The organism is Streptomyces sp. NPDC058239 (assembly GCF_042882185.1).
Classification (GTDB): domain Bacteria; phylum Actinomycetota; class Actinomycetes; order Streptomycetales; family Streptomycetaceae; genus Streptomyces.
The window spans coordinates 1-45,912 of record NZ_JBHVWS010000068.1; the positions used below are offsets into that span (position 1 = coordinate 1).

Here is a 45,912-nt window from a genome sequence, read left to right on the forward strand (position 1 = left end):
CCCGCGCTCGCCCAGGCGGACGTCGGCGTGGCCATGAACACCGGTACCTCGGCCGCCAAGGAGGCCGGGAACATGGTGGACCTGGACTCCAACCCCACCAAGCTGATCGAGATCGTCGAGATCGGCAAGCAGCTCCTCATCACCCGCGGAGCCCTGACCACCTTCTCGATCGCCAACGACGTCGCGAAGTACTTCGCGATCATCCCGGCAATGTTCGCGGTGGCCTACCCCAGCCTGGACAAGCTCAACATCATGCAGCTGTCCTCGCCCCAGTCCGCGATCCTGTCCGCGGTCGTGTTCAACGCGCTGATCATCATCGCGCTCGTACCGCTCGCCCTCAAGGGCGTGCGCTACCGGCCCAGCAGCGCCGACTCGATGCTCCGGCGCAACCTCGGGATCTACGGACTGGGCGGCCTGATCGCCCCGTTCATCGGCATCAAGATCATCGACCTGATCATCTCCCTCATCCCCGGAATCGGCTGACCTGCCATGAACAACTCCGTAGGAAACACCGCCCGGCTGCTCTGGGCCGGGCTGCGCGCCCTGCTCGTCCTCACCCTCGTGTGCGGCGTCATCTACCCGCTCGCCGTCACCGGTATCGCCCAGGGCATCTTCCCCGACAAGGCCAACGGCTCCGAGATCACCTCCAACGGCAAGGTCGTCGGCTCCGAACTCATCGGCCAGCGCTACGACCTGCCGCTGAAGAAGGGACAGGAAACCGCGGCCCCGGACCTCAAGTGGTTCCAGCCCCGCCCCTCCAACGGTTTGGGCACCAACAGCGTCAACACCCAGTACAAACTGATCCTCTCCGGCGCGACCAACCGCTCCGGCGACAACAAGGAACTCATCGACTGGGTCACCGCCGCCAAAGCCGCCGTCGTCAAGGACAACTCCGTCCCCGGCCACCCCGTCAACCCCGACGACGTGCCGGCCGACGCCGTCACCTCCTCGGGCTCCGGCCTCGACCCCGCCATCTCCCCCAACTACGCACAGCTCCAGGTACGCCGCGTCGCCGAGCGCAACCACCTCGACATCACCCAGGTCGAGAAACTCGTCGAGCAGCACACCGACGGCCGGATCCTCGGCTTCGTGGGAGAACCGAGGGTCAACGTCCTCCAGCTCAACATCGCACTCAAGGAGCTCGTGAACGGGTCTTGAGGTCTTGAGGACTTGAGGGAGCCCTGAGGCCGGCCGCCATGGCCGGCCTCAGGGCGTTGACGGACGGAGGAGCGGCCCCCGTGGTACGCCTGCTCAACCGGCCGGCGTGCCCAGGCTGCCGGGACAGAGGTACTTCTCCGGTGGGATGACCGTGCCGTCGACCCACGCCCCGAAGAACCCCTTGAGGTCCTTGCCCGAGACCTTCGCCGCCAGTGCCTCGAACTGCCGGAACGAGGCATTGCCGTACGCGTGGTCGCGGGTCCAGGTCCTGAGCGTCCCGAAGAACGCATCATCACCCACTGTGCGCCGCAGGGCGTGCAGCATCAGGGAACCCTTGAAATACAGCGCGGAGTCCAACTCCTTTCCCCGGCCCGGGTCGTAGAGCCTGGTGGACCAGAACGACGGGTCGTCCCTGTACTCATCGACCTCGGACCGGTAGTAGTCCTTGTCGAGATCGGCGCCCTTGTGCTCCTCCCACAACTGCCCGGCGTACTGGGCGAAGCACTCCGCGATGCAGCCGTCCCGCCAGTCCTTGAACGACACGCTGTCGCCGAACCACTGGTGGGTGTTCTCGTGGACCATCGAGGCGTCGAAGAGCATTCCGCCGTACGTGGGGCGGCTCTGTGTCTCAAGGGCGATGGGGCCGTTGCTGGGTTCCTTCGTGGCGCCGACGACGATGGCGCCCGCCGAGGAGAACGGGTACGGGCCGAACTTCGCGGTCAGGAAGTCCAGGATCTCCGTCTGCTCGGCCTCCGCGTCCGGGTCGATGACGGCGTCCGGGCTGTACGCCGTGATGACGGGCGTTCCGGCGGCCGTCCTTCCCCGGTGGACGGTGAACTTGTCGATGGCGACCGTGCTGACGTATGTCGCCAGCGGCCTGTCCTCGAACCAGCGGAATGTCTTCCTGCCGTTCTTGACCGTGGCCGGGCCGGGCAGACCGTTGCCGACGACCGTCCAGCCGTCGGGCACGGTCGCGGTGAGCGCGAAGGTGGCCTTGTCGGACGGATGGTCGTTGGCGGGGTACCAGGAGGTCGCCGCGTGCGGTTCGCCGGTCACGCTCGCGCCACCGTTCTTCAGCGTGTGCCAGCCCTCGGCGTCGGGCTTGCCGGCGTACTTCACCCGGACCGCGAACGCCGTGCCCTTCACGACCGGGCCGGCCGGGGTGATGACCAGCTCATGGGCACCGGACCGGGAGAACGCCTTCACCGGGGTGCCGTTCACCGTGACCGATGCCACGGTGAAGCCCTTGAGGTCCAGGCTGAAGCGGTCGAGGTCGGCCAGGGCGCGGGCGGTGACGGTGGTGTCGCCGTCCAGGTGGTCGGTGCGCGCCGGGTCGTAGGCGATACGTACGTCGTAGTGGGACACGTCGTAGCCGGAGTTGCCGTCGTCGGGGAAGTACGGGTCACCGATACCCGGGCCGCCGACGGCGGCGGAGGCGGGGACGGTGGCCAGTACGATGCCGCTCACCACAGCGGCCACGAGGGCGGTGGCGGCTCTGCGGCGCGGGTTCAGCAGTCTGCGCATGTCTCGCTCCTGAGGATGGGGGTCAGCGCCGGGGCACGGTGGCGGCGAGCTTCCACAGCACACCGATGAGGGCGTCGGTGCTGGTTGTCTCGGTCTTCGGGTCCACATTGGAGAGGTTGTCGCACGCCTCGTGGATGCAGTCCGAGATACCGGTGCTGAAGCCGGACGACGGGATGCCGGCGTCTGCGAACGACTCGTGGTCCGAACCGCCGACGCCGATGTCGAACGTGGGGATGTCCCGCTCGGCGAACCACGCCTCGAACGCCTGCTGGGCCTCGGTCTCGCCGTGCTCGTCGTCGTGGATCACGAGCCACTGCCGGGTGTTCCTGCTGCCCGCCTGATCGAAGTTGAGATAGACGTCGATCCTGCGGCGGTCGGCCCCGGGGAGTTTCTTGACGTAGTCCGCCGAGCCGATCAGGCCCGGCTCCTCCGCGCCCCACCACGCGAACCGAAGGTGCCGCTCGGGCTTCAGACGGGACTTGGCCACCTGAAGAGCGGTGGCCAGGACCGCGGCAGAGCCCGAGCCGTTGTCGTTGATTCCAGGGCCCTCCTCGACGCTGTCGAGGTGTGCGCCGGTCAGCAGCACATGGTCGAGATCGCCGCCCGGCCAGTCGGCGATCAGGTTGTGGCCGACGGCGCCGTCATGGGTGAAGGGCACCAGTCTTGTGCGGAAGCCCGCCCGGTCCAGGGCGCTCTTCACATACGCCACCGAGTCCGCGTACCCCTTCGTGCCGTGCGCTCGGTTGCCGCCGTTGCGGTCGGCGATGTGCTGCAGGGCGCTCAGGTGGGGCATCACCTGCTGCTCGGAGACGGTGGGGGCGGTGGGGCCCTGCGCTTTCGCGGGGGCGGTTGCGGTTGCGGCGGGGACCGCGGACAGGGTCAGGGATATCCCGAGGGCTCCGGCGGCCAGCCCGGGAAGGCTCCTTCGTAACGTCATGCGCACCCTTTCAAGGACGGGGCACTCGCCCCGGTGGACCTTGGCAAGGCTGGCCGTCCGGTGTCAGGAAGTTGTCGGGAAGCCGTTGTGCTCCGACAAAGAAATCGTCCGCGCCGCTCGGCGCCATGAATTGACTGTCCGTCAAATTCATGCCCGGCGAAGGCGGACGCCTGCACTGCTGCGCCGCAGCAGGCGCCACGGTCCGGTGCTCTGCGCGGCCGGACTCGCGGTGCTGCTCGCGGCCACCGTGCCGGCGGCGCCGGCCGCGCTCACCGAGCGCGCGGCCGAGGGCGGGGTGCAGCGACGGCTCGCCGCGGACTCCGGAGCCGACGTCCAGGTCGCGGGCCGTCACGGTGCCGGGAAGGTTGCGGCGTACGTCCGTACCGACAAGGCCGTACGTGTCGCGATGGACGATGTCTTCGCCGGTGTGCCGCAGCACACCTGGGCGACGCACCGGGCACCGGCGGCCATGTACAGCGGCTGCCCCGTGAGCGGCGGCGAACAGCAGCGCGTCGCCGTCGCCGTGGCCACCGCCAACAGCCCCCGGGTCCTGCTCGCCGACGAGCCGGCCGGTGAACTCGACACCGTTGGTGGCGAGGATGCCTTCGCCGCTCTGTGCCGCGCCGACGACGAACTCGGCGCGACTGTCCTGGTCGTCACCCGCGACCCGATGGTCTCCGGGCAGGTGCGGCGTACGGTACGCATCCGCGACGGCCGGACCTCCACGGAGATCTTGCGCGACGGCGGCCCCGACGGCGGCGCGGAGGAATTCGCCGTACTCGACCGGGTGGGGCGGTTGCAGCTGCCCGACGACTGTCTGTGACGGTACGGGCTACGCCACCGGGTGCGCCTCACCGCCGAGTGCGACCACATCGGCGTCTGGCCGTACGCCTGACCACCGGCCTCAGGCCATTGCCCAGCCCTGCGTCCGATGCACATACTGGCGGCCGACGGGACCGAAGCAGATACGGGGGAGAGGCATGCACGGGGGAGAGACATGACCGACAACACCGGCCGGACGAGCACCGGCACGCAGAGCGGCGTGGCGGTCGCCGAGGGCCCGGCCCGCGGGCCCATGGTCCGGGTCGAGGACCTGCGCCGCTCGTACGGCACCGGCGCCGCGGCCGTGCACGCGCTGCGCGGGGTGTCCTTCGAGGTGCCGCGCGGCGAGCTCGTCGCACTCAAGGGACGCTCGGGCTCAGGCAAGACGACGCTGCTCAACCTCGTCGGTGGCCTCGACAGCCCCGACGGCGGCCGGATCACCGTCGGCGGCACGGACCTCGCCGGACTCGGCGAGAACGGGCTCCTGGAGCTGCGCCGGGACCGGATCGGCTTCATCTTCCAGTCGTTCGGCCTGATCCCGATCCTGACCGCCGCGGAGAACGTCGGCGTACCCATGCGGCTGCGCAAGGCGGACCCGCGCGAGCGCGAGGACCGGGTGGCGCTGCTGCTCTCCATGGTCGGCCTCGCCGACCATGCCGCTCAGCGCCCCGGCGAACTCTCCGGCGGCCAGCAGCAGCGCGTCGCGATCGCCCGCGCGCTGGCCAACCGCCCCGCGCTGCTGATCGCGGACGAGCCGACGGGGCAGCTCGACGCGGAGACCGGACTCGCGGTGATGGAGCTGCTGCGGGCGGTGGTGCGCAGTGAAGGCGTCACAGCGCTGGTGGCGACGCATGACGCGCAGCTGCTGGGGCTGGCGGACCGGGTGCTGGAGCTGAGCGACGGGCACATCGTCGAACACGAGTAGTGGGGCGGGGCGGGGGCCGGGTCCGTCCGAGGCGTCAGAATCCTGTCAATTCGGTCCCTCACCCCACCCCCCGTCCCATTTGTCGAGAATCCTCGGGGTAGCTTCGAACCGGCTGCCGCATCGGCGGCAGCCGGTTCAGAGAAGACAATGGGGCCATGGCGCGCGGCAAACTTCGGATCTACCTGGGTGCGGCACCCGGCGTCGGCAAGACGTACGCGATGCTCTCCGAGGCCCACCGCCGTGTGGAACGGGGCACCGACTGTGTCGTCGCCTTCGTGGAGCACCACGATCGCCCGCGCACCGAGGTCATGCTGCACGGCCTGGAGCAGATCCGGCGACGTGAGATCGAGTACCGCTCCGCCGTCTTCACCGAGATGGACGTCGACGCGGTCCTGGAGCGCGCCCCGGCCGTCGCCCTGGTGGACGAACTGGCGCACACCAATGTGCCGGGCTCCCGCAACGCCAAGCGCTGGCAGGATGTCGAAGAGCTCCTCCAGGCCGGCATAGACGTGATCTCCACCGTCAACATCCAGCACCTGGAATCACTCGGCGACGTCGTCGAGGCCATAACTGGTGTGCGGCAGCGCGAGACCGTCCCCGACGAGGTCGTCCGCAGGGCCGACCAGCTCGAACTCGTCGACATGTCGCCCCAGGCGCTGCGCCGCCGGATGGCCCACGGCAACATCTACAAGCCGGACCGGATCGACGCGTCCCTGTCGAACTACTTCCGCCCCGGCAACCTGACCGCCCTGCGCGAGCTGGCCCTGCTCTGGGTCGCCGACCGGGTCGACGAATACCTTCAGCAGTACCGCGGCGAGCACAACATCCGCACCACCTGGCAGGCCCGCGAACGCATCGTCGTCGGGCTCACCGGCGGTCCCGAGGGCCGTACGCTCATCCGCCGCGCGTCCCGGATGGCGGCCAAGGGCTCCGGCAGCGAGATCCTTGCCGTCTACATCGCCCGCAGCGACGGACTGACCTCCGCCTCGCCCAAGGAACTCGCCGTCCAGCGCACCCTCGTGGAGGACCTCGGGGGCACGTTCCACCATGTCATCGGCGACGACATACCGTCGGCCCTCCTCGAATTCGCCCGTGGGGTGAACGCCACGCAGATCGTCCTCGGCTCCAGCCGACGCAAGGCCTGGCAGTACATCTACGGACCGGGCGTGGGCGCCACTGTCGCCCGCGAGTCCGGGCCCGACCTCGATGTCCACATCGTCACCCACGAAGAGGTCGCCAAGGGGCGGGGGCTGCCCATCGCCCGCGGCGCCCGGCTGGGCCGGGTCCGGATCATCTGGGGCTGGCTGGTCGGTGTCGGCGGCCCGGCCCTTCTCACGCTGCTCCTGACCCGCCTGGACAACGGCCCCGGACTCGCCAACGACGTCCTGCTCTTCCTCTTCCTGACCGTCGCCGCGGCCCTGCTCGGCGGGCTGCTGCCCGCACTGGCGTCGGCCGCCGCCGGCTCGCTGCTGCTGAACTACTGGTTCACCCCGCCCACCCACACCCTGACCGTGCAGGACCCGGAGAACTTCGTCGCCATCGTGATCTTCTTCGCGGTGGCGGTCTCGGTCGCCTCGGTCGTCGATCTGGCGGCCCGCCGCACCCATCAGGCGGCCAGGCTGCGCGCCGAGTCGGAGATCCTCTCCTTCCTCGCCGGCAGTGTGCTGCGCGGCGAGACCACCCTGGACGCCCTTCTGGACCGGGTCCGCGAGACCTTCGGCATGGAGTCCGTCGCCCTGCTGGAGCGGCAGAGCGACGTCGAGCCGTGGACGTGCGCCGGGAGCGTCGGGCCGAGCCCGGTGGCCCGGCCGGAGGACGCGGATGTGGACATGCCCGTCGGCGACCACATGGCACTCGCGCTCTCCGGCCGGGTGCTGCCGGCCGAGGACCGCCGGGTGCTCGGCGCGTTCGCCGCCCAGGCCGCCGTCGTACTGGACCGCCAGCGCCTGGTCGGCGAGGCGGAGGAGGCCCGGCGGCTCGCCGAGGGAAACCGGATCAGGACGGCCCTCCTCGCCGCCGTCAGCCACGATCTGCGTACCCCGCTCGCCGCCATCAAGGCCGCTGTCAGCTCTCTGCGCTCCGACGACGTCGCCTGGTCCGACGAGGACGAGGCCGAACTCCTGGAGGGCATCGAGAACGGTGCCGACCGCCTCGACCACCTCGTGGGCAACCTCCTCGACATGTCCAGGCTGCAGACCGGCACCGTCACCCCGCTGATCCGCGAGATCGACCTCGACGAGGTGGTCCCGATGGCGCTCGGCGGCGTCCCCGAGGGCAGCGTGGACCTGGACATCCCCGAGACCCTGCCGATGGTCGATGTCGACCCCGGGCTGCTGGAAAGGGCCGTCGCCAACATCGTCGAGAACGCCGTCAAGTACAGCTCCGGCGCAGAACGCGTCACGGTGGCCGCCAGCGCGCTCGGCGAACGCGTCGAGCTACGGGTGGCCGACCGCGGCCCCGGCGTCCCCGACGACGCCAAGGAGCGCATCTTCGAGCCCTTCCAGCGCTACGGCGACGCCCCGCGCGGCGCAGGCGTCGGACTGGGCCTCGCCGTCGCCCGCGGCTTCGTGGAGTCCATGGGCGGCACGCTGGACGCCGAGGACACCCCCGGCGGCGGCCTCACCATGGTGCTGACCCTCAAAGCGGCATCGGGATACGTTCCTGTCAGCCCCGACCTGCCCGCGCAGGTCACCTCATGACCTCGCAGGTCACCTCATGATCTCCGCAATGTCCCAGGAGATCGCCGTACAGCAGAAAGGCAGGGCCCCCATGACCCGGGTGCTTGTGGTCGACGACGAGCCGCAGATCGTACGCGCCCTCGTGATCAACCTGAAGGCGCGCAAGTACGAGGTGGACGCCGCGCCCGACGGCGCGACCGCGCTCCAGCTCGCCGCCGCCCGCCACCCCGATGTCGTCGTCCTCGACCTCGGGCTGCCGGACATGGACGGCGTCGAGGTGATCAAGGGGCTGCGCGGCTGGACCCGGGTACCGATCCTGGTGCTCTCCGCCCGCCACACCTCCGACGAGAAGGTCGAGGCCCTGGACGCCGGAGCCGACGACTACGTCACCAAGCCGTTCGGCATGGACGAGCTGCTGGCCCGGCTGCGCGCCTCCGTCCGCCGCGCCGAACCCGTCGGCCAGCACGGCTCCGACGACGTCGTGGTCGTCGAGACCGAGGGGTTCACCGTCGACCTGGCGGCGAAGAAGGTCCACCGCGAAGGACGCGACGTACGGCTCACCCCCACCGAATGGCACCTGCTGGAGGTCCTGGTCCGCAACAGCGGCCGACTGGTCAGCCAGAAGCAGCTGCTCCAGGAGGTCTGGGGGCCCTCGTACGGCACCGAGACCAACTACCTGCGGGTCTACATGGCGCAGCTCAGGCGCAAGCTGGAGGCCGACCCCTCGCACCCCCGGCACTTCGTCACCGAGCCGGGGATGGGCTACCGCTTCGAGCGCGGCTGAACGGGTCGCCGGGTCCTCTCCCGTAGCCCTTGCGGGTATCCCGTTCGAGTGAGACCCGGGACTCCCGCCCGGAGCACGGGAGACCGGTACCCTTCGGGTATGAGTGCTGTTCCTCGATTCGAGAAGCCCGGCAAGGCTGTGAAGCCGTCCGGCCGCTTCCGGCGGATGCTCGACCGGCTGTCCAGCTCCCAGGAGGACCTGGAGTCCGAGGAGCTGCAGGAGGACTCGCAGGCGTCGGGGTGCACGCGGATCTCCGAATGCACCGACCGCCAGATCGTCAAGGTGACTGGTACGTTGCGGACCGTCACCCTGCGGCCGCGCGCCGGAGTGCCCGCCCTGGAGGCGGAGCTCTTCGACGGCACCGCGCCGCTGGACGTGGTCTGGCTGGGCCGGCGCTCCATCGCGGGCATAGAACCGGGCCGCAAGCTCATCGCCTCGGGCCGGATCGCCATGAGTCATGGACGCCGGGTGCTGTTCAACCCCAAATACGAACTCCGACCGCTCGGCAAGGAGTAGCCGGTGACGTCTCTCGACAAGCCGACGTCCGACAAGGACCGCACGACCCGCACCGACCAGGAGGCCGACGCGAAGGCGGTCACCGAGGCCGCGCTCTTCGAGGCGTTCGGCGGTGTCCGGGGGATGGTGGAGACAGTCCTTCCCGGGCTGCTCTTCGTCACGATCTTCACGATCAACAAGGATCTGCACCTCTCGGCCATCGCGGCCCTGGTGGTGTCCCTGCTCCTCGTCGCCGTACGGCTGATCCGCAGGGACACCGTCAAGCACGCCTTCAGTGGCGTCTTCGGCGTGGCCTTCGGTGTGGTCTTCGCGATGATGACCGGAAATGCCAAGGACTTCTATCTGCCGGGCATGCTCTACACGCTCGGCCTGGCACTCGCCTACCTGATCACCACCCTCGCCGGGGTGCCGCTGATCGGTCTGATCCTGGGCCCGGTGTTCAAGGAGAACCTCTCCTGGCGCACCAGGAACCCCGGCCGCAAGAAGGCGTACGCCAAGGCCAGTTACGCCTGGGGGCTGATCCTGCTCGCCAAGTGCGCGATCCTCTTCCCGCTGTACTGGTGGGCCGACACCACCCAGTTCGGCTGGGTCCTGATCGCCCTGAAGATCCCGCCGTTCCTGCTCGCGGTCTATCTGACCTGGGTCTTCCTCGCCAAGGCGCCGCCGCCCATCGATGTCTTCGCCGAGATGGAGGCGCAGGAGCAGGCCGAGAAGGACCGCAAGGCGGAGGCGGCCGCCGCCGCGACGCGCAACCAGGAGTTCTGAACCGCCCACGACAGACGGAAGGGGCCCGGCACCGTGCGAAAACGGTGCCGGGCCCCTTCCGTCGGTCTGCCCTGCGTCGGTCAGTCCTCCGAGTCGCCCCGGCGCACCGACAGCAGGTCCTCCAACTGCTCCTCGCGTGCCTGTGCGGCCACGAACAGCAGTTCGTCACCGGCCTCCAGCGTCTCCTCGGTGCTCGGCGTCAGAACGCGCTGCCCGCGGATGATGGTGACCAGCGAGGTGTCCTCGGGCCAGGCCACATCGCCGACCTGGGTGCCGGCCAGCGCCGACTCCGGGGGCAGCGTCAGCTCGACCAGGTTGGCGTCGCCATGGCTGAAGCGCAGCAGCCGGACCAGATCGCCGACGCTCACCGCCTCCTCGACCAGGGCCGACATCAGACGCGGCGTGGAGACCGCCACATCGACGCCCCAGGCCTCGTTGAACAGCCACTCGTTCTTCGGGTTGTTGACCCGGGCGACGACCCTCGGCACGCCGTACTCCGTCTTGGCGAGCAGCGAGACGACCAGATTCACCTTGTCGTCGCCGGTCGCGGCGATCACGACGTTGCAGCGTTGAAGCGCCGCCTCGTCGAGTGAGGTGATCTCGCAGGCGTCCGCCAGCAGCCACTCGGCCATCGGTACCCGCTCCACCGAAATGGCCGTCGGCGCCTTGTCGACGAGCAGCACCTCGTGCCCGTTCTCCAGCAGCTCGCCCGCGATGGAACGGCCCACCGCACCGGCCCCGGCAATCGCGACACGCATCAGTGACCGCCCTCCTCGGGACCCTCGGCGAAGGCCGCCTCGACCTTTGCGATCTCGTCCGTACGCATCATCACGTGGACCAGGTCGCCCTCCTGCAGCACCGTCTGCGAGGTGGGCAGAATGGCTTCGCCCAACCGGGTGAGGAAGGCCACGCGGACGCCCGTCTCCTCCTGCAGCGTGCTGATCTTGTGGCCGATCCAGGACGGTGTGGTGTGCACCTCCGCGAGCTGCACACCGCCGCTCGGATCCCGCCACAGCGGCTCGGCGCCCGAGGGCAGCAGCCGCCGCAGCATCTGGTCCGCGGTCCAGCGCACGGTGGCGACCGTGGGGATACCGAGGCGCTGGTAGACCTCGGCGCGCCGGGGGTCGTAGATCCGCGCCGCGACATTCTCGATGCCGAACATCTCGCGGGCCACCCGGGCGGCGATGATGTTCGAGTTGTCGCCGCTGCTCACCGCGGCGAACGCACCGGCCTCCTCGATCCCCGCCTCACGGAGGGTGTCCTGGTCGAAGCCGACACCGGTGACGCGCCGCCCACCGAATCCGGACCCGAGGCGCCGGAACGCCGTGGGGTCCTGGTCGATGACGGCGACCGTGTGCCCCTGCTGCTCCAGGGTCTGCGCGAGAGCGGCTCCTACTCGCCCGCAGCCCATGATGACGATGTGCACCTTGCGCCTACCTCGCACTCCTGGTCGTCCGGCTGACCTGCGAAAACACCCTGCTCACACTTCTTCCTCAGCTTGCCGGGCAAACAACGGGGCAACGGTCTGTCCCGTTGCCCAGGATGAGCTTATGCGGCCGGGAGTGCGAAGCCTCATCCGAGTTCGCTTTCGCCGCGCCCCATGATGCGGACGGGACGGCCCGCCGGATGCGGACACTGCGGGCCGGACCCTTGAGCGCGAGACCACAGACATCTAACATGTCAGTTCATGGAGACCTTGCGCCCCGTCCGACGGACCCTGTTGCGGGACACCGCGTACGAGGCGATCCGTGACGCCATCGTCCGCGGCGACATCCCGCCCGGTGCCCCCGTCCGCGACGCCGACCTCGCCGAACGGCTCGGACTGTCCCGGGCCCCGGTCCGCGACGCACTGTCCCGGCTCTCCGGCGAGGGTCTTGTCGAATCCAAGCCGCAGAGCTACACCCGGGTGACCCGGCTGGTGCCGCGCGATGTCCGGGACGCGGCGGCGGTCGTACGGGCCATGCAGGAACTCGCCGCCAGGACGGCCGTACCCCTCCTCACGGATTCGGACATCACCGCGATGCGCGAGGCGAACGACCGCTTCCGCGATGCGACCCGCCGCGGCGACGTGGCGGACGCACTGCGCGCCGACGACCGGCTCCACGACATCCTCGTCACCGCCTGCGGCAACCGGGCCGTGGCCGCCACCGTCGGGCGCTACACGCCCTTGATCAGGCGCCTGGAGTGGCGGCAGTTCGGCACGGCCGGCTCGGCACACGGCTCGGCGGAGCTGCACGACCGGCTGATCGAGGCGTGCGCGGGGCGCGATGCCGAAGCCGCGGCCCGGGTCACCGCGGAGATCTGGCGGGCGCTCGAAGAACTCGCCGACGAACCGTCCGGCTGAACCGACGGCCCGAGCACCGTCCGGACGAGCTGCCAGGCAGCGGACGAGCCGACCATCGTCACCACGCCACCCCCCGCTCACCATCACCAAACCAACACCCGGCCAAGGGAGCCCCCGTGACGCCCGCATCGCCCGCAGCCCCGTCCTCCCCCTCGCTCTCCTCCTACGACCGCTACCCCCTCCTCTTCGGCCCCTCTCCCGTGCACCGCCTCGACCGGCTCACCGACCACCTCGGCGGCGCCGCGGTCTGGGCCAAGCGGGAGGACTGCAACTCCGGCATCGCCTATGGCGGCAACAAGACCCGCAAGCTCGAATACCTCGTCGCCGACGCCCTGGCGAAGGGCTGCGACACGCTCGTCTCCATCGGCGGCGTCCAGTCCAACCACACCCGCCAGGTCGCGGCGGTCGCCGCCCGTACCGGCCTCAAGTGCGTGCTCATCCAGGAGAGCTGGGTCGAGTGGCCCGACGCCGTCTACGACAAGGTCGGCAACATCCTGATCAGCCGCCTGGCCGGTGCCGATGTCCGCCTGGTGCGCGCCGGGTTCGGCATCGGCGTCAAGGAGAGCTGGGAGCAGGCGCTGCGCGAGGTCGAGGAGGGCGGCGGTCGGCCGTACGCCATCCCCGCCGGTGCGTCCGACCATCCTCTCGGCGGGCTCGGCTTCGCCAACTGGGCTTACGAGGTCGCCGAGCAGGAGCGCGCACTCGGCGTGTTCTTCGACACCGTGGTCGTCTGCTCGGTGACCGGCTCCACCCAGGCCGGCATGGTCGCAGGCTTCGCCGCACTCGAAGAGGAGGGCGGCCGTCCGCGGCGCGTGCTGGGCATCGACGCCTCCGCCGAACCCGCTCGCACCCGCGAGCAGATCGCCCGGATCGCGGCCGGCACCGCACGGCTCATCGGGGTGCGCCGCGAGCTCACCGTGGACGACATCGAGCTGGACGAGCGCTACCACGCGGGCACGTACGGCATCCCCGACGACACCACCCTCGACGCGATGCGACTCGCCGCCCGTACCGAGGGCATGGTCACCGACCCCGTGTACGAGGGGAAGTCGATGGCCGGGACGGTCGACCTCGTGGCGCGCGGCGAGATCGACCGCGACTCCACCGTCCTCTACGCCCACCTCGGCGGCCAGCCCGCGCTCAACGCCTACAGCGCCCTGTTCTCGGACGCCTGAGTGCAAGGATTTCGTTAAGGATTTCGTGGCTTTTCCGGCCGGGTGCAGGAGATTGCGAGGCCACGGGGGTGGTGGGTCCGCGACTTCCATACGGAACGCATACGATCCTCTGCGTGTCCAAACTGACCGACCTGCCCAAACGGATTCTGATCGGACGGGCGCTGCGCAGCGACAAGCTGGGAGAAACGCTCCTCCCCAAGCGCATCGCTCTTCCCGTCTTCGCATCCGACCCGCTGTCCTCGGTGGCGTACGCACCCGGAGAAGTTCTCCTGGTGCTCTCCGTCGCGGGCGTGTCGGCCTACCACTTCAGCCCCTGGATCGCGCTCGCGGTCGTGGTCCTGATGTTCACGGTCGTCGCCTCGTACCGGCAGAACGTGCACGCCTACCCGAGCGGTGGTGGTGACTACGAGGTCGCCACCACCAACCTCGGGCCCAAGGCAGGGCTGACCGTGGCGAGCGCGCTGCTGGTCGACTACGTGCTGACCGTCGCCGTGTCGATCGCCTCCGGGGTGGAGAACCTGGGGTCCGCGATCCCGTTCGTCGTCGAGCACAAGACGGCGTGCGCGATCGCGGCCATCGTGCTGCTGACGCTGATGAATCTGCGCGGCGTCAAGGAGTCCGGCAAGCTCTTCGCCATCCCCACGTACCTCTTCGTGGCCGGCGTCTTCATCATGATCATCTGGGGTGCGTTCCGGGGACTGGTCCTCGGCGACACCATGCACGCCCCGACCTCGGGCTACGAGATCAAGGCCGAGCACCAGGGGCTGGCCGGCTTCGCGCTGGTCTTCCTGCTGCTGCGGGCGTTCTCCTCCGGCTGTGCCGCCCTCACCGGCGTCGAGGCGATCAGCAATGGTGTGCCCGCCTTCCGTAAGCCGAAGAGCAAGAACGCCGCGACCACGCTGGCGATGATGGGCCTGCTGGCCGTCACCATGTTCTGCGGCATCATCGGCCTGGCCATGGCCACCGATGTGAAGATGGCGGAGAACCCGGCCAAGGACCTGATCAACAACGGTGTCCCGGTCGGCTCCGGCTTCGTCCAGGACCCGGTGATCTCACAGGTCGCGGCTGCGGTCTTCGGCGACGGTACGTTCTTCTTCGTCATCCTCGCGGCGGCCACCGCACTCGTTCTCTTCCTGGCCGCCAACACGGCGTACAACGGCTTCCCGCTGCTCGGCTCGATCCTCGCCCAGGACCGCTACCTGCCCCGTCAGCTCCACACCCGCGGTGACCGGCTCGCCTTCTCCAACGGCATCGTGCTGCTGGCGGGCGCTGCGATCCTGCTGACCTGGATCTACGGAGCGGACTCGACCCGGCTCATCCAGCTCTACATCGTCGGCGTCTTCGTCTCCTTCACCCTCAGCCAGACCGGCATGGTCAGGCACTGGAACCGCCACCTGGCGACGGAGAAGGACCCGGCCAAGCGCCGCCGCATGATCCGCTCCCGCGCGATCAACACCTTCGGCGCCTTCTTCACCGGCCTGGTGCTCGTCGTGGTGCTCGCGACCAAGTTCACCCACGGCGCCTGGGTCGCACTGCTCGGCATGGTGATCTTCTACGGGACGATGACCGCGATCCGCAGGCACTACGACCGGGTCGCCGAGGAGATCGCCGCGGAGGAGACCCCGGTCGACGAGACGATGCGGCCTTCCAGGGTCCACTCGATCGTCCTGGTCTCCAAGCTCCACCGGCCCACGCTGCGCGCCCTCGCCTACGCCAAGCTGATCCGCTCCGACCGTCTGGAGGCGCTCTCCATCAGCGTCGATCCGGCCGAGACCAAGGCGCTGAGGGAGGACTGGGAGCGGCGGGGCATCGATATCCCGCTGAAGATCCTCGACTCCCCGTACCGCGAAGTCACCCGCCCGGTCATCGACTATGTGAAGGGCTTGCGCCGGGAGAGCCCGCGCGACGTCGTGAGCGTGTACATCCCGGAGTACGTGGTCGGCCACTGGTACGAGCACCTCCTCCACAACCAGAGCGCCCTGCGCCTCAAGGGACGCCTGCTGTTCACCCCGGGCGTGATGGTGACCTCCGTGCCGTACCAGCTGGAGTCCTCCGAGGCGGCGAAGAAGCGCGCCAGGAAGCGCGCCGAGTGGAACGCACCGGGCTCGGTGCGCCGCGGACCCGTGGAGCGCAGGCCCAAGGAACCCGCCAACAAGGGCTGACCGCGCCCGCTCGCTCGTGGTAAACGGCCGGACGACACCCACGTAGAATCGTGGGTTGTTGTCCGGCCGTTTTTCCCTTGATCTCTGGAGCCACCCCCTCATGCAGAACGAACCCACGTCGTCGCTGGTCGGGGAGGAGTACGAGGTCGAGGTCGGGCCCGTCGCACACGGCGGCCACTGCATCGCCCGTACCTCGGAGGGCCAGGTCCTCTTCGTACGGCACACGCTTCCCGGCGAGAAGGTCATCGCCAAGGTCACCGAGGGCGAGAGCGACTCCCGCTTCCTGCGCGCCGACGCGGTACGGATCATCGAGGCGTCCAAGGACCGCGTCGAGGCGCCCTGCCCGTACGCCGGTCCCGGCAAGTGCGGCGGCTGCGACTGGCAGCACGCCAAGCCCGGCGCCCAGCGCAGGCTCAAGGGCGAAGTGATTGCCGAACAGCTTCAGCGCCTCGCAGGCCTCACTCCCGAGGAGGCGGGCTGGGACGGCACCGTCATGCCGGCCGAGGGCGACAAGCTTCCGGCGGGCGAGGTACCTGCCTGGCGCACCCGGGTCCAGTACGCCATCGACGAGGACGGCCGTGTCGGCCTGCGCAAGCACCGCTCGCACGACGTGGAGCCGATCGAGCGCTGCCTGATCGCGGCTCCCGGCGTCACCGAGCTCGGCATCGAGAAGCGGGAATGGCCCGGCATGGCCTCGGTGGAAGCCATCGCGGCCACCGGCTCCCACGACCGCCAGGTGATCCTCACCCCGAGGCCCGGCGCCCGGCTGCCCCTCGTCGAGCTCGACAAGCCCGTCTCGGTGATGCGCGTCGACGAGCGCGACGGCGGCGTCCACCGCGTGCACGGCCGCGCCTTCGTCCGCGAGCGCGCCGACGACCGCACCTACCGGGTCGGCTCGGGCGGCTTCTGGCAGGTCCACCCGCAAGCCGCCAACACCCTCGTCCGCGCCGTCATGCAGGGCCTGCTGCCCCGCAAGGGCGACACTGCCCTCGACCTCTACTGCGGCGTCGGCCTGTTCGCGGGCGCCATCGGCCAGCGCATCGGCGAGAAGGGCGCCGTCCTCGGCATCGAGTCCGGCAAGCGCGCCGTGGAGGACGCTCGGCACAACCTGAAGGACCTGGAGCGGGTCCGCATCGAGCACGGCAAGGTCGACCAGGTCCTGCCGCGCACCGGCATCACCGAGACGGACCTGATCGTCCTCGACCCCCCGCGTGCAGGCGCCGGCAAGCAGACGGTCAAGCACCTGACCGGCCTCGGCGCCCGCCGCATCGCCTACGTGGCGTGCGACCCGGCGGCCCTCGCGCGTGACTTGGCGTACTTCAGGGAGGGCGGCTACCGGGTGCGGACGCTGCGGGCGTTCGATCTGTTTCCGATGACGTCGCACGTGGAGTGCGTGGCTATTTTGGAGCCTGCGGACAAGGGTGTCTGACCTGCAGTTTTGCGATCCGGGTGGAATGCTCGACCTGTTTCCCTCCGTGCGGCGAGTCGAGCGGACGGATTGACCCTTTGGGCGGTCTGACCTGCGAATTCATGAGGAAGGCACTTGCAGCGGCGACGCCCTCAGGGGCTTGTTCGGAGATTCTTGACGCTCGGATGACGCTCGAAGCGGAAGCCTCGACCTCGAGGACCTCTCCGGCTGGGGCCGTGCGGACCGGAGCAACGGCACGGGGGCAAGTGCGCCGGTACGGGCGTCCCGCTGCATTTCCCCGGCGTCGGCACGTGCTGCCATCCCGTACCCACAGTCCTTGAAACCGAGAGCGCGGCCCGTCCGGGCCGTGTTCGGTGCGTATCTGCACCCATGACGCTCGGGCCCTCCGCGACCCCGGACCCATGCCGATGGCACGTCCGCGCCCCCGGGGTGCCAAGGCTGGGGGCGCCAAGCAGGTTCGGCACTGCGTGGCCGGTGCCTACCGGTTGGTTGTCATCGACAAGCGCGGTCGTAGCGGTGGGTACTCCCGCTTATGCCAGCACTGCGGCGCCGTCCAGACTGGCATCGGGCCCCAGCGGCCACGGTGCGCAGCTCCCTCATGAACGGCATGGCCGCGTGGCGCCGCAGGTGGAGAGCGAGCGGCTCGAAGAACACCTTGCCGGACTGAGCGACACCGCCCCCACACGGCGGTGTCGAGCTCGATCAACGCCGCCGTAGCAGCGACGCCTGCCGCCAATGCGCGGGCTGCCCGGTCGAACCCGGTGAGCGTCGCCGCTTCTACGACTCTCGGGCCGCTGCGTCTTCTGCCAGCGTTGGTTGCCAGCCATGCGTAGGCGCGTCCCGGGTGATGGCAGGATCACTGACGATGGCGTCCAGGCAACCTGTCGCGCCGCACGGGCGGGGTTCACTCTCAAGGGACAGTTCGATCTCCCCGCTGGCGGACAACGGGCCTCCCCGCTGGTGGACATCAAAAGATCCCCGGATGGACAGCATTTCTCCACAGTGAGTGGGTTCAGTTCAGGGAAACGACACCGCACCGTTGGTGGCCTCGTTGAGGCGGTGGCTGTCACCTTGGGTGACGACGGGGGCGTGGTGCAGGAGCCGGTCGACCGTCGCTGGCGAGGGTCTTGGGCATGATCTCGTCGAAGCCGGCAGGGTGAAGATTGCTGCTGACGGCCGGACTGCGTCATTCGTAGGCGGCATCGACCAAGCGGTAGAAGCCTTCTGCGGCATCCGGGGAGATCGGCAGGAGGCCGATATCATCCACGATGATCAAGTCGGTGCGGGTGATGCGAGTGACGGCTTTGGCCACGGAGTCGTTGACGCGGTCACGCCGGACCAGGGCCCCGAGGTCCTCGACAGTGAACCAGGTGACGGTCATTCCGGCGTCGACGGCGGCTTGTCCGAGGGCTTCGCAGAAGTGCGACTTTCCAGTCCCGGACGGGTCGGCGACGCAGAGGTTCTCGATGCAATTTGGATGCCGCGCGACAGACTCGATGAGTGAAAGGTCCCTCCACGCAGGGATGTGACAGGACTCGCGGTCCCGCATTTCAGGTCGATTGGACCGGCGCTGCCGATGCCCATTGCGCGAATCCTCCCTGCAGGGGGCTGGCAGTCGGCAGTGACCATCTCGTGGACCGCGTTGAGGAGTTGTCGGCGGATTCCTGCACCGAGGTGCTGTGTGCACTCCCGCCGGAGCGGCGACCGCTGACCCTGGTGACTCGGGTTTCCTGCTTGGTTTCGCCGGGCTGGTCTTCGACCGCCTGCAGCCCGGACCGAAGCAGGACGGTACGGCGATCCCGCGGCGCTGCTGGGCGCCCGCATCGTCGACGAGATCGTGCCGTCTCTGGGGGAGCCCGCCGGTCTCGCGGTCGATGTCGCCACCGAGGACGGGTCGATGTTCTTCCCGCCGGTCGTCGGCATCGTTCCGGAGGCGGTCGCGGTCGACGTGGGTGAGGCGGGGGAGGAGCGGTCATGAGTGGTGACGGGGCGGACCTGCATCTCGACAAGGAGTCGGTCACCAAATTCACCAAGGGTGTGGGCGCGACCATCGACGAGCTCGGTGATCTCGGGGGTGCCACGGGGTCGGTGATGGGCAAGGGTTTCTCGGCGATGGCGATGACCGGGATGGAGGCCGGGCACCACGGTCTCGCGGCCGACTTCGAGGACTTCTGCGAACGCTGGGAGTGGGGTGTGCGCGCCCTGGTGCGGGACGCCAGCGGGCTTGCGAACCGGCTCGGTCTGGCGGCGGGCACCCAGTGGGAGAACGACCAGTACCTCGCGGGCACGCTCAAGGTGGGTGCCAACTCCCTGTTCGGCGGGAACCCGCATGCCAGTGAGGAGGAGATCGCCCAGCAGAACTGGGGCGACATCTTCACGCCGGATTATCTGAACCCGGACTACAGCCCCGAGTCGTTCGAGAAGGCCGGCCAGGACATGGGGCAGACCTGGAAGGACACCGGTCGCACGGTCCTCACCGAGGGCTACGGCGGCCGCCAGTCCGACCTGTTCAACAGCGCACTCGGCATCTCCGACGAGCAGTTCGACCAGGCACTGGACGAGACACTCGGTCCGTCACCGGAAGAACGCGCGCAACAGGCGCAGCAGCAGAGCGAGCCGGGGGGCAACTGACTGTGGGTATAGGCGACTTCCTGAGCGACATCACGCCCGACTCGGTCGAGGACGCGATCGAGGACGGCGTCGAGTGGGCCGGTGACCGGGTCGAGGACGCCGGGAACTGGACCGCTGACCGGCTGGATGACGTCGGCTGGGACTCCGGTGCGGACTGGGTGCGCGAGCAGTCCCGTTCGGTCGCCAACCGGATGGGCGCGGAAGTCGACGAGATGGACCTCGGGCAGACCGAGGACAAGACCAAGCTGATCTACGGCAGTACCGGCAAGCTCAACGCCACCGTCACCAGGCTCCGTGCCTTCCAGGCGGCCTTCGACGGCACCGGCGACGGTCTCAAGGGCCTGGACTCCGGGCAGCTCAAGGGCGAGACGGCGGACGCGCTGCGCACTGCGGTGGGCACCCAGCCGCCCAAGTGGTACGCCGCCGCAGATGCGAGCGCGAAGGCGCTCGGGGCCCTTGACGCGTTCGCGGACACCGTCACCTGGGCGCAGGGGCAGGCGCAGACGGCGATCGACAAGTGGAAGGCGGGCATCAAGGCCTCCGAGGACGCCGCTGACGCCCACCGTAAGAAGGTCGAGGACTTCAACGGCGCGGTCGAGCGTTACAACGCCCAGCCCTCCGACAAGCGTGACCCGTCCTCTCTGCCTCCCCGGCCCTCCTCGACGTTCACCGACCCGGGCAAGAAGCTGATGCAGGACGCGCAGGACCTCCTCGCCGCGGCCCGCGAGCAGCGGAACTCGGCGGCGCAGACCGCGCGCACGGCGGTGTGTGCCGCCCGCGACATGGCGCCGCAGAAGCCGTCGTACGCCGAGCAGTTGCGTGACGGGGCCGAGGAATTCCAGGTCATGGGCATGCATCTGGACGGCGGCATCATCAAGGCCACGGCGGGCATGCTCAACTTCGTCCGCAGTGTCAACCCGATGGACCCGTACAACCTGACGCACCCGGCCGAGTACGTCACGTCCCTCAACAGTCTGGCCGCCGGTCTGGTGGTCGCCGCGAACGACCCGGTCGGTACCGGCACCACGATGGTCAAGGACTTCATGAAGGACCCGGCCGAGGGATTCGGCCGGCTGATCCCCGACATCGCGCTGACCATCGCCACCGGCGGCGGCGGCGCCGCGGTGAAGGGCGTGCGCGTCGCCGACGAGGCCGCCGAGGCCGCACGGCTGCGACGCCTGGTCGACGACGCCCCGGAAGGCACGCACACCCGGTCCGACGGCAAGCGAGTATCCGAGGACACCGACCCGGTGGACCTCGCCACCGGCCGGATGTACCTCCCGCAGACCGACGTCGCGCTCCCCGGCATCCTGCCGCTGCTCTTCACCCGCCGCACCGAGTCCGGCCTGACGGCCGGCCGCTTCCTGGGCCCGTCCTGGACCTCCACCGTCGACGAACGTCTGCAGATCGACGCCGTCGGCGTCCTCCACATCACCGCCGACGGGCTCCTGATCCGCTACCCGCACCCGGCCCCGGGCACACCGACCACCCCGGAAACGGGCAGGGCCCGCACGCTGCTGGCCCGCGACACCAACGGCGACTACACGGTCACCGACCCCGACAGCGGCCTGGTCCTCGACTTCGACGCCCCGCCGGGCAGCGAACCGGGGGACGACGGAACCGCCTGGCTGTCGGCGGTGACCGGCCGCAACGGCCACAGGATCAGCGTCGACCGCGCCGAGGACGGCCTGCCGCTGGCCCTGGTCCACTCTGCGGGCCACCACGTGAATCTGGCCACCGAGGACGGCCGGATCACCGCTCTGTCCCTGGCCGGTGCGGGCGAGGACGGCGCGGACCTGCTCCTGATGAGCTACGGCTACGACGGCGGTGACCTCACCGCCGTCAGCAAGCCGTCGGGCGCCACGACCACCTTCGTCTACGACGACCGCCGCCGCGTCACCGCCTGGATCGACTCCAACAACAGCCGCTACGACTACGCCTACGACGACCACGACCGCGTCATAGCCGAAGGTGGCCGGGCCGGCCACGTCCAGATCACCCTGACCTACACCGAACCCGACCCCGATACGGGCCACCGCACCACCACACTCACCACCGCCGAAGGCCACACCACACGCCATGTGTTCGGCCCCGGCTGCCGTCGGCTGGCCGTCACCGACCCGCTCGGCCACACCACCCGGTTCACCTACGACCCGCGCGGCGACCTCCTGGCCCGCACCGATGCGCTGGGTGTGCGCACCGCCTTCGCCTACGACGAGGACGGCCGACTCGTCTCCACCACCGGCCCGGACGGCGGCGAACTACGCACCGTACGCGGCCGGTTCGGTCTGCCGGTGGAGGTCGTCGGACCGGACGGCAACCGGGTGCTGTCCGAGTTCGACGAACGCGGCAACCGCACGGCGGTCACGGACCAGGCAGGCTCCACCACCCGCTACACCTACGACCGGGCCGGCCGGCTCACCTCGGTCACCGACGCGCTTGGCGCCACGACACACGTGGTGTGCGACGCGGCGGGCCTGCCCGTGAAGGTGACCGGCCCGACCGGCGCCGTCACCCGCACGGAGCGGGACGCCCTCGGCAGACCGGTCCGCGTCACCGATCCGGTGGGTGGCGTCACCCGCCTGGAGTGGCACCCAGACGGCCAACTCGCCCGCCGCACCGGACCGGACGGCGCCACGGAGTCATGGACGTTCGACGGCGAGGGCAACCGCCTGACCCACACCGACGCGTCGGGTGGCGTCACCCGCTCCGAGTACACCCACTTCGACCTTCCCCTCGCCCGCACCGGCCCCGACGGCGTTCGCCACGAGTTCGAGCACGACAACGAACTGCGCCTCACCCGAGTCACCAACCCCCAGGGACTGACCTGGAGTTACGCGTACGACGCGGCCGGCCGCCTCGTCTCCGAGACCGACTTCGACGGCCGCACCCTTACCTACGAAACGGACGCGACGGGCCGGCTCACCGCCCGCACCGACGCCCTCGGCGGGACCATCGCGTACGAGCGCTACCAGCTCGGCCAGGTGGTCAGCAAGGACATCGACGGCCATGTGACGACGTACGCATACGACCGGGCGGGACGCCTGCTCGAAGCCGTGGGCCCGGAGAACGAGATCCGCTACCAGTACGACCGCCGAGGCAGGACCAGGACCGAACTGGTGGACGGCCGTCCCGTCTCCTACTCGTACGACGTCCTGGGCCGCCGTACAAAGCGCATCACGCCCACCGGACACGTCACCTCCTACACCTACGGCCCCGACGGCAGTCCTCAGCGCCTCACCAGCGGCGATCACCGGATCGACTTCACGCACGACGGCGCCGGGCGCGAACTCGCCCGCGCCTTCGACGACACGCTCAGCATGACGTCGGCGTGGGACGAGGCCGGACGGCTCGCCGTCCAGCACATCGCCGCCGGGACCCGGGCCGTCAACAGCCGCGCCTACTCCTACCGCGCCGACGGCAACCTGACCTCCGTCGCCGACCGGCTCTCGGGCACCCGCACCTTCGACCTCGACCCGGCGGGCCGCGTCACCGCCGTCCATGCCAAGGACTGGACGGAGCGCTACACCTACGACGAAGCCGGCAACCAGACCTCGGCGTCCTGGCCGTCCGGCCACCCCGGCAGCGAAGCCACCGGACCGCGCGCCTACACCGGCACCACCATCACCCGCGCCGGCAACGTCCGCTTCGAGCACGACGCCCTCGGCCGGGTCACCCTGCGCCAGAAGACCCGCCTCTCCCGCAAGCCCGACACCTGGCACTACACATGGGACACGGAGAACCGCCTCACCTCCGTCATCACCCCCGACGGCACACGGTGGCGCTACCGCTACGACCCCCTCGGCCGCCGCACCGCGAAACAGCGCCTGGCGGTCGACGACGAGCGGGTGGTCGAGGAGGTCCGGTTCACCTGGGACGGCCTGACCCTGTGCGAACAGACCACCCACCACCCGGACACCCCGAACACGGTCACCCTCACCTGGGACCACCGCGGCCACACACCCCTGGCCCAGACCGAGCGCATCCTCACGGCCGACGATGGCCAGGAAGAGATCGACCGCCGCTTCTTCGCCATCGCCACCGACCTCATCGGCACCCCCACCGAACTGATCGACGAGTCCGGAGACATCGCGTGGCGCTCCCGCTCCACGCTCTGGGGCACCACCGCCTGGTCCCGGAACAGCGGCACGTACACCCCCCTCCGCTTCCCCGGCCAGTACTACGACCCCGAAACCGGCCTCCACTACAACGTCTTCCGCCACTACGACCCGGAAACCGGCCGCTACGCCTCCCCCGACCCCCTGGGTCTGGCTCCGGCACCGCACCCCGTCGCGTATGTTCCTAATCCGTGCACATGGATGGACCCCTTCGGTCTGGCGCCGGGCGGTTGTCCTGAAGAGGAGCACTTGTTCCGAGGGACGTCGAAGGGATTTGATGCCGGCGAGAATGCTCAAAGCTCGGGTTTCACACCCACATCAACGGACCCCGGCGTGGCGACGGCGTTCGCCAGGCACTCGGAACAATTCGGCGAATCCGTAGTGCAAATTATTCCCCGGAGCGCGCTTGAAGGAATTGAAACCATGCCAGGAGTCATACGTGCCGAGGCAGAAGTCGCCGTGCAACTTCCCGCTTCGGAAATTGCCGGAAAAGCTACCATCCAGCTCCCGTCGAGCGTCGCTCATGGCATCCTCAAGGACATGGGAATCGATGTGCCTCGAATAAATTCGTACGGAGGTATCAGTGATGCCTTGGAATGGGATATTCCAAAACTCTCACCCGAGCAGGTACGACAATTCCTGACGGAGGCTTATAAGCATGGATGAAAATGCTGCTGGTGAACTCCAGATCTACTCGGTGGAGGAGAGGAGTGCTGGGACTGCAACGTGTGCTGCTCGCTGCGTAGGCGGCGTAGTGCAAGCCGGCCGACCGTTCAGACTTCGCTTGGCTGATGGCGCAACAGGAGCCCCGGTAATTCTGGGCCTCGACTGGATCAGATGTTATGGAAAGGTCACGGACCTCCTGTATCCGCCCTACAGTGCCTTGGTTCAACTGTCGGGGGAGGGTGTGAGTCTTCTGGCGAGAGGCGTGATCCTTTCCTCTGTCATGAATGATGAGTCATGAACAAATTCTGGTGAGCAAGGTGGACTCACGGGCGGACCGGCAGCGACACTTCGTGAGTGGGACGCGCAGTACTTTCCGGTAGGAGAGCCGGTCAGCGCCGACGAGCCGATCCCCGGCTACGCCGAGCAGGAGGACCGACTGTTTGCGGACCACTCTCGAATGCGACGAATCGTGCTCCGCCTACTACCTGACTGGCCGTTGCACCGCTACTACCTGTCACTGGAGCGACGGAACTGACCTGATATCCCTGGCCAGGCGGGTGGCTGCCGGGACAGTGACCGAAGGGGACTTCGCCGGGGCCGTCGTCGGAGAGCCTTACGGCACCTCGCACCCAGCCTGCGGTGCAAGGTTTCGGGTGATTGAACTGGCCCCAACCATTCCCTTGTTCTCCGACGATCTCAAGCGTTCACGTGCCCACTCGTATCGTAACGGGTGCCCAGCCTGCGGGGCCCGTTTCACCGGTAATGCGCTGTAATTCATCACACCCGAAACGTCATTTGGTATTCAGCCCTTGCTTGGCCAGGGCAAGTGCGGACCTCGCGGGCCAGCGTCGCCTTTGCACACGCGGATGATTGCAGTGTCGTCGCACATGGTCATGGCCGTTGAAGCAGCCACGAAGGCAGCACTGCCCCGATGTCGTAGAGGGCGGGATTCTCGCCAAACGCAGTTTTGCGGCTACGGCGCAGATCCGCAGGACGGCAAGATGCACAGGGCCAGTAATTACCATGCGCACGAACATGGCTTTACCGATGAAATGGTCATGAAGTCCTCAAGGGTCGAGCCTGACCGACCCGGTCCGGTACGTGACCACCGGGTTCGCCGCCCCCGACCCGGCTCCTCCCGCCCCGTCGACCCGGGTCCTGTTCACCACGTGCATGGACCTCGTCACCACGCCGTGGCTGGACGCGGTGCGGCGCCGTGATCCGGCCGCCGTGTCCGACTTGCGGCAGCTTGACCGCAGGCTGCGCGACCAGCGTGAGGACCGGCACCGGGCTGACACGCTCCTCACTTTGACCGGCGGACTGATCGAGGACTACGGGAGTCGGTGACGGTCGGCCGATTCGACAGCGGCCCCGTGTCGCGGTATCGGCAGGTTCACCCCGGTGCGGGTTCGGCTCTTTGCGGAAGGTCCGCAGGAGCGTTGGGGGCTCGAGGCCGGAAGCGAAATGGTGACCGCCTGAGGCGCTGCGGTGATGATCGGTCCGGTCGCTGTTTGCGATCACCGCTGGCGGCACAGAGGGCTTTACGATGCGCCAGCCGGGGCTTGGGTCGATGTGGCCCAACTGTGGCGGGCCCTGGCCGCAGGCGGCGGACTGCCAGGTGGTGCAGGCTGAAATCCGTGCGCACCTGCCGTGACGCTCAAATGACGCTCCGAGCCCCTGGCAGCCCGCGTATAGAGCCGAGGAGACCCGTCTGACCTGCAGCTTCTCCCGCATCGACTATCGGTGACGTGTTTTCGATGACGCATCACGTGGAGTGCGTGGCGATTCTGGAGCTTGCCGAAAAGGGCGTCTGACCTGCTGTTTCCTCTGGTTCTTCAGGCTGCTTGATGGCCGCCGACCTGTTTCCACGTGTGCACGACGTGGAACGTGTCGGGGGACCAGGGAGAGGGATTGACCTGCGGCTTCGTGAACGTCGTGCGAGACGGTGGACGCGTTGTACTCCGCGGGGCGTATGGGAAACCGTCCTGACGCTGGTCCCGACGGAGCGTCGGACGAGTAGCCCTCTGGTCCGCATGGTCGTCCGCCGCCCATGCCGTCTTTCCCCTGGACGGATGGTGTCAGCGGAAGAGACCGGCGGGGCAGGGCTCAGTGACCGATCGTGCCGCGAGCGGCATGGACTCCGTCCTCGACGATTCCTCTGAGCCAAGAAAAGTCGTTCACAGCCACCCGCACCGCTTCCCGCTGCCGGCCCCCGTCCGGGTCTCCCGAGTCCCTCTCAAGAGGACCTGCCTGGACGGGGCCGGGGCGGACGGTGCGCGGGGCTTTCTCCGTTCCCGGCGTTCTCCTCTCGGGACCGGGCGGCGGGCTCTCTGTCGTAGCGGCGGAACCGAGCATGGCACCCTCACCGCGCTCAGGCCTCTCGGCATGTTGCACAAACTCCGACGTCGCTGCTTGCCGCGATTGCGCAGAGACGGGTCTCGAACCGTGCTTCAGGATGTGCGATCAGACAAGGCGTGAGCCGGATGAAACATCCAGTTCACCGTGACGACATCGGGAGTCCGCTGTGCTCTGGAGAAAACTGCTCGTCCCCCTGACCTCGCTCCTGCTCCTGCTGACGGCCTCTGCCGGCACGGGAGCGGCCGCGGCGTCCACCGGTTCCCCCGCCGGTGCCAGTGCCGAGGTCGCCGCGGCCGACTACGGCGCTCCCGGCCCCTACGCCACCGCGGTGGAGGTCGGGGTGGTGACCACCCTGTACTACCCGCGTGACATAGCGACCAGCGACCGCCGCCACCCCGTGATCGTGTGGGGAAACGGCACCTTCGCCTTCCCGGTCGTCTACCGCGACCTGTTGCTCCACTGGGCCAGTCAGGGCTTCATCGTCGCCGCCGCCAACACCCCGCAGTCCAACCTCGGCATCTCCATGCGCGCCGGGATCGACCTGCTCACCCGTCGCAACGCCGACCCCGGCAGCCCCTTCCACGACCGTGTCGACCTGGAGCACATCGGCGCGTCCGGTCACTCGCAGGGCGGCGCCGCCGCCATCGTCGTCGGCGCGGACCCGCGCATCGACACCATCCTGCCCATCCAGCCCGGGCCGCTCGCCGACATCGACGACGTACACGTACCCGCGCTCCTCCTGGCCGGGCAGAACGACAGCATCGTCTTCCCCTTCCTGGTCAAGGCCTTCTACAACGACGCCGACCACATACCGGCCATCTACGGGGAACTGCGCGGCGCCGATCACCTCACGGTCGTGGGCGACCCCGGCCCGTTCGCCGCGCCCACCACCGCCTGGTTCAAGGCACACCTGATGGGGGACCAGACGGCGCGTGCACAGTTCTTCGGCGCCGGCTGCGGGATCTGCACCGACAGCGGCACCTGGTCCGACGTCCGCCGCAACGGCCTCGCAAACCGGTGACCCGCTCCCGGAGATCCTTTTCGCCGTGACCGGCGGCCGTCCCGATCCACGCCGCCCGCCCCTGACGCTCCCGCGACCAGGGGCGGCCGGCCCCCGTTCGCACATGGAAGGACCGCCATGGACCTCATCGCGACCACCGGGCAGGGCAAGGTCCGAGGCCGTTTCCACAACGGGATCGCCACCTTCCGCGGCATCCCCTACGCCGCCCCGCCCTTCGGCGCCCACCGCTTCCGCGCTCCCGCCCCGGTCGAGTCCTGGGAAGGGGTACGAGACGCTCTGGAGTACGGGCCGACCGCCCCCAAACGCCCCTACCGCCCGCCCCTCGACCGGCTGATACCCGATCCGAGCATCGCCGGGGACGACTGTCTCAACCTCAACGTCTGGACCCCATCCGTCGGCGAGGGCCGGCTGCCCGTCATGGTCTGGATCCACGGGGGTTCCCTGCGCAACGGCTCGGCGAACCTGCCGCTCTACGACGGGGGCGCCTTCGCGCGCGACGGGGTGGTCCTCGTCTCCGTCAACTACCGGCTCGGCGTCGAGGGGTTCGGGGTCTTCCCCGACGCCCCCGTCAACCGGGGCCTCCTCGACCAGATCGCAGCCCTGATCTGGGTCCGCGACAACATCTCCGCCTTCGGCGGAGATCCGGCGAACGTCACCGTGTGCGGGGAGTCCGCCGGCGCGATCAGCGTCGCGGCCCTCATGACCAGCCCCGGCGCGGCCGGGCTGTTCCACCGGGCGATCCTGCAGAGCGGCCCGCCGCACACGATGTCGCGCCGCGAGGGCGCGAAGACCGTACGGTCGATGGCGAAGAGACTGCGGATCCCGGCCACCGCCGAGGCGTTCGCGGCGGTGGACCGAGACCTGCTGCTGGACGCGCAGGCCGCCGTCGTCGACCGGTCCGACCCCATCGGCGGCGGTCCCGGCTTCCACATCGTGGTCGACGGCGACGTGGTGCCCGCCGACCCGCCCCTTCCCGAGGCCGACCTGCTGCTGGGCTGCAACCGGGAGGAGTACCGGCTGTGGTTCGTACCCGGCGGAACCGTGGACCGGATCAGTCGGCTCACCCTGCGGCTGGCACTGCTGAAGATTCGTGTCCCGCAACGCGTGGCACGCCTGTACCGAGCCACCCGGCCGCACGCCAAACCCGGTGAGATCCTGGGAGAGATGGCCACCGACCTGCTGCTGCGGGGGCCGCTCAACCGCCTCGCCGACTCCCGGCCCGCCCGCACCTTCGTCTACGAATTCTGCTGGCGCTCGCCCGTGATGGGACTCGGCGCGTGCCATGCGCTGGAACTCGGCTTCGTCTTCGACAACCTGCGCGCCGCCGAGGATCTGACCGGGCCCGGCGCGCCCCAGCCACTGGCCGACGCCATGCACCGGGCCTGGGTCGCCTTCGCCACCACCGGACAGCCGGGCTGGTCCGGCTGGAACGCGGACCGGCCCGTCATGGTCTTCGACCACCCCGGCGCCGGCCCGGTCCTCGCACCCCGGCACGAGGAACTCGGCGCCTGGCTCTGACAGATGACAGGCCGAGCGCTCGCCGACGACGGCCGTGGTTCATCCGCTTTCCGCTGCTCCTGCGGATGATCCCTGCCATCCGGTGACCCCGCGGTGATCCGCGGGCCCGGCCAGGTCCCTGGCGACGAGCGCCGCCTGGATCAGCCGCGCCTGCGCGGGAACCGCGAGGTCGAGGCCCGTCAGCGCGCTCACTCGCTGCAACCGGTAGTCCAGGGTGTTGCGGTGGACGCACAGCTCCAACGCCGTCTGGCGGCGGTTGAGCCCCCGCTCCACGAACACGCGCAGCGTCTCAAGCAGGTACGGATGCTCCTCCAAGGGGTCGAGTTTGGCCGCCAGCCGCACCAGGCCGTCCCCGGGGCGCGCGAGCTGGTGCTCCAGCAGCACGTCGTCGAGGCGGTAGCACCCGGGCGGGCGTCCCAGGCGCCGGACGAGATCCAGCACGCGGCCGGCCTCCTGCGCCGCCGAGGAGATGGCCGCCGGTACGGAGGAGCGGGCGGCGGCGGCGCGCACGGGCTGCCCCACGTCCTTCTCCAGCCGGGCCACCAGGCCCGGCACGTCGGACCTGCCCGGCAACAAGGCGATCCGAGCGACGTGGTCCATCAGCACAGGGATCCCGGTGAAGGCGTCGAGCGAGGACTGCACCAATCTGCTCGGCGGGTCGGACTCGAACGCGAAGGCAACCACCTCGTATTCACCCACCACGGCCACCCGCGCCACGCCCGCCAGCTCCTCGTACGGCCGTCCTGCCAGCAGGGCGCCGAGCAGGGCCCGCCGTACGCGCTTGTCCTCGCTGTGGAGGTCCTCCTGGGCGTTCTGGTGGGCGAGGACGACCGCGGGCAGCGCGGCGTGCAGGCAGGCGAGCAGCTTGCCGCCCGCCCCGGCCAGCTCACCGGGCTCCGCGACCTCGGTCAGCGTCTGCCACCACACCTCGGCGCCGATCAGGTATGCGGCGATCACCGCCTCCAGGGGGACGCGCTCCTCGGCCCGGCGCGCCGACCACTCGATGAGCCGGGTCAGATCGCCCGGCCCCATCGGACCCCCGCCGCCGCCGTCGCGCAGCGCCCTGAGCAACAGCGCGTGCACCGCCGCGATGGACCGCGCCACCTCGCCCTGGAGGGTGGCGCGGGGCAGCGCCCCGTAGAACGGCGCCTCCGCCGCGCAGCGCGCGACCACGACGGCCGTGAGGTCACCGACCCGGGCGGCCATCCGGGCGTGCAGGTCCGACATCGGCGCATCGTCACACCGCCCCGGCCGTGCCGTCAATCGGAGCCCCGGGTCCGGCGGCGCGGGCAGTGCGTCGGGCGTGTCCCCGAACCGCTCCCGGCCGCCAACTCGTCGACGAAAGAGGCGACGTCACGTGGCACACCCGTAGCACTCTGTGGAGCACTACTGTCTGGACAGCGACTAGCTCGACGTACACACCGTTGCGCTTCCCCGGTCAGTACTTCGACTCGGAAACAGGACTCCTGCCTGCGACATCTTTTCGATGACGCATCATGTGGAGTGCGTGGCGATTCTGGAGCCGGTCAAGTTGGGCGCCTGAGCCGGGCATCTCTGGGTCCGGTCGGCCCGTTTGACTTGTTTCTGCTTGTGCAACGGGTGGATGGGCGGGCTCGTCCGACCTGCGGTTTCCGAGGTCTCGGTGAGTGGTGAACTCGGCAGGGCGGGAAGGTCGCGGCGAGGTTTGACGCACGAGTGACGCATGCCCTGAGGGTCTGTCAGCTGGGCTGGGCGTGAGCTGTCGGGCAGGGGCCGCGGCTACGTACGGTGGCTCGGCCACGGAGACTACGGGACCCCAGCCCGGCAGCCCACCGAGCTGCCGGGGCTCAGCGTGGGAAAAGTCCAGCCCATGTCGTACGCCGTCTGGCAGTCTGCGCGCGTGACCCGGGCCCACAAGACCCCCTGTGCGGGAGTGATCAGACGAAGGGGGGATCCAGCATCGCCTGGCCGGCCAGCACCCGCCAGGCCGGCAGCCGCACTGTCCGGGCCACCGGCGCGGGCTTCGCCCCCCGGCCGCCGGAGGGCAGCCCGATCAGCAGGCCACCGCGTGCGTGGGTGAGCCGCAGATGGCGGGCGGGGTCCTGCCCGGGCAGGGGGCCTGTGTCGATGAGCACCGCCGTGTTCTCCCCGTCCACCGTGAACAGCAGGTCCACCGTGTGCCCGCCGACCACCGTCGCGCGTTCCAGGTCGGTGATGCCACGGGTACCGAGATACTCCTGGAGACGGTCGGCGAGCTCCTCGCGGAATCCGGCCGGCGCCGGGGGACCTGGGACCGTGTCCTGGTTTGCGGAGGCCCCCGCGCGCAGCACCGTCGAGCGTTCCGCGAGCAGGGCCGGTAGACCCGCCTGCCCCTGCCAGAAGCGATGGCTCCCCACCGTGATCAGCTGCGACTTCGCCCGGGTGACCGCGACGTTCCAGAGGTTGACCTGGCTCGCCACCCAGTGCGTCGTCTTCGGCGGGGTGTTGTCCGTTGCCACCGGGCTCAGGACCATGACGTCACGCTGACCGCCCTGGAAGGCGTGCACCGTACCGACCCGGACCCGGTCGTCACCCGCCCACACCCGGGCCAGCGCCTCCTTCTGTGCGCGAAAAGGTGTCACCACCCCGACCGTGGCGTCCTCTGGCAGCCGTACCAGCAGCTCGTCCACTGTCCGCCGCACCTGGTCCGCCTCGGCCGGGTTGCGCCAGGACCGTCCGCCGCTGCCCGCCGCGGACTCGCCGTGCGGCACGTCCACCCAGCCGAGCACCGGCGCCGGATCGGCCGCCCCCGCCGGATCGACCGGCGGCACCTGCCTGCGGACATCGGTGAGGACCTGCAACTGGCCCGCATAGCAGTAGCCGTTGACCACGTCCGCGATCTGCGGATGGCACCGGTAGTGCTCGTCGAGCAGCAGCGCCGCCTCACCATGCTGTGCCGCCGCGTGGTACGAGGCGTACACGTGGTAGGTCAGCCGGTGGTCCTCCAACTGCGCGGCGGTCAGGCCCGCCCGCACTCGTGCCTGCCGCTCCTGCGCCGGACTGATCCCGGGAATGTGCCCGAGCTGCATCGGGTCGCCGATGATCAGCGCCCGCTTCGCCCGGAACAGCAGCGGCAGCACCGACGGGATCGAGCACTGGCTCGCCTCGTCGATCACCACGAGGTCGAAGAGCTTCGGGGCGAGTTCGAGCTGGCGCACCGAGTGCGTACTGATGGCCCACGCCTTCAGGTGCGCCATCAGATTGCGCTGGCTCTTCTGGAAACCCGAGCGTCGGCGCAGCGCCTGGAGCCGCTGGTTCATCAGCGACCGGCCCCGCACCATGGCCTCGGCGGCCACGGAATGCGCCAGCTCCCCCGACACCGCGGAGGACGCGGTCGCGCTCCCCAACCGAGCTTGCTTCAGCGCGTCCTCGTCCCAGGCAAGATGTTCCGGTACGAGCTCCCGCAGGGCCCGCTCCATTGCCACGGTCTCCGCGAGGTCGAGCAGCAGCTGGGGAGAGACAGGGCGCTCCGCGGCCCAGGCCGGCCACGAAGCCTCGGATCCGCCGCCGGACGAACCCGCGAGGGCTGCGAGAGCCCGCCCGCGGCGCCACCCGCCCAAGGTCAGCCATCCGGCCCCGGCGGCCCTCCGGGCACGTTCCTCCCAGCTGGCGAGCGCAGCCGGCACCTTCGCCGCGCAGGCTTCCTCCAGCAGTCGCACGGGCAGTGCGAGCGCGTCCGCCCGACGCGCCCGCTCACGGACCAGCTCCAGCAGGCGCGCTTCCTCGCCGATCCGGCCTGCCGCCTCCGCCCGGAGCGCAGCCGAACGCGCGTGGCGATTGCGCAGTTCACCGGCCACGGTCGCGGCACCCCGGGCCGGGGCCGCGACCGGCTCGGCCAGCAGTCCGGCCAGCTTCGCTGCCTCCCGCTCCCGGGCTTCCACGTTCCCGGTCCGCATCAGCAGGCCGGGCGAGATCTCGTCGCACCGCTCGGCCACCACGTTGACGGCCTCGTTGTTCGTGGACGCGACGAGTACGGACTGCCCGGCGGCGACGGCGGTCGCTACCACAGCCGTCACCACCTCGCTCTTGCCGGTACCGGGCGGGCCGGTCGCGACGGTGAGTCGGCGGGTCATCGCCGAGGAGATCACCTGCTCCTGGCTCTCGTTGCACGGGCCGGGGGAAACCACCGTCACGGCCGCCGCGTCACGCCCCGTGCCGTCACCACTGTCGTCGCTGCCGGTCAGGAGGGCATCCAGCGCGGTACCTGCGAGCTGACCGGCGCGCGTGGACATCTGGAGCAGGTTGTCCACCAAGCCCTCGGTCGCGACCCGCTCCATGCCGGAAGGCGCCAGCAGCACGGCGGCGTTGTGGGCACCGGGCCGCAGCGAGTCCATCACGGACCGCTCGCTGAGTGAGGAGAGGTCGAGCGGCTCCAGCTCCGGAACGCCGAGCTCGGTCAGGAGCTCCCGTACCGCCTTGACCATCTGGGCGCCGTTGCCCTCCTGCCAGCTCGGCTGCCAGTGGGTCAGCAGCTCGGCGGCCTCGTCGTCGGACAGCAGCTCGGTGATCACACCGGTGTGCAGAGACGGGACCCCGCTCGGACGCAGCAGGTCGCGGCCGTTCTCGTCCGGGGTGAGCTCCATCGGCTGGACCAGCAGCGGCGCGATCCGCACCGCTGCCCGTCGGCGGCCGTCCCCGCCGCGTTCGGGAAGGGTGATCGCGGGATACCCGTACCAGTACTCCTGGAGTCCGGCCCCGTCGGCCTGCGCACCCGTGGTTTTCGGCTTGGGCAACTGTCCGGGGGCAGGGAAGGAGCGCCCGAGGCCGGACTGGATCGTCTCCGGGCCCCGGCCCAGCAGGAAGTACGCAGAGTCCCGGTTGCTGTCGCGGTCGGGCATCATGCCGGATGCCGCCTGGGCGCCGAGGCAGTGCGCGTAGTACCGCAGCAGCCGCTGCCGGTCGACGCCCTCCCCGGTGTCTTGGGCGACCAGCTGCCGCGCTTTCAGCAGGGTGGGGGAGACCCCGGACTGTGGGGCGCTGTGGGCCGCGTCGCGCGGCGGCGCGGGAAGGCTGACGGCACGGGCCACCGAGCGCGCGAAGGGCAGCGAGTGGGTGGCCCGGATCGTGGACTTGGTCGGCCGTTGCTCCTCGGGGATGCCTCTGCGTACCATTTGCGCGGTCAGGTACTCGAAGAGGTCGTCGGGGGTGATCCAGCCGCCCTCCTTGATCCGCCCGCTCCGCAGCCCTTCCACGATCTCCCCGGTGAACCGGGAGGTACCGAGGGAAGACCCCTCCGGTGCCATCGCGGACGCGGCCTGCAGGGCGTCGGAGGCGGTGATGAAGTACACGCCGGTCGGGCGCAGCAGCGTACTGGGCGCAGGCTGTTCGTCGGTGTCCGGGCCGCCCTTGGCCGTCCACCCCTGGACGACGGACCCGCTGGAGCAGCAGTCCAGCAGCACCAGCTTGGACGCGGCCCGGCAGGACTGGAGCATCCGCTCCAGGAACTCGGCCGGGACCGCCGTGCCAGGAAGGTCGTCCGGGTCAGCGTCTCGGGTCAGAAAGTACAGCTGCCCGTCTGCCTCGCAGAACTGGCCGTGCCCGCTGAAGTACAGCAGCGCCGTCTCGCTGGGCTGCCGCTCCTCCAGGAACTGCTCGACGGCGTACAGCATTTCGGCGCGAGTCGGCTCGGGGACCATCGCGCAGTCGTTGTACATGCCGATCTCGGTGCTCTCCAGCACCGCCTGCATGTAGTGCAGGTCTGCCCGGACGGGCGGCAGGTCGTGGTAGCGGTCGCTGTCGTACGTGGATACGCCGATGAGCATGGCGTACCGGTCGTTGTCGCTCACTGCGCGCCCGGCCCCGCATCGGCGCCACTCTCGTCCCCGGCCTCGGCCACACCGTCGGCCAGGAATCTGTCGATCAGCTCGCTGTCCGCCCGGGCCTCCTTGCCGGACACGCTCAGCATCGCCCCGTCCGCCCGGGTGATGACGATGGCCCGCTGGGGTACGCGGGCCAGCCAGACCTGAATGCCGGCGGCGACGAGCGAGCCCCCGCTGAAGACCAGTCCGATCAGGTCGGCGACCGGGCCGCCTTTGGTGGTCTCGTCCTCAGGCCGTGGGCGCGGGATGTCGAGCGCGGCCCGTGGATCGGTATCGGCCAGGGCGGCGAGCAGCTCGCGCGCTTCGCGCCGGGCGCGCAGCGGGTCCTCGTCGAGGATGGCGATGCGGTGGCCGGCGGTGTCCGGGCCAGCGGTGGTGCTCACGTTCTTCGTCCCCCTAGATCTTCCCCGTGCGGCGGATACACGGACGGGCGAGCGTACCGAAGACCCTCGACAACAAACCTGCCATTTTCCTGAAACCCGCTGGTCATTGGCCTGAAACGGTCAGCTTCGCCTGTACGACCTCACCGGGCGCCGGCACGCGGCGCCACCGCGAGGACTCTTGATCAGGGGGTTCTGGCGCGGCGCAAGGGCTGTCGCCAGACCCTTGGCGCACGTGACAGCTCGGCGCGGAAACCTGGCGCTACGCGTGGGACGCCGAGGACCGCCTGGCGTCGGTGGCCCGGCGTGGGACGGTGAGCCACCGCCAGATGCTCCGTGCGGTTCTCCGACGGTGCCGGGCCGGTGCGCTGCCTGTATCGGTCGCCGTGTTCGATGGCGTAGGCATAGGCGTAGGCGACTGGGTGCTCGTCCGCGTACCCGACGACGGCCATGAACCCCGGCTCGACGCTGTGTCGGTCCAGGCACCCGCCGAACGCGGTGACCGCGTTGTTCGACTTCTCACCTCGGCCGGTGTGCTGGTCAGGACAGGGCGGTCGCTCGCCGCTGATCCAGGTCCTGTTGCGCGCGTCGCACGTCGTTGGCGTACGGGCGGTACAGCAGGGTCAGGAAGGCGCCGTTGACGAGCATCAGGATGACCAGGCCCCACAGGAACACCTCCCGCAGGCCGATGATCTCGCCGAGGTACCCGGCGCCCAGGCTGAAGATGGCCCAGGCTATGGCCTCGACGATCGAGCCGTAGACGGTGAAGGCGGCTCCACGCAGCTCAGGCGCTGTCACCGCCATGACCATCGGGCGGTTGATACCGGGGTTGACGCCTTGAGCCATCCCCATGAGCGCGAAGAACAGACCGAACACACCGAGGGAACCGTAGTCGAACTGAGTGCCGAAGTAGGCCAGGACGGCGAAGGCGATCTGTGCTGTCTGCAGTACGGCGGGCAGTCCGTAGCGGGGGCTGCGGAGGGAGGCCCAGTCGGCCGCAAGACCGCCGAGCACGGTACCGGCGAAGTAGCCGATGCCGAGGGGGAGCAGGACGATGGAGGCGGCCTGGGTCGTGAAGCCGTAGACGTCGACGAGGTAGACGACGGCGAAGGCGGTCAGCAGCAGGTGGCCGGAGAGAAGACGGGAGATCAGCAGGAGCAGAAAGGTGCGGATCTTCAGCAGCGCCGCGACCTGGTCCCGGGTGACGTTTGCGGTCGCCTTGCGGGCCCTGGGGTCGAGGTCGGCGAGCTGGGGTTCGGCAGCGCCGTGGCCGGGGTCGCGCAGCCAACACCACACCACCAGGCTGAAGAGGACGTTGAAGACGCCGATCCCCCAGAGACCCCAGCGCCAGCCGTCCTCGAAGCCGGCCAGTTGTCCCTTGAGTGCGGCCAGGACGGCGCTGGTCAGCGCGACCGCTCCGTAAAGGAGGCCGATGGCCCGGCCGCGCGAAGGGGTGTCGAACAGGTCGCCGACGATCTCGGTGACGATGGGCTGGGCCGCGGCGTAACCGGCGGCGAGCACGGTGGTGAGGAAGAGGAGTTGGGTGAAATTCTGTGCGAATCCCGCCGCCACGCCCCACACGCCCCACAGCCCGGTGGCGACGACGAGGACACCTTTGCGGGACCAGCGGTGCGCCACCCATACCCACAGCGGGGCGGTGATGACGCCGACGAGTTTGCCGGCGGCGGCCAGCACACCCAGGGCGCCGAGCGACAGGCCCAGGGCTTGTCGGATGACGGGGAACAGGCCGACGATCAGGCCGCTTTCGGCACCGTCGATGAGCATGGTGCCACCGAGGAGGGACAGCTGCCTCCAACGGCCCTGGACCACGGTGCCTTGGGCGGCCTCGTGGAGTCTGGCGGGATCGCGGGCAAGGTCGGCCATCGCGACACCTCTTTCTGCGCAGGAGCGGGTGAGGCGGGGAGGGGGCGTGTACCGGGGGCTCGACGGCACCGGTGCACGGCTCGTGGTGTCAGAGCGAGGCAAGCTCTTCGGCGACCTCGCGCAGGCATGCGGAGGACAGGAGCCCGCCCGCGAGCGCGGCCAGGTCGATGAGCGGGGTGGCCCCGACGACCTGCAGGAGTTCGGAGTCGACGAGTCCGGGCACATGACGGCGCAGGATCTCCACCGCGACGGGATCGGAGATCAGTGCCTTCACGGGGGTGCGCAGAGAGAGACGGCCGGCCGGGTAGTCATCGGCGTGCGGCAGCGGTTCGGCGGCTTTGCCCGCCTGTTCGGCTTGGACGCGGGCCAGCAGGTGTTCTTCGCCCACCGGTCCCTCGGCGGGGAGTCCGAGCCGTTCGTACTGACTGAGCGGTGCGTCCGTGGCGCGCATCAACTCCACCATGAGGGTGGCCATGCGCTGCTCGACGGCGTCGTCGACGATCGGCGTCCGCTGCTCGGGGTCGCCGGCCAGGTCGAAGAGGAGCGTGCCGTGCTGGTAGGGATTGAAGAAGGTCCGGCCTCGGGTGCGCAGGGTCGGCACGCCCTTGGTGAAGGTGAAGGGCTCCGCCAGGGTGGCGTCCGCCAGCTCCGAGGGTGAGAAGCGCCCGCGCATATGGGTCGGCATCAGTGTGTGCTCCTCCAGGGGAGCGTTCTGCGGGGTGGCGGGGGCACGCATGTAGACGTGCCGGCCGTCGGTGATGTTGACGTGGCCGCCGTGGACACCGAACAGCCCGGCCTCGCGGACGGCGGTGTCGTCGGCGACCGGCAGCGGCGCGCCCTGCATGTCGGCCGGCACATCGACATCGAAGTAGTCGAGGAGCGTCGGCGCCAGATCGATCGTCTGGACCAGTGCCTGCCGGTGCTCGCCCGCCACCTGCGCCCGGGGATCCCACACGAACAGCGGCAGCCGGACCAGCTCGTTGTACCAGGGCTGGACGCTCTTGCCCCACCAGCCCTTCTCGCCGAGCAGCAGGCCGTGATCGGTGTTGACGATCAGCAGGGTGTCGTCCCACAGGCCGAGCTCGTCCATGGCGTCCAGGACGCGCCCGAGGGAGCGGTCGCACATCGACAGCAGCGCCGCGTACTCGTAGCGGGCGTGCTGGACCTGGTCGTCGGTCTGTGTCACGCGGGCGTAGTCGGGCCAGTCGAAGTGGGGACCGTCGTAGTCGTGCGGGTAGAGGTCCTTGTACTGCTGGTGGCTGAAGAACGGCTCGTGCGGGTCGAACGTCTCGATCTGCACGAACCAGCGGTCCTCCGCCCGGTTGGTATGAAGGAACTCCAGTCCGGCGTCGAAGGTCAGCGTCTGTGGGTGGCGGTCCTCGGTGGCCATGTGCTGCCGGTTCACCCAGTCCTGTCGGAAGCCCTCCGAGCGAAGCCGCTTCAGGTTCTCCGGGATCGGGGGGTCCGCCACATGGCCCTTCCATGGATCGCCTTCCTGGCCACGGAAGAACTCCCAGGTGTTGTAGCGGCCGTGGTAGGTGGCTCCGCCGTCCTCCCAGTAGTGCGGGTGGTCACTGACCAGGTGCGTGTACACACCGTTCTGCTTGAGCAGTTCGGGCATGGAGTCATCGAGCGGCTCCAGCGGACCCCAGCTGCGGTGCAGGAAGTTGTAGCGGCCGGTGTGGATCTCGCGGCGGGCAGGCATGCACGGCATCGATCCCGCATAGGCGTTGTCGAAGGCCACCGTGCGCTCGGCGAGCCGGGCGAAGTTGGGGGCGTGCGTCCAGTCACCTCCGTACGGCGGCAGCATGTGCCGGTTGAGGCTGTCGAACATCACCATGATCGCCTTCATGACGAGGGCGGCTCCTCTCGTGCGGGTGCGGGGAAACACGTGCTTCGGGCTGACGGGAGGCGGCGGTGTCAGGTCCGCCGCCTCCCGGGACTGGGGCGGACTGTCGGCGATCGGCGCTTGCCCCGCCGGGCATCTCAGGCCGCGGCAGGCAGGATGCGGCTGCGGCCGACGGCACCGAGCCAGGCGGCTGAGGGCTTGGGGGTGCGGGCGAAGGTCCTGTGGTCGACGGCGATGAGGCCGAACGTCGGCTCGTAGCGGCCCCATTCGTAGTTGTCCAGGGCGCTCCAGTGGAAGTAGCCGCGGATGTCGATGCCGTCGTGCAGGGCCTCGGCGAGGGAGCCCAGGGCAGCGGTGGTGTAGTCGATACGGCGGGTGTCGTCGGCGGTGGCGATGCCGTTCTCGGTGACGATCAGTGGTGTGCCGGGCGCGAGCGCGGCGCAGTGGCGCACTGCGTGTCCGAGCGACTGGGGGTAGTACTCCCAGCCGGTGATGGTGCGTTCGGCGTCGTCGGGGACGGGCAGCGGGCCGTCGGGGCCGATGAGTCCGCGGGTGTAGGACTGCACGCCGAGCCAGTCGTCGCCGCGGGCAGCCTCCAGGAAGATGTCCTCACGCGGGTGACGGAACGCCGCCGCGACCTCCTCGGCGCCCGGCAGCGGTTGATAGACCTGATTGGCGACGGACCATCCTGTACGCACGTGAGGCGCAAGGGACTTGACCGTCTCGACGGCGCGTGCGTGGGCGCGGATCAGGGCATTGGTGGTGTCCTCGTCCGGCAGCGGCAGCCCAAGCGGCGGAAGGGCACCGCCGGACGTGAGTGCGCGCTGAACTGCCGCCATGACGGCGACCATGTTGGGCTCGTTGATGGTGCAGACATGGTCGACACCGGAGGCGAGGACGGCTGACGCCGCTTCGATGTAGCGGGCGAACAGCTCGTCCGAACCGGTGGCGGCCCAGCCGCCGCGCTCCATGAACCAGCGGGGGGCGGTGAAGTGATGCAGCGTCACCATGGGTCGCAGACCGCGCTCGATGGCACCTTCGGCCATGCGCCGGTAGTGGGCGACCGCGGCACGGGAGAACTCACCCGGTGCCGGCTCGATACGTGCCCACTCGATGCTGAACCGGTAGTCGGTGAAGCCGAGTGCGGCGAGGAGATCCATGTCCTCGGGCCAGCGGTGGTAGCTGTCGCAGGCGTCACCGCTGGATTGCTTGATGAAGTCGATACCGCTGTGCTCGAAGGCCCACCAGTCGCTGTTGGTGTTGCCGCCCTCGGTCTGGTGCGCGGAAGTGGAGGCCCCCCACAGGAAGCTGTCGGGCAGTCGTCGTTCGGTACTCATGATCAGGTGCTTTCCCGGGTACGGACAAGGGCGCGATGGACGAGGTCAGCGTGGTTGAGGGAGAGCTCCGTCGGCGGCGGCGACCAGCGCGGAGATGTGGTCGTGCGTGATGCCGGTGAGGAACGACGGCACCCGGGCCAGCGGCAACGAGGCGGCCATGGCGGAGATCTCGGAGGCGTCCAAGGACACGGGCACAGGGGAGTCGTCCAGGTCGGCTGTCATGGCCGCGGTGAGCAGCGGGCCTCCGACCGAGTCGGCCAGCCACTCGCCGATCGTCGACTCGGCGGTGAGCCGGCGCGGGCGTGCCGTGCCGTCGCAGCGCACGCGGGCCCGGAGGCGCACATCGCGGGAGGAGGCCCCGATCCGCAGCTCGAACTCACCCGGATCGACCGTCCATCCGCCGTCGCGCGGTGACCAGTAGGAGAAGGACCGCTCGTACAGATCGAGCGTTACGCGGGCACTCCCGCCCGGCTCCAGGAACACCTTCTCGAACGCCTTCAGCTCCTGGACGGGCCGGCGCAGCCGCGAAACGGGCTGGTGCACGTAGAGCTGCGCGACCTCCGCTCCGGCCCGCGATCCGGTGTTGGTCACGGTGAAGGAGGCTGCGAAGCGGTTCGGGCCCGTCTCGGTCACGTCGAGATCGCCGTACGAGAAGGCGGTGAAGCTCAGGCCGTGGCCGAAGGGATAGGCGACCGCCGTGCCGAGAGTGTCGTAGGAGCGGTAGCCGACGAACAGGCCCTCGCCGTGGTGGACGTGGCCGTCGCCGCCGGGGAAGTGGAGATGGGAGGGAGAGTCCTCCAGGCGCAGCGGAATGGTCTCGGTGAGTCGTCCGGAGGGGTTGGCGATGCCGAACAGCAGGTCGGCCAGGGCCGATCCACCGGCCTGGCCGAGCAGCCAGCCCTCAAGGACCGCAGCGGTCCTGTCCTGCCAGGGGTTCATCTGGACGGTGGCGCCGTTGGACAGTACGACGACGATGCTCGCGCCGACCTCTGCGACGGCGTTGAGCAGCGCGAGCTGGTCGGCGGGCAGGAAGATGTCGGTGCGGTCGAAGCCCTCGGACTCGGCCGACTCGGGCAGCCCCAGGAAGAGCAGCACCTGCGTGGCACCGCGCGCGGCTTCCACAGCCTGTTCGACGAGTTGCTCGTCAGGGACTCCGTCGAGCGTGAAGCCGGGGGCGAAGCGGATCCGTGCCGGGTCGCTGACGGCCGCACGGATGGCTTCGAGCGCGTTGTCCACACGGCTGGGCACCACATGAGAACTTCCGCCGCCCTGGAATCGGGGCGTTTCGGCGAAGGCCCCGATGACGGCGAGCGCGGTGTCGGCGCGCGGGTCGAGCGGCAGCAGGCCGCCTTCGTTCTTCAGCAGCACCGCCGACTCGGTGGCGGCGGCCCGGGCCAGCGCATGGTGCTCTTCCAGGCTGACGTCGGTGTCGGTGCCAGTGGCGGTGTCCCGGGCGCCGGCGGTGCGTTCGATCAGCTCAAGGACCCGTCGCGCGGAGGCATCCAGGTAACGCTCGTCGAGGTCGCCCGCGCGCACGGCCTCGACCAGGGTGTGGTCCACGCCGGAAGGCGGCATCTCCAGGTCGAGGCCGGCTTCGAGCGCGGCGGCACGGTCGGACACCGCTCCCCAGTCGCTGACCACCAGGCCGTCGAACCCCCACTCACCGCGCAGTACGTCGGTCAGCAGCCAGCTGTTCTGGCTGCACAGGACGCCGTTGACGCCGTTGTAGGCACACATGACGGTGGTCGGCCGGGCCGTGGTGACGATGTGCTCGAACGCGGGCAGGTAGATCTCGCGCAGGGTCCGCTCGTCCACCTCGGCGCTGACCCGCAGCCGGTCGGTCTCCTGGCTGTTGACCGCGAAGTGCTTGAGCGAGGTGCCCACGCCGAGGGACTGCACACCGTTGACCCAGGCCGCGCCGATGCAGCCGGCGAGCAGTGGGTCCTCGCTGACGTACTCGAAGTTCCGTCCGCCCAGCGGCGAGCGCTTGATGTTGACGCCGGGGCCGAGGACGACGCTGACCCCGTGGGCGATCGCCTCGCGGGCGATCGCGGCGCCCACCCGTTCCACCAGGGAGGGGTTCCAGGACGATCCGAGGCCCACCAGCGGGGGGAAACAGGTGGCGGGCACGCTGGTGCCGATCCCGAGCGCATCGCCTCCTTCGGGCTGCTTACGCAGGCCGTGCGGGCCGTCAGCGAGCATGACCGGCGCGATTCCGGCCTCCGGGATCGCCTGGGTGTGCCAGAAGTCGCCGCCCGAGGTCAGCGCCGCCTTCTGCCCCAGCGTCAGCTGGTCCGGACACTTCGTGTGCTTGCTGTCGCGCATGTCGATCCCTTGTCGCTGAAGCCGGAGAAGGAAGGCCTGAGGAGGCTCGGGTCAGCATGGATTTGAAAACTTTGAGTGTCAAGGTTTTGAACGTGCGGGTCCGCCCGGCGGCCTAGAATCACGTGGTGACCAGCCGCAGCCCCCGGGGCCCCTACCGAAAGACCGTCGCCAGGCGGGAGCAGATCATCGACGCCGCGCTGGCTGCCTATACGGAAGCCGGCAGCCGCGGTGTTTCTGTACGGGACATCGCCCAGCGTGTGGGCATGACCGATGCCGGGGTCATGCACCACTTCGGCAGCCGCGAGGAACTGTTCACTGCCGTCCTGCAGGCGCGCGAGAAGGCCGACAGGAGCGCTTTCGGAGACGCCGGCAGTGATCCGAAGGCCGCATTCGAACTTCTGGCCCACAACGCCACGGTCCCGGGCCTGGTCAAGCTCTTCCTCGACGTTGCCGCCGCAGCGGCCGAACCCGACCACCCGGCACATGCCTACTTCACCGAGCGCTACCCCCGTCTTCGCGAGAGCCTGGCCGGTCTGATGACCGGCTTCGTCGATCACCGGCAGGACCTCGGGCCCAAGCGCAGTACGCCCGACGCCGACTGGGCGGCGCGGATCCTGCTCGCGGCCGTCGACGGCCTCCAGCTCCAGTGGCTCCTCGACCCGGACATCGACATGGCCGCAGACACGGCCACGCTCAGCCAGGTACTCCTGGGGGTCCTGGCTGCTGGTGACGATCAGGAGCGGGCGGCAGCCTCTGAGGATGTGCCGACGCAGGGGACCTGACCCGCGGGATGGGGGAGACCGCGGCGCGTCGGGAGGCGGGCGCGCTTGCGGGTGTGGTGCGGCGGGGCGGGAGTCCGGCGGAGTGAACGTTCCGTAGGTGGGTCCGTAGGGGCTCAAGCCGTACATGAAGGACTTGAGATCCTCGGCGCCATGGCGGCCATCATGAACACGGCGACGATGAGGACGTGGGCGGAGCGGGCGACGCCGGCGTGGCACACCGCCGCGCCGTCCGCCTCGGATGCGTCGACCGCGGCCGAAAACAGGGCGTCGCTGTTGGGCGGCGTCATGCGGACGGGCACGTCCACGGCCGCGATCCGGCTGCGAGCCGGGAAGGCGAGATCACCGCGGACCGAGGGCGAGGTCTGCAGCGTGAGGGTCTGCGCAGGGGAGATGCCGCCCGTCTCCGCCAGGGCTGCCGCGCGGGGGTGACCAGGACGCGTAGGACCGGCTCGCTCGACCACAGGAACACCGCGGGGCAGGCGGCCGGGCTCAGTCGACCGGTTTGCCGGGCTGATCGTGCGTGGAGCAGTGGATGCCGCCGCCACCGGAGGCGATGGTGTCGATCTGAACCGGTACGATGTCGCGCTTGGGGAAGTGCTCCTGCAGGATGCTCCGGGCGCGCTTGTCCGCCCTCCGGTCCCCGAACTGGGGCAGGAACACGGAGTCGTTGGCGACATAGAAGTTGGCGTACGTCGATACGAAGTCGTCGCCCTCACGTCGGCAAGGCCCGCAGTGGGCGCCCCGGTGGTCGCGCTCATGGCCGGCCTCAGGTCTACGGAGCCTCGTCGTCGAGGACCTCGCGGGCCGGTTCCTTGGGTGCCCGGAGGTCCTCGGCCAGGGCTCCCTATTTCCGTGGCGTCCTGTACCGGTGGCCGGCGGAGTCGGCGTGTGCGCATTCAGCCGCGGTCCAGCCGACGATCTCGGCGGCGCGGGCCTGGCAGGTGCAGGAGGACGCTGAGGGGCGGCGTACGCCGACGCGGTGTCGGAGCACGCCGCCCTGGGGCGGGACGGGTTGCGGGAGATGACCCGCGCTGCCGTGGCGGTTACTTCGGGTCGTGGTTGAACTTCGAGGTCGACCAGAAGTAGCCGAGCGCGGTGAGGCCCAGGCACCAGGCGACGGCGAGCCATCCGTTGTGGCCGATCTCGCTGCCGAGCAGCAGGCCGCGCAGGGTTTCGATGGCCGGGGTGAACGGTTGGTACTCGGCGATCGGCTGGAACCAGCCGGGCATCGTATCGACCGGGGTGAAGGCGCTGGAGAGGAGCGGCAGGAGGATCATCGGCATCGCGTTGTTGCTGGCGGCCTCGGCGTTCGGGCTGATCAGGCCCATGCCGACCGCGATCCAGGTGAACGCCAGGGCGAAGAGCACGAGCAGCCCGAACGCCGCCAGCCACTCCAGGACGGTGGCATCGGTGGACCGGAAGCCGATGGCCACGGCGACGGCGCCGACGAGGACCACGCTGGCGATGCACTGCAGCACGCTGCCGACGACGTGCCCGATGAGCACCGAAGGGCGGTGGATGGCCATGGTGCGGAAGCGGGCGATGATGCCCTCGGTCATGTCGTTGGAGACGGACACCGCGGTGCCGATCGTGGTGCTGCCGATGGTCATCAGCAGGAGGCCCGGGACGATATAGGCGATGTATGCGGACCGGTCCGCGCCGCCGCCGCCGATGCCCGCGCTCATCACGTCTCCGAAGATGTAGACGAAGAGCAGCAGCAGCATGATCGGGGTGAGCAGCAGGTTCAGGGTGAGGGAGGGGTAGCGCCGCGCGTGCAGCAGATTCCGCCGCAGCATCGTGTTCGAGTCGCGCATGGCGAGGGAGAGGGCGCTCATCGGACGGTCTCCTTGGGCTGGTTGGGGACGTTGGTTCCGCCGGTGAGGGCGAAGAAGACGTCGTCGAGGTCGGGGGTGTGCACGGTCAGCTCGTCGGCCTCGATACCGGCCGAGTCCAGCCAGTCGAGGATGGAGCGCAGTTCGCGCTGGCT

At 69.6% G+C, this 45,912-nt stretch carries 29 protein-coding genes and 6 pseudogenes; 19 read left to right on the forward strand and 16 right to left on the reverse strand.

All coding sequences use genetic code 11. From position 1 onward, the window contains the following. Together ACFVYE_RS41160 and ACFVYE_RS41165 are read left to right on the forward strand one after the other, a co-directional pair. Positions 1-483: pseudogene (locus tag ACFVYE_RS41160) on the forward strand (potassium-transporting ATPase subunit B); the annotation flags it as partial. A gap of 6 nt (positions 484-489) precedes the next feature. Beyond that, positions 490-1,158, forward strand: coding sequence for a potassium-transporting ATPase subunit C (locus ACFVYE_RS41165; protein WP_383965467.1), 669 nt, complete (start codon positions 490-492; stop codon positions 1,156-1,158). A 93-nt stretch (positions 1,159-1,251) separates the two neighbouring features. On the opposite strand, the gene ACFVYE_RS41170 is transcribed toward ACFVYE_RS41165, so the two are convergent. After that, complete coding sequence (locus ACFVYE_RS41170; protein WP_383965470.1) at positions 1,252-2,682, reverse strand: M1 family metallopeptidase; 1,431 nt, start codon at positions 2,680-2,682, stop codon at positions 1,252-1,254. 22 nt (positions 2,683-2,704) lie between these two features. Then, the gene (locus ACFVYE_RS41175; protein ID WP_383965473.1) at positions 2,705-3,619 is read right to left on the reverse strand and encodes a M28 family peptidase; all 915 of its coding nucleotides are present in this window, start codon (positions 3,617-3,619) and stop codon (positions 2,705-2,707) included. Positions 3,620-4,025: 406 nt separating this feature from the next. Here ACFVYE_RS41175 and ACFVYE_RS41180 point away from each other — a divergent pair. The 6 genes and pseudogenes from ACFVYE_RS41180 to ACFVYE_RS41205 all read left to right on the forward strand — a co-directional run bounded on the left by ACFVYE_RS41180 (position 4,026) and on the right by ACFVYE_RS41205 (position 10,109). Beyond that, a pseudogene (locus ACFVYE_RS41180) lies at positions 4,026-4,514 on the forward strand (ATP-binding cassette domain-containing protein). A gap of 102 nt (positions 4,515-4,616) precedes the next feature. Further along, positions 4,617-5,366, forward strand: coding sequence for an ABC transporter ATP-binding protein (locus ACFVYE_RS41185; protein WP_389608660.1), 750 nt, complete (start codon positions 4,617-4,619; stop codon positions 5,364-5,366). Between the two features lie 155 nt (positions 5,367-5,521). After that, positions 5,522-8,065: an ATP-binding protein gene (locus tag ACFVYE_RS41190; RefSeq protein WP_383965479.1), complete on the forward strand. Its 2,544-nt coding sequence runs from the start codon at positions 5,522-5,524 to the stop codon at positions 8,063-8,065. A gap of 70 nt (positions 8,066-8,135) precedes the next feature. Further along, a complete protein-coding gene (locus ACFVYE_RS41195) occupies positions 8,136-8,828 on the forward strand; it encodes a response regulator (RefSeq protein WP_093899049.1) in 693 nt (230 codons plus the stop codon). A 99-nt stretch (positions 8,829-8,927) separates the two neighbouring features. Continuing rightward, a complete protein-coding gene (locus tag ACFVYE_RS41200; protein WP_093898969.1) occupies positions 8,928-9,344 on the forward strand; it encodes an OB-fold nucleic acid binding domain-containing protein in 417 nt (138 codons plus the stop codon). 3 nt (positions 9,345-9,347) lie between these two features. Further along, complete coding sequence (locus ACFVYE_RS41205; protein ID WP_383965482.1) at positions 9,348-10,109, forward strand: DUF3159 domain-containing protein; 762 nt, start codon at positions 9,348-9,350, stop codon at positions 10,107-10,109. 80 nt (positions 10,110-10,189) lie between these two features. On the opposite strand, the gene ACFVYE_RS41210 is transcribed toward ACFVYE_RS41205, so the two are convergent. Together ACFVYE_RS41210 and ACFVYE_RS41215 are read right to left on the reverse strand one after the other, a co-directional pair. Next, a complete protein-coding gene (locus tag ACFVYE_RS41210; RefSeq protein WP_093898971.1) occupies positions 10,190-10,867 on the reverse strand; it encodes a TrkA family potassium uptake protein in 678 nt (225 codons plus the stop codon). Continuing rightward, positions 10,867-11,535 carry a TrkA family potassium uptake protein gene (locus ACFVYE_RS41215; RefSeq protein ID WP_072485889.1) on the reverse strand — a complete coding sequence of 223 codons (669 nt, stop codon included), beginning with the start codon at positions 11,533-11,535 and terminating at the stop codon, positions 10,867-10,869. Before ACFVYE_RS41215 ends, ACFVYE_RS41210 begins: the two co-directional genes overlap by 1 nt. Before the next feature lie 261 nt (positions 11,536-11,796). Between ACFVYE_RS41215 and ACFVYE_RS41220 the strand changes: the two genes are divergently transcribed. The 4 genes from ACFVYE_RS41220 to ACFVYE_RS41235 all read left to right on the forward strand — a co-directional run bounded on the left by ACFVYE_RS41220 (position 11,797) and on the right by ACFVYE_RS41235 (position 17,219). Then, positions 11,797-12,453 (forward strand): GntR family transcriptional regulator, encoded by a 657-nt coding sequence (locus tag ACFVYE_RS41220; RefSeq protein WP_389608661.1) that lies wholly within the window; start codon positions 11,797-11,799, stop codon positions 12,451-12,453. Between the two features lie 116 nt (positions 12,454-12,569). Beyond that, positions 12,570-13,628: a 1-aminocyclopropane-1-carboxylate deaminase gene (locus ACFVYE_RS41225; RefSeq protein WP_389608662.1), complete on the forward strand. Its 1,059-nt coding sequence runs from the start codon at positions 12,570-12,572 to the stop codon at positions 13,626-13,628. Positions 13,629-13,741: 113 nt separating this feature from the next. Then, positions 13,742-15,790, forward strand: coding sequence for an APC family permease (locus ACFVYE_RS41230; RefSeq protein WP_383965493.1), 2,049 nt, complete (start codon positions 13,742-13,744; stop codon positions 15,788-15,790). A gap of 100 nt (positions 15,791-15,890) precedes the next feature. Further along, complete coding sequence (locus ACFVYE_RS41235; RefSeq protein WP_389608663.1) at positions 15,891-17,219, forward strand: class I SAM-dependent RNA methyltransferase; 1,329 nt, start codon at positions 15,891-15,893, stop codon at positions 17,217-17,219. Positions 17,220-18,231: 1,012 nt separating this feature from the next. Here ACFVYE_RS41235 and ACFVYE_RS41240 read toward each other — a convergent pair. Next, positions 18,232-18,684 (reverse strand): annotated as a pseudogene (locus ACFVYE_RS41240) (ATP-binding protein); the annotation flags it as partial. A 330-nt stretch (positions 18,685-19,014) separates the two neighbouring features. Here ACFVYE_RS41240 and ACFVYE_RS41245 point away from each other — a divergent pair. The 6 genes and pseudogenes from ACFVYE_RS41245 to ACFVYE_RS41270 form a co-directional block, all read left to right on the forward strand. Then, a pseudogene (locus ACFVYE_RS41245) lies at positions 19,015-19,197 on the forward strand (hypothetical protein); the annotation flags it as partial. Next, positions 19,194-19,850 (forward strand): hypothetical protein, encoded by a 657-nt coding sequence (locus tag ACFVYE_RS41250; RefSeq protein WP_389608664.1) that lies wholly within the window; start codon positions 19,194-19,196, stop codon positions 19,848-19,850. The pseudogene ACFVYE_RS41245 and the gene ACFVYE_RS41250, both read left to right, overlap by 4 nt. 2 nt (positions 19,851-19,852) lie before the next feature. Beyond that, positions 19,853-24,634: a putative T7SS-secreted protein gene (locus tag ACFVYE_RS41255; RefSeq protein ID WP_389608665.1), complete on the forward strand. Its 4,782-nt coding sequence runs from the start codon at positions 19,853-19,855 to the stop codon at positions 24,632-24,634. A gap of 1,101 nt (positions 24,635-25,735) precedes the next feature. Then, positions 25,736-25,981 carry a hypothetical protein gene (locus tag ACFVYE_RS41260; protein WP_383965505.1) on the forward strand — a complete coding sequence of 82 codons (246 nt, stop codon included), beginning with the start codon at positions 25,736-25,738 and terminating at the stop codon, positions 25,979-25,981. 1,177 nt (positions 25,982-27,158) lie between these two features. Then, positions 27,159-28,013 (forward strand): alpha/beta hydrolase family protein, encoded by an 855-nt coding sequence (locus ACFVYE_RS41265; RefSeq protein ID WP_383965508.1) that lies wholly within the window; start codon positions 27,159-27,161, stop codon positions 28,011-28,013. A 117-nt stretch (positions 28,014-28,130) separates the two neighbouring features. Then, positions 28,131-29,531, forward strand: coding sequence for a carboxylesterase/lipase family protein (locus tag ACFVYE_RS41270; RefSeq protein WP_389608666.1), 1,401 nt, complete (start codon positions 28,131-28,133; stop codon positions 29,529-29,531). 39 nt (positions 29,532-29,570) lie between these two features. On the opposite strand, the gene ACFVYE_RS41275 is transcribed toward ACFVYE_RS41270, so the two are convergent. The 7 genes from ACFVYE_RS41275 to ACFVYE_RS41305 form a co-directional block, all read right to left on the reverse strand. Further along, complete coding sequence (locus ACFVYE_RS41275) at positions 29,571-30,758, reverse strand: PucR family transcriptional regulator (protein WP_383965514.1); 1,188 nt, start codon at positions 30,756-30,758, stop codon at positions 29,571-29,573. A 689-nt stretch (positions 30,759-31,447) separates the two neighbouring features. Then, a complete protein-coding gene (locus ACFVYE_RS41280; protein ID WP_389608667.1) occupies positions 31,448-35,335 on the reverse strand; it encodes an AAA domain-containing protein in 3,888 nt (1,295 codons plus the stop codon). Further along, on the reverse strand, positions 35,332-35,751 hold the full coding sequence (locus ACFVYE_RS41285; RefSeq protein ID WP_383965520.1) for a hypothetical protein: 420 nt from the start codon (positions 35,749-35,751) through the stop codon (positions 35,332-35,334). The genes ACFVYE_RS41280 and ACFVYE_RS41285 overlap by 4 nt, the downstream gene beginning before the upstream one ends. A 537-nt stretch (positions 35,752-36,288) precedes the next feature. After that, positions 36,289-37,632, reverse strand: coding sequence for an MFS transporter (locus tag ACFVYE_RS41290; RefSeq protein WP_389608668.1), 1,344 nt, complete (start codon positions 37,630-37,632; stop codon positions 36,289-36,291). A gap of 88 nt (positions 37,633-37,720) precedes the next feature. Further along, positions 37,721-39,484: a sulfatase gene (locus ACFVYE_RS41295; protein WP_389608669.1), complete on the reverse strand. Its 1,764-nt coding sequence runs from the start codon at positions 39,482-39,484 to the stop codon at positions 37,721-37,723. 134 nt (positions 39,485-39,618) lie between these two features. Beyond that, the gene (locus tag ACFVYE_RS41300; protein WP_383965528.1) at positions 39,619-40,818 is read right to left on the reverse strand and encodes a glycoside hydrolase family 1 protein; all 1,200 of its coding nucleotides are present in this window, start codon (positions 40,816-40,818) and stop codon (positions 39,619-39,621) included. 45 nt (positions 40,819-40,863) lie between these two features. Continuing rightward, positions 40,864-43,143 carry a glycoside hydrolase family 3 C-terminal domain-containing protein gene (locus ACFVYE_RS41305; protein ID WP_383965529.1) on the reverse strand — a complete coding sequence of 760 codons (2,280 nt, stop codon included), beginning with the start codon at positions 43,141-43,143 and terminating at the stop codon, positions 40,864-40,866. Positions 43,144-43,268: 125 nt separating this feature from the next. On the opposite strand from ACFVYE_RS41305, the gene ACFVYE_RS41310 reads away from it, so the two are divergent. Beyond that, positions 43,269-43,925, forward strand: coding sequence for a TetR/AcrR family transcriptional regulator (locus ACFVYE_RS41310; protein WP_383965532.1), 657 nt, complete (start codon positions 43,269-43,271; stop codon positions 43,923-43,925). A 113-nt stretch (positions 43,926-44,038) separates the two neighbouring features. Here the strand turns inward: ACFVYE_RS41310 and ACFVYE_RS41315 are convergent, their stop codons facing one another. The 4 genes and pseudogenes from ACFVYE_RS41315 to ACFVYE_RS41330 all read right to left on the reverse strand — a co-directional run. Continuing rightward, positions 44,039-44,386 (reverse strand): hypothetical protein, encoded by a 348-nt coding sequence (locus ACFVYE_RS41315; RefSeq protein WP_389608670.1) that lies wholly within the window; start codon positions 44,384-44,386, stop codon positions 44,039-44,041. A gap of 28 nt (positions 44,387-44,414) precedes the next feature. Further along, positions 44,415-44,642, reverse strand: a pseudogene (locus tag ACFVYE_RS41320) (agmatine deiminase family protein); the annotation flags it as partial. 326 nt (positions 44,643-44,968) lie between these two features. After that, positions 44,969-45,760, reverse strand: a complete 792-nt coding sequence (locus ACFVYE_RS41325; RefSeq protein ID WP_383965538.1) for an ABC transporter permease — start codon at positions 45,758-45,760, stop codon at positions 44,969-44,971. Then, positions 45,757-45,912 (reverse strand): annotated as a pseudogene (locus tag ACFVYE_RS41330) (ABC transporter); the annotation flags it as partial. The gene ACFVYE_RS41325 and the pseudogene ACFVYE_RS41330, both read right to left, overlap by 4 nt.

What these genes read in the sequence shown, in the direction of transcription:
- ACFVYE_RS41210 (WP_093898971.1), bottom strand. Translation starts at nt 10,867, where the DNA reads ATGCGTGTCGCGATTGCCGGGGCCGGTGCGGTGGGCCGTTCCATCGCG.
- ACFVYE_RS41185 (WP_389608660.1), top strand. Translation starts at nt 4,617, where the DNA reads ATGACCGACAACACCGGCCGGACGAGCACCGGCACGCAGAGCGGCGTG.
- ACFVYE_RS41270 (WP_389608666.1), top strand. Translation starts at nt 28,131, where the DNA reads ATGGACCTCATCGCGACCACCGGGCAGGGCAAGGTCCGAGGCCGTTTC.
- ACFVYE_RS41305 (WP_383965529.1), bottom strand. Translation starts at nt 43,143, where the DNA reads ATGCGCGACAGCAAGCACACGAAGTGTCCGGACCAGCTGACGCTGGGG.
- ACFVYE_RS41250 (WP_389608664.1), top strand. Translation starts at nt 19,194, where the DNA reads ATGAGTGGTGACGGGGCGGACCTGCATCTCGACAAGGAGTCGGTCACC.
- ACFVYE_RS41235 (WP_389608663.1), top strand. Translation starts at nt 15,891, where the DNA reads ATGCAGAACGAACCCACGTCGTCGCTGGTCGGGGAGGAGTACGAGGTC.
- ACFVYE_RS41300 (WP_383965528.1), bottom strand. Translation starts at nt 40,818, where the DNA reads ATGAGTACCGAACGACGACTGCCCGACAGCTTCCTGTGGGGGGCCTCC.
- ACFVYE_RS41275 (WP_383965514.1), bottom strand. Translation starts at nt 30,758, where the DNA reads ATGTCGGACCTGCACGCCCGGATGGCCGCCCGGGTCGGTGACCTCACG.
- ACFVYE_RS41195 (WP_093899049.1), top strand. Translation starts at nt 8,136, where the DNA reads ATGACCCGGGTGCTTGTGGTCGACGACGAGCCGCAGATCGTACGCGCC.
- ACFVYE_RS41220 (WP_389608661.1), top strand. Translation starts at nt 11,797, where the DNA reads ATGGAGACCTTGCGCCCCGTCCGACGGACCCTGTTGCGGGACACCGCG.
- ACFVYE_RS41295 (WP_389608669.1), bottom strand. Translation starts at nt 39,484, where the DNA reads ATGAAGGCGATCATGGTGATGTTCGACAGCCTCAACCGGCACATGCTG.
- ACFVYE_RS41200 (WP_093898969.1), top strand. Translation starts at nt 8,928, where the DNA reads ATGAGTGCTGTTCCTCGATTCGAGAAGCCCGGCAAGGCTGTGAAGCCG.
- ACFVYE_RS41190 (WP_383965479.1), top strand. Translation starts at nt 5,522, where the DNA reads ATGGCGCGCGGCAAACTTCGGATCTACCTGGGTGCGGCACCCGGCGTC.
- ACFVYE_RS41170 (WP_383965470.1), bottom strand. Translation starts at nt 2,682, where the DNA reads ATGCGCAGACTGCTGAACCCGCGCCGCAGAGCCGCCACCGCCCTCGTG.
- ACFVYE_RS41175 (WP_383965473.1), bottom strand. Translation starts at nt 3,619, where the DNA reads ATGACGTTACGAAGGAGCCTTCCCGGGCTGGCCGCCGGAGCCCTCGGG.
- ACFVYE_RS41325 (WP_383965538.1), bottom strand. Translation starts at nt 45,760, where the DNA reads ATGAGCGCCCTCTCCCTCGCCATGCGCGACTCGAACACGATGCTGCGG.
- ACFVYE_RS41290 (WP_389608668.1), bottom strand. Translation starts at nt 37,632, where the DNA reads ATGGCCGACCTTGCCCGCGATCCCGCCAGACTCCACGAGGCCGCCCAA.
- ACFVYE_RS41165 (WP_383965467.1), top strand. Translation starts at nt 490, where the DNA reads ATGAACAACTCCGTAGGAAACACCGCCCGGCTGCTCTGGGCCGGGCTG.